General features: G+C 38.7%; 53 protein-coding genes (2 of these 53 cut by a window edge). 41 read left to right on the top strand and 12 right to left on the bottom strand.

Annotated features, from left to right (window positions below; translation table 11 throughout):
- The 6 genes from J2Y60_RS07720 to J2Y60_RS07745 all read left to right on the top strand — a co-directional run.
- Positions 1-423: the 3' end of a cation diffusion facilitator family transporter gene (locus tag J2Y60_RS07720; protein WP_309915737.1), read on the top strand. It extends 525 nt beyond the left edge of the window; 423 of the gene's 948 nt are visible here — the last part of the coding sequence; the start codon falls outside the window, past its left edge; its stop codon occupies positions 421-423.
- Positions 424-469: 46 nt separating this feature from the next.
- Complete coding sequence (locus J2Y60_RS07725) at positions 470-847, top strand: hypothetical protein (RefSeq protein ID WP_309915739.1); 378 nt, start codon at positions 470-472, stop codon at positions 845-847.
- Between the two features lie 658 nt (positions 848-1,505).
- On the top strand, positions 1,506-2,015 hold the full coding sequence (locus J2Y60_RS07730) for an azurin (protein WP_309915742.1): 510 nt from the start codon (positions 1,506-1,508) through the stop codon (positions 2,013-2,015).
- Positions 2,016-2,123: 108 nt separating this feature from the next.
- Positions 2,124-2,369 carry a heavy-metal-associated domain-containing protein gene (locus J2Y60_RS07735; protein ID WP_309915745.1) on the top strand — a complete coding sequence of 82 codons (246 nt, stop codon included), beginning with the start codon at positions 2,124-2,126 and terminating at the stop codon, positions 2,367-2,369.
- A gap of 106 nt (positions 2,370-2,475) precedes the next feature.
- Complete coding sequence (locus J2Y60_RS07740; protein WP_309915746.1) at positions 2,476-2,892, top strand: hypothetical protein; 417 nt, start codon at positions 2,476-2,478, stop codon at positions 2,890-2,892.
- Between the two features lie 101 nt (positions 2,893-2,993).
- Positions 2,994-4,064, top strand: a complete 1,071-nt coding sequence (locus J2Y60_RS07745; protein ID WP_309915748.1) for an iron-sulfur cluster-binding domain-containing protein — start codon at positions 2,994-2,996, stop codon at positions 4,062-4,064.
- An 83-nt stretch (positions 4,065-4,147) separates the two neighbouring features.
- On the opposite strand, the gene J2Y60_RS07750 is transcribed toward J2Y60_RS07745, so the two are convergent.
- Complete coding sequence (locus tag J2Y60_RS07750) at positions 4,148-4,459, bottom strand: hypothetical protein (RefSeq protein ID WP_309915751.1); 312 nt, start codon at positions 4,457-4,459, stop codon at positions 4,148-4,150.
- 44 nt (positions 4,460-4,503) lie between these two features.
- Positions 4,504-4,770, bottom strand: a complete 267-nt coding sequence (locus J2Y60_RS07755; RefSeq protein ID WP_309915754.1) for a hypothetical protein — start codon at positions 4,768-4,770, stop codon at positions 4,504-4,506.
- A 206-nt stretch (positions 4,771-4,976) separates the two neighbouring features.
- Here J2Y60_RS07755 and J2Y60_RS07760 point away from each other — a divergent pair, with 206 nt between their 5' ends.
- From J2Y60_RS07760 to J2Y60_RS07875, 25 genes are all read left to right on the top strand, one after another.
- Positions 4,977-5,540, top strand: coding sequence for an AraC family transcriptional regulator (locus tag J2Y60_RS07760; protein WP_309915757.1), 564 nt, complete (start codon positions 4,977-4,979; stop codon positions 5,538-5,540).
- Between the two features lie 254 nt (positions 5,541-5,794).
- On the top strand, positions 5,795-6,865 hold the full coding sequence (locus tag J2Y60_RS07765) for an efflux RND transporter periplasmic adaptor subunit (RefSeq protein WP_309915760.1): 1,071 nt from the start codon (positions 5,795-5,797) through the stop codon (positions 6,863-6,865).
- Between the two features lie 3 nt (positions 6,866-6,868).
- A complete protein-coding gene (locus tag J2Y60_RS07770; RefSeq protein WP_309915764.1) occupies positions 6,869-9,985 on the top strand; it encodes an efflux RND transporter permease subunit in 3,117 nt (1,038 codons plus the stop codon).
- A 19-nt stretch (positions 9,986-10,004) separates the two neighbouring features.
- Entirely contained in the window at positions 10,005-11,300 is a 1,296-nt protein-coding gene (locus tag J2Y60_RS07775) for a TolC family protein (protein ID WP_309994582.1), read from the top strand.
- A 94-nt stretch (positions 11,301-11,394) separates the two neighbouring features.
- Positions 11,395-11,964: a DUF2652 domain-containing protein gene (locus J2Y60_RS07780; protein ID WP_309915769.1), complete on the top strand. Its 570-nt coding sequence runs from the start codon at positions 11,395-11,397 to the stop codon at positions 11,962-11,964.
- Between the two features lie 114 nt (positions 11,965-12,078).
- A complete protein-coding gene (locus tag J2Y60_RS07785) occupies positions 12,079-12,504 on the top strand; it encodes a transcriptional repressor (RefSeq protein WP_309915771.1) in 426 nt (141 codons plus the stop codon).
- 116 nt (positions 12,505-12,620) lie between these two features.
- The gene (locus J2Y60_RS07790; protein ID WP_309915775.1) at positions 12,621-13,031 is read left to right on the top strand and encodes a hypothetical protein; all 411 of its coding nucleotides are present in this window, start codon (positions 12,621-12,623) and stop codon (positions 13,029-13,031) included.
- A gap of 157 nt (positions 13,032-13,188) precedes the next feature.
- Positions 13,189-13,527 (top strand): DUF6660 family protein, encoded by a 339-nt coding sequence (locus tag J2Y60_RS24765; protein WP_409014213.1) that lies wholly within the window; start codon positions 13,189-13,191, stop codon positions 13,525-13,527.
- Positions 13,528-13,656: 129 nt separating this feature from the next.
- Positions 13,657-17,976 carry a CusA/CzcA family heavy metal efflux RND transporter gene (locus J2Y60_RS07795; RefSeq protein ID WP_309915778.1) on the top strand — a complete coding sequence of 1,440 codons (4,320 nt, stop codon included), beginning with the start codon at positions 13,657-13,659 and terminating at the stop codon, positions 17,974-17,976.
- Position 17,977: 1 nt separating this feature from the next.
- A complete protein-coding gene (locus J2Y60_RS07800; protein WP_309915780.1) occupies positions 17,978-19,279 on the top strand; it encodes an efflux RND transporter periplasmic adaptor subunit in 1,302 nt (433 codons plus the stop codon).
- Between the two features lie 159 nt (positions 19,280-19,438).
- The gene (locus tag J2Y60_RS07805) at positions 19,439-21,637 is read left to right on the top strand and encodes a heavy metal translocating P-type ATPase (protein ID WP_309915784.1); all 2,199 of its coding nucleotides are present in this window, start codon (positions 19,439-19,441) and stop codon (positions 21,635-21,637) included.
- 67 nt (positions 21,638-21,704) lie between these two features.
- Positions 21,705-23,480, top strand: a complete 1,776-nt coding sequence (locus J2Y60_RS07810) for an Nramp family divalent metal transporter (protein WP_309915786.1) — start codon at positions 21,705-21,707, stop codon at positions 23,478-23,480.
- Positions 23,480-23,587 (top strand): universal stress protein, encoded by a 108-nt coding sequence (locus tag J2Y60_RS07815; protein WP_309915789.1) that lies wholly within the window; start codon positions 23,480-23,482, stop codon positions 23,585-23,587. Before J2Y60_RS07810 ends, J2Y60_RS07815 begins: the two co-directional genes overlap by 1 nt.
- Positions 23,588-24,014: 427 nt before the next feature.
- Positions 24,015-24,404: a hypothetical protein gene (locus tag J2Y60_RS07820; protein WP_309915792.1), complete on the top strand. Its 390-nt coding sequence runs from the start codon at positions 24,015-24,017 to the stop codon at positions 24,402-24,404.
- A 92-nt stretch (positions 24,405-24,496) separates the two neighbouring features.
- Positions 24,497-25,405 carry a DUF3347 domain-containing protein gene (locus tag J2Y60_RS07825; RefSeq protein WP_309915794.1) on the top strand — a complete coding sequence of 303 codons (909 nt, stop codon included), beginning with the start codon at positions 24,497-24,499 and terminating at the stop codon, positions 25,403-25,405.
- A gap of 11 nt (positions 25,406-25,416) precedes the next feature.
- Positions 25,417-25,908: a DUF305 domain-containing protein gene (locus J2Y60_RS07830; RefSeq protein WP_309915797.1), complete on the top strand. Its 492-nt coding sequence runs from the start codon at positions 25,417-25,419 to the stop codon at positions 25,906-25,908.
- A gap of 54 nt (positions 25,909-25,962) precedes the next feature.
- Positions 25,963-26,583 (top strand): DUF3347 domain-containing protein, encoded by a 621-nt coding sequence (locus J2Y60_RS07835; protein WP_309915799.1) that lies wholly within the window; start codon positions 25,963-25,965, stop codon positions 26,581-26,583.
- On the top strand, positions 26,580-27,026 hold the full coding sequence (locus J2Y60_RS07840) for a heme-binding domain-containing protein (RefSeq protein ID WP_309915802.1): 447 nt from the start codon (positions 26,580-26,582) through the stop codon (positions 27,024-27,026). The genes J2Y60_RS07835 and J2Y60_RS07840 overlap by 4 nt, the downstream gene beginning before the upstream one ends.
- A 120-nt stretch (positions 27,027-27,146) precedes the next feature.
- Complete coding sequence (locus J2Y60_RS07845) at positions 27,147-27,368, top strand: cation transporter (protein WP_309915806.1); 222 nt, start codon at positions 27,147-27,149, stop codon at positions 27,366-27,368.
- Between the two features lie 38 nt (positions 27,369-27,406).
- Positions 27,407-27,850: a DUF3347 domain-containing protein gene (locus tag J2Y60_RS07850; RefSeq protein WP_309915809.1), complete on the top strand. Its 444-nt coding sequence runs from the start codon at positions 27,407-27,409 to the stop codon at positions 27,848-27,850.
- A 66-nt stretch (positions 27,851-27,916) separates the two neighbouring features.
- Positions 27,917-30,175, top strand: a complete 2,259-nt coding sequence (locus J2Y60_RS07855) for a multicopper oxidase domain-containing protein (RefSeq protein WP_309915812.1) — start codon at positions 27,917-27,919, stop codon at positions 30,173-30,175.
- A 158-nt stretch (positions 30,176-30,333) separates the two neighbouring features.
- A complete protein-coding gene (locus J2Y60_RS07860) occupies positions 30,334-31,524 on the top strand; it encodes an MFS transporter (protein ID WP_309915814.1) in 1,191 nt (396 codons plus the stop codon).
- 185 nt (positions 31,525-31,709) lie between these two features.
- Positions 31,710-32,567 carry a heavy metal-binding domain-containing protein gene (locus J2Y60_RS07865; RefSeq protein WP_309915817.1) on the top strand — a complete coding sequence of 286 codons (858 nt, stop codon included), beginning with the start codon at positions 31,710-31,712 and terminating at the stop codon, positions 32,565-32,567.
- A gap of 105 nt (positions 32,568-32,672) precedes the next feature.
- The gene (locus J2Y60_RS07870) at positions 32,673-32,894 is read left to right on the top strand and encodes a heavy-metal-associated domain-containing protein (RefSeq protein ID WP_309915820.1); all 222 of its coding nucleotides are present in this window, start codon (positions 32,673-32,675) and stop codon (positions 32,892-32,894) included.
- Between the two features lie 149 nt (positions 32,895-33,043).
- A complete protein-coding gene (locus J2Y60_RS07875; RefSeq protein WP_309915823.1) occupies positions 33,044-33,871 on the top strand; it encodes an RteC domain-containing protein in 828 nt (275 codons plus the stop codon).
- Between the two features lie 155 nt (positions 33,872-34,026).
- On the opposite strand, the gene J2Y60_RS07880 is transcribed toward J2Y60_RS07875, so the two are convergent.
- Together J2Y60_RS07880 and J2Y60_RS07885 are read right to left on the bottom strand one after the other, a co-directional pair.
- The gene (locus J2Y60_RS07880) at positions 34,027-34,203 is read right to left on the bottom strand and encodes a hypothetical protein (protein WP_309915826.1); all 177 of its coding nucleotides are present in this window, start codon (positions 34,201-34,203) and stop codon (positions 34,027-34,029) included.
- A gap of 111 nt (positions 34,204-34,314) precedes the next feature.
- Positions 34,315-34,677 (bottom strand): DUF4180 domain-containing protein, encoded by a 363-nt coding sequence (locus J2Y60_RS07885; RefSeq protein ID WP_309915829.1) that lies wholly within the window; start codon positions 34,675-34,677, stop codon positions 34,315-34,317.
- Between the two features lie 339 nt (positions 34,678-35,016).
- Between J2Y60_RS07885 and J2Y60_RS07890 the strand changes: the two genes are divergently transcribed.
- Positions 35,017-35,544 carry a C40 family peptidase gene (locus tag J2Y60_RS07890; RefSeq protein ID WP_309915832.1) on the top strand — a complete coding sequence of 176 codons (528 nt, stop codon included), beginning with the start codon at positions 35,017-35,019 and terminating at the stop codon, positions 35,542-35,544.
- A gap of 57 nt (positions 35,545-35,601) precedes the next feature.
- On the opposite strand, the gene J2Y60_RS07895 is transcribed toward J2Y60_RS07890, so the two are convergent.
- The gene (locus J2Y60_RS07895; protein WP_309915836.1) at positions 35,602-35,907 is read right to left on the bottom strand and encodes a response regulator receiver protein; all 306 of its coding nucleotides are present in this window, start codon (positions 35,905-35,907) and stop codon (positions 35,602-35,604) included.
- Positions 35,904-36,779 (bottom strand): pirin family protein, encoded by an 876-nt coding sequence (locus tag J2Y60_RS07900; protein WP_309915839.1) that lies wholly within the window; start codon positions 36,777-36,779, stop codon positions 35,904-35,906. Before J2Y60_RS07900 ends, J2Y60_RS07895 begins: the two co-directional genes overlap by 4 nt.
- A 278-nt stretch (positions 36,780-37,057) precedes the next feature.
- Between J2Y60_RS07900 and J2Y60_RS07905 the strand changes: the two genes are divergently transcribed.
- Positions 37,058-38,332: a hypothetical protein gene (locus J2Y60_RS07905; protein WP_309915842.1), complete on the top strand. Its 1,275-nt coding sequence runs from the start codon at positions 37,058-37,060 to the stop codon at positions 38,330-38,332.
- A 98-nt stretch (positions 38,333-38,430) separates the two neighbouring features.
- Here the strand turns inward: J2Y60_RS07905 and J2Y60_RS07910 are convergent, their stop codons facing one another.
- From J2Y60_RS07910 to J2Y60_RS07920, 3 genes are all read right to left on the bottom strand, one after another.
- A complete protein-coding gene (locus J2Y60_RS07910; protein ID WP_309915843.1) occupies positions 38,431-39,594 on the bottom strand; it encodes a glycosyltransferase family protein in 1,164 nt (387 codons plus the stop codon).
- Positions 39,595-39,606: 12 nt separating this feature from the next.
- A complete protein-coding gene (locus J2Y60_RS07915) occupies positions 39,607-40,440 on the bottom strand; it encodes a UDP-2,3-diacylglucosamine diphosphatase (protein WP_309915845.1) in 834 nt (277 codons plus the stop codon).
- 64 nt (positions 40,441-40,504) lie between these two features.
- Positions 40,505-41,191, bottom strand: a complete 687-nt coding sequence (locus J2Y60_RS07920; protein ID WP_309915847.1) for a response regulator transcription factor — start codon at positions 41,189-41,191, stop codon at positions 40,505-40,507.
- Positions 41,192-41,552: 361 nt separating this feature from the next.
- Between J2Y60_RS07920 and J2Y60_RS07925 the strand changes: the two genes are divergently transcribed.
- Together J2Y60_RS07925 and J2Y60_RS07930 are read left to right on the top strand one after the other, a co-directional pair.
- Complete coding sequence (locus J2Y60_RS07925) at positions 41,553-42,488, top strand: ATP-grasp domain-containing protein (protein WP_309915850.1); 936 nt, start codon at positions 41,553-41,555, stop codon at positions 42,486-42,488.
- A gap of 107 nt (positions 42,489-42,595) precedes the next feature.
- A complete protein-coding gene (locus J2Y60_RS07930) occupies positions 42,596-43,531 on the top strand; it encodes a metallophosphoesterase (RefSeq protein ID WP_309915853.1) in 936 nt (311 codons plus the stop codon).
- A gap of 201 nt (positions 43,532-43,732) precedes the next feature.
- On the opposite strand, the gene J2Y60_RS07935 is transcribed toward J2Y60_RS07930, so the two are convergent.
- Positions 43,733-44,374, bottom strand: a complete 642-nt coding sequence (locus tag J2Y60_RS07935; protein ID WP_309915855.1) for a response regulator transcription factor — start codon at positions 44,372-44,374, stop codon at positions 43,733-43,735.
- A gap of 38 nt (positions 44,375-44,412) precedes the next feature.
- Here J2Y60_RS07935 and J2Y60_RS07940 point away from each other — a divergent pair, with 38 nt between their 5' ends.
- Entirely contained in the window at positions 44,413-46,152 is a 1,740-nt protein-coding gene (locus J2Y60_RS07940) for a sensor histidine kinase (RefSeq protein ID WP_309915858.1), read from the top strand.
- Positions 46,153-46,250: 98 nt separating this feature from the next.
- Here J2Y60_RS07940 and J2Y60_RS07945 read toward each other — a convergent pair whose 3' ends face one another.
- Positions 46,251-47,627 carry a hypothetical protein gene (locus J2Y60_RS07945; protein WP_309915861.1) on the bottom strand — a complete coding sequence of 459 codons (1,377 nt, stop codon included), beginning with the start codon at positions 47,625-47,627 and terminating at the stop codon, positions 46,251-46,253.
- A gap of 213 nt (positions 47,628-47,840) precedes the next feature.
- Positions 47,841-48,239 carry a DUF3244 domain-containing protein gene (locus tag J2Y60_RS07950; RefSeq protein ID WP_309915550.1) on the bottom strand — a complete coding sequence of 133 codons (399 nt, stop codon included), beginning with the start codon at positions 48,237-48,239 and terminating at the stop codon, positions 47,841-47,843.
- Positions 48,240-48,928: 689 nt separating this feature from the next.
- Between J2Y60_RS07950 and J2Y60_RS07955 the strand changes: the two genes are divergently transcribed.
- From J2Y60_RS07955 to J2Y60_RS07975, 5 genes are all read left to right on the top strand, one after another.
- Complete coding sequence (locus J2Y60_RS07955; protein WP_309915863.1) at positions 48,929-52,114, top strand: TonB-dependent receptor; 3,186 nt, start codon at positions 48,929-48,931, stop codon at positions 52,112-52,114.
- A gap of 36 nt (positions 52,115-52,150) precedes the next feature.
- Positions 52,151-53,788, top strand: coding sequence for a RagB/SusD family nutrient uptake outer membrane protein (locus tag J2Y60_RS07960; protein ID WP_309915865.1), 1,638 nt, complete (start codon positions 52,151-52,153; stop codon positions 53,786-53,788).
- A 67-nt stretch (positions 53,789-53,855) separates the two neighbouring features.
- On the top strand, positions 53,856-55,121 hold the full coding sequence (locus J2Y60_RS07965) for a glycan-binding surface protein (protein WP_309915868.1): 1,266 nt from the start codon (positions 53,856-53,858) through the stop codon (positions 55,119-55,121).
- Positions 55,122-55,466: 345 nt separating this feature from the next.
- Positions 55,467-57,215 (top strand): hypothetical protein, encoded by a 1,749-nt coding sequence (locus tag J2Y60_RS07970; protein WP_309994584.1) that lies wholly within the window; start codon positions 55,467-55,469, stop codon positions 57,213-57,215.
- Positions 57,216-57,341: 126 nt separating this feature from the next.
- Positions 57,342-57,671 carry the start of a glycoside hydrolase family 44 protein gene (locus J2Y60_RS07975; protein WP_309915872.1) on the top strand. The gene runs 1,542 nt beyond the window's last position, so the window shows 330 of its 1,872 coding nt (coding positions 1-330); it begins with the start codon at positions 57,342-57,344; its stop codon lies beyond the right edge, outside the window.

Consider the following 57,671-nt stretch of genomic DNA (forward strand, 5'->3'; position numbering starts at 1 on the left):
ATGTTCTTCGGTTGGGGATGGGCAGATCCCCTGGCAAGTATTATCGTTTCCTTACTGGTATTGAGAAGCGGATATTTAGTTACGAAATCTTCAGTGCACGTTTTAATGGAAGGCACACCCGAAAATGTTGAGGTTGATAAAGTAACAGAAAAGATCCTTAGTACGGAAGGTGTCAACGGTATTCATGACCTGCATATCTGGACGATTACAAGCGGACTAAATGCGCTTACCTGCCATGCCGTTGTAGATGAAAAGATGACGATTGGAGAAAGTGAAATGTTGGTGCGTAAAATTGAACACGAGTTGGAGCATATGAACATTCAACACGTAACCATTCAATTAGAATCAGCAGCACATAAACACGACGAATCGGTATTGTGTATGATAAAGGCAGAATCGTCTGGACACAACCACAATCATTAATCCTGCCATTTTATAATCAAGTATAATCTCTAAAAAATAAATAAAAATGAATAAATTATTGATTGGTGCATTCGCCTCTATAGCCATCTTCTTAGCCTCTTGCGGTAGTGACACCAAAACTGCTAAGGATGCACATACAGATGGCGATGGTCACAACCACGCCACTGAACAGGTAGCTGGTAAACCTGCCGGGAAAGCAGCGACCAAAGACAGAAATGAAAAAGGACAATTGATTGACTCAAAAGGTCAATTGATTACAGGCTGTCCCGGACACAAAGAAATGATAGGTTCACAGGGCGATAAATGCCCGAAATGTGAGTATATGACGATGATCCCTATCACCTGGGATATTACCGGAGTCGATACTGTTAGGGTTACAACCTTAGCAGATTATAATCCTCCTGCGAATAAGATGAAAAAATAACAATACGAGTAGCTTTATTTGCGTTTGCTTAACGGCAGTTTCTTGCAAAAGGACTGCCTTTTTTTTACGACAACCGTATGAGTTACATAAAAACCAGCAAATATTTTCGATATTTTTAATTTAGTATTCACATTTTTTCATAGATATGATTCAGACGAAGTTTCAATCGTGTATAGAAGCCTGCCTTGGCTGTATAGCCATCTGTAATCAGTGTGCAGTAGCTTGCTTCAATGAGAACGATGTAGCGAATCTTAAAAAGTGTATTCAGCTAAATCTCGAATGTGTTGCCATTTGCCAGGCGGCAGCCAATGTACTAAGCCTCGATGGAAAATTCAGTATAGATATTGGCAAACTCTGTATGGAAATTTGTAACACTTGTGCTGATGAATGTGAGAAACATGCCTCAATGGACATATATCACTGCGGCGAATGTGCCGAAACTTGCAGAAGATGTGCTGAAATTTTAGAGGAAATGATTGAGGCTGCATAATCTCCGCTTTTATGTTACAGAAAGATTGAGGAGGGTTTTATAACCCTCTTTTTTTGTGCCGGTAAATCTGTAAATATCACAAATCTAACAGTGAAAATCGCAATAAGAAGCGCTTACAATATGCGGAAATTTGCAGTAACAGATAACAAGATAAAATCTCAAGTATAAATGAAAAAGTTAGTGTTAGCCTTGTCAGTAATTGCTTTTACCGCTTGTAACAGCAATCAGCAGAAAGAACCAAAAGCAGATGAAAGTAATCAGCCATTAAAAGAAGAAACAATTCCTCCGGCCCCAACCGGAAGTGAACGTGTAATTACCATTAATGGTAGTGATGAGATGAAGTTTGATAGAACCGAACTCAAAGCTAAAGCAGGAGATACTGTAAAGCTCATTCTGAAGCATATCGGAAAAGCACCGATTGAAGCAATGGGACATAACGTTGTTATTCTTGCACAGGGCACAGACTTCGATGCCTTCGCCAATGCCGCAATAAATGCAAAGGACAATGGCTACATTCCAAAAGATATGGAAAAGGCTGTTATCGCCAAGACAGATATGATTGGCGGGGGGCAAACTACCGAAATAACCTTTGTTGCTCCGGCAAAAGGTTCATATGACTTTTTATGTTCGTTTCCCGGTCACTACATTAATATGAAAGGTAAATTGATCGTAGAATAAGGCGGCGATAGTAAAATCAGTAAAAATCACAAATCTTACAGGGAATAGCGTAATAGTAATACTCTGTTTAAAGCGGAAATTTGTACAACAACATTAAATAAATTCAAAATGAAAAATGTAGAATTAAGCATACCTGATATGCAGAGCGCACATTGCCAGGCAAGGGTAAACGGTGCTATCAAAGATATTGACGGCATCAAAATCGAAAAACTGGAAGCCGGAAAATTAGCCGTTTCAGTTGAAAACGATGAAGTAAAAGAAGAATTGGTAGAAGCCATCGAAAAAGCAGGCTACAAAGTTGGCGGCGACGACAGCGAAAAGGCTTCAAGTTGCTCAACCGGATGTTGCGGATAATTTTTGGATAGTCCCGGGGGATGTACGCAAGTGCTTTTCCGGGATTTTTTCCAAAACACGTTAAAATATGAAACAGTTAAAAACCTCGTTCCATAAATAACAAGCTATGTTACATAAACAAAATTCAGGCGAATGTTCGGACATAATGACGAAAGTTTGCGGTGTAGCAGACCGGAATATTCAGAGCCGATTGGACACAGGTACATCTGCGCCATTTGCAGTGCAGCTTACAAACGAACTAAAAGCAGACTATCAGCAGTTGAACGATCTGTTACTTGTTAAGTGCGATATGAGCCTTGACATCATTTTCATAAAGCGCATTATCGAAAAGGTAAAAGAACTATTGGTGTACACCGAGCAATCGCTATCGCAAATTGCTAAAGCACTGGGCTATCAAAAGCCCGCAGAACTATCCGAACAGCTCATAACCTATACAGGGCTAACATCTGCACATTTCAAGCAGATCAGAAAAAATAAGCTTGAAATCATCAGAAAACAGCAGGAAAAACAAAACGAACAATAGTTATCAGAACCGCAAACTTTTAAATATAAAGTCTTGATGAACCTCTCTTTTTGTACGAAAGCGGAGGTTTTCTTTTTGTCAAGACAGGAAACTACCGGAGGATGAAGAAATACACGTGGCAAACACATAAAATTATAAAGGAAACGGAAGACACCATTACGATACATTTTGACAAGGCGGAGCAGGAATTTACCTATCTGCCAGGCCAATATTTAAATATCAGGCTTACCGTAAACGGCGAACAGCTCATACGTTCGTATTCGTTCAGTTCCAGGCCGTCTGATGAATTTCCTTCAGTAACCATTAAGCGGGTTACGGGCGGAAAGATGAGTAACTACATTTTGGATAATGCACACATTATCGAAGCCTGGGAGATCGAAGCCCCATTCGGGAATTTTGTTTTGGACAGGCAGGTTGCGGAGCAATCCATGATAGTTTTATTGGCCGGTGGCAGCGGTATTTCACCTTTGTATTCAATGCTGAAAAATATTGATAGTGGCAACCGGATGCCTTTACTGGTGTATAGCAGCAAAACGCCTGAAGAAACTATTTTTTGGAATGAACTGGAGGCCATGCAGGCCGAGGAAAAGCTGAACATTTGCTACTCCTTTACCGCACCTAAATTTATCTCAACTAAAATGAACCACATTGCAGGCAGATTTAACCTGCTTGTCTTGAGGTCAGTCATTAAAAGAGTAGTTGGCGAGGTGGCAGAAGCCCATTACTATATCTGTGGTCCAAATGGGCTAATGGATTTGTACAAGGATGCTTTATCAGGTTTGAACATTCCACAAGACCATATCCATATCGAATACTTTGACCCGGTGCCGATAAATGTAAATGATCTGGAAACGGACGGTACAGTCAAAGACGTGATGGTAAACTATTATGAGGATAGCTATGTGAACGATGAAAAGCAGACATTTGAATGCACCTCGCTCATCGAGGTCCAGCCACAGCAATCGCTCTTGGATGCAATGAAAGCAAACCATATAAAGGTGTCGAGTTCCTGCAAGAACGGAACCTGTGGAGCTTGTTGGGCTGTAAAAACTGATGGCGAAATCAGGATGATCCATAATGGGGCGCTGAGCGAACAGGATATTGCGGCGGGAATAATTTTGCTGTGCCAAAGCTACCCTTTGAATGCGGATGTCTGTGTCACGGTGCATTAAGTAATGCCCTAAATAAAAGAGGGCAAAGCAATAGTTTTCAACTATCGTTTTACCCTTGCTTTTGTTCGTTAATAATGATGTTCTCAATCATTTTTAAGTGCCAGTTTACGCAGCATCGCCGAACTCATGCTATCCGTATATGCGCCGTACGCTGTAACCAAAATTCCTTTTAAGCCATCTTTCGATGCTATCCCATATACCGTAGCCTGATCGCTCGGATTACTATCGCCTTCATAGCGGTACACCTGCTCAATTTCAAAATCATCAACGGTATATTTGTTGATGCCACAGATTAAGCAGTTTTCTTCGAGGTTGAAATCTACATTGTACCCCTCGCTGCGCAGGTTCTCTATCGCTACCAGAACCGTAGCATATTTGTAAGTTACATTTGACATATTAAACGGATTATTAAATTATTTTTCCCTTTCCGGCTGTCCAGTCAGAAATCTTCTTTGAGCAGATCTTTAAGTTTCCTGTGCTGTACGCACAGTTCCGCATACATCGTTTTCAGCCTGCTGTTTTCTTCGTTCAAATTTACCAATTCTACAAGAATATCCAGTCCTATGTCCATGTATTTGTGCTTCAGTTCAAAGATGTTAGTGCCATAGACACCATATTTCTCAAAAAGCTCCAGTCCGCTTTTCCCTGCGTTATAATCTTTCAGCACTTTTAAAACCTGATGTTCATTGCTTTTTTTGTTCTTCATTTTTTACGGATGTTGTCTGTTACAAAATTCCGTATCGTTAGCGGGAATAGCTATGTACTTTTCCCTTTTTAGTTTATGATATTTAATGTTGCTTCGCCTATTTTCATAAAATTTCACAAAACAAAGCCGGAATATCATAACACTTTGCCCGTGGCAAATGCAGAATTTTGACTTTTGAATAAAGGGACTAATACATTTTGAAAGCTATGACACTATTGATAAAAGGAATGGTGTGCGATAGATGTACGTATGTTCTTGAACAGGAATTGACAGCTTTGGGTTTTGTGGTTCTGGAAATAAAACTGGGCCAAGTGGTAGTGAAAGATACCCCGGATTTTGCGCAGAAGTTGGGAGCGATTAAAATAATGCTGAAAAGCAACGGCTTTGAACTTATGTACGACAAAAACCAAAAAACCATAAACAGGATAAAGGAGTTGGTAGAGAAAGGTATCGCCTTGCAACTGGCAAGTGGAACACCTACCAAATTTACCACCTTTATCAGTAATAAGCTGCATAAGAACTACGACTCATTAAGCGCCTTGTTCTCTTCCGCAGAGGGGATAACACTCGAAAAGTACATCATTCATCGCAAGATTGAAAAGGTGAAAGAGCTTTTGGTTGATACCGAAATGTCTTTGACCGAAATTGCCCATGTGTTGGGGTATAGCAGCCAGGCATACCTTTCAAACCAGTTGAAAAAGCATACCGGTTTTACATCAAGTTATTTCAAGCAAATAAAGCAGGACAATGCACAAACCGTTACAATATAAGCGGGCGAATAACATGATTTAAGGCTTTATCCCCAACAAACTTTAAGGTATTTCAAATACGACATCAGAGCTACTGAAACATCAGTAGCTCTGTTTGTTTTCAGCAGAAACGAACCATCCACAGAAGTAAATTTCACAACTTTTAGCCGTCATTTCGTATAGCTTCTCCCAGGCTGCCAGCCGACCTTTGTCCCTGAAATTTTAAGATTTTAGAAGTTTAACTAAACAAAGAAGCATAACAAAATAAATGTAAGATGAGAACAAATAAAATGGGTTTGTTATCCCTCTTCTTAATTGGAGCGGGTATGATACAGAGTTGCAAACAAAAAGAGCAAAAACAACTAAAAGATGAGCCTCCGGTAGTAACCGTAGCGACGATCAACAGTTCGGAAACAGAGCAATCCGTTTCCTATTCGGGTTCAATTGTGCCCGACAATACGACCACCGTAAGTTTTGCAGTTCCCGGAACAATCAATAGCGTCGGCGTAAATGAAGGGCAACGTGTCAGCAAAGGACAATTCCTTGCAAGCATCGATGCTACCGAATATGAAGCTGCGTTGCAGATAGCCAATGCGAACCTTGACCAAAGTGAGGATGCGTTCAGAAGATTTGATGAGTTGTACAAAAAAGGAAGTTTCCCTGAAAAGGATTACATCGACATCAAAACGAAAGTGGCACAGGCTCAGGCAAACAAAAAGATCAATAGGAAACGTATTGCCGACAGCCGATTGCATTCCCCATCCAACGGAATTATTACGGTAAAAACGGCTGAAGTGGGCGGAATGGCTGCGCCTGGTGTGCCTGCCTTTACCATTGTAAAAACAGATATGGTGTATGCGCAGTTTTCAGTACCGGAAAGCGAAATCGGAAACTTCAGACAGGGTATGCTGGTAAATGTGAACATACCAACACTGCAACGCAATTTTACAGGAAAAATTACCATTATCAATCCCGTAGCTGATGATGTTTCCAAAGCCTTTACCCTGAAAGTACGCCTTGACAATCCCGGCGGTGTGCTGATGCCGGGCATGATTACAGAAGTGCTTGCGGGTGTTCCCGTTAAAATTAAGCAGGTGCGTGTACCACTTACGGCTATCGTGAACAACGTTGACAAGATCCCGAATGTGTATGTAGTGGATAAAAACGGCAGTGCCAGGCTTACAAGGGTTACGGTAGGTAAAATTGCCGGAGATGAGGTTATTATTACCAACGGTCTTGAAGAAAACCAGACCATTATCCTTGCAGGCCAAAGCAATGTAAAAGATGGGCAAAAAGTAAAGACAGAAACAGCATCGGTAACTCCATCCGCTCCAAAATCTGAATAATTTATGAAAAGAAAGATAAACCTCATTGAAGCGGCAATGAAATTTCCGCAGGTGCCCATAGCGATTACCGTTATCATGGTGCTTGCAGGGTTGATTTCATTAATGACGATGCCGAGAAGTGAAGACCCCCGTGTAACAGTTAGACAGGGGCTTGTCGTGGCCTTCTATCCCGGAAGTGACGAAGAGCAGATAGAAAAAGAAGTAACCGATAAACTGGAACAATACCTGTTCGGTTTTGAGGAAATAAAAAAGGAAAAAACGCATTCAGAAAGCAAGCCTGGGCAGGTAGTTGTAACAGTCGAGTTGCAGGATTATGTAAAAGACACGAAAAAATTCTGGAACACCTTACAGCATGGATTAGATGCCAATATGCCCTTGATCATGCCCCGAGGCGTACAGGGACCGTATGTGAACAGCGATTTCGGCGATGTAGTCGTTCAGATGATAGCTGTATCAGCGCCCGGTCGTTCTTATGCACAGTTGGAAAACTATCTGGATGAACTGGAAGATGGTATAAAAACCATACCGCAGGTTTCCAAAATAAAGCGTTATGGTGGTCAGAAGCAACAGATATTTATCACCCTTCGTGAAGATGTTTTAAAACAGTACGGTTTCGGTATCAACGAAATCACAAAGACATTAAGCCAGCAGAATGTAACCATTCCAAGCGGCGATATTGAAATTGACAAAAACCGTTTTCTCATTTTCACCGATGCTCAGTATCAGAATGAAAATGAAATCGGGAACCTGATCGTATATAGTTCCCCGCAGGGCAGCAATATCCGTTTGCGTGATATAGCCAAAATAGAGAGACGATACGAAGACCTGAAAAGTAAAATTACCGTTGCCGGAAACGATGTAATGATGCTGACCGTGGAAATGCAACCCGGACAGAACATTGTTGATCTGGGCAAGGCATTGACACAGAAAGTCGCCGAAGCAAAAGAGATCCTGCCATCGGATGTTCAGGTCAACACCATTGTTGATCAACCCCAGGTAGTTGATATGAACTTAGGCCATTTCTTCATTGAGTTTGGTATTGCCATTGCCTCCGTGATATTGGTCGTTATGCTGTTGCTACCATTCAGGATCGCAACAATTTCAGCGATTGCGGCACCGGTTACTATTGCGGTAACTTTTGCTATCCTTAACCTGCTTGGCATTGAAATGCACCAGGTGAGTTTGGCTGCTATGATTATCGTACTGGGGATGGTGGTAGATGATGCCATTATTGTGGTGGACAATTACATTGAGAAAGTGGATGAGAAAATACCATCATGGACTGCCGCATGGCAGAGTGCCACACAGCTAATGGTTCCCATCTTTACCGCAACCCTTACCATCGTCCTTTCTTTCCTGCCGCTTGCATTTACGCTTACCGGACTGACAAGGGAGTTTGTGCAATGGATACCCATTACGGTAAGTATTGCCTTAGCAGTTTCATTCCTTGTTGCCTTGTTCCTTACACCTTACATGTGTTACCACTTCCTGAAAAAAGGATTGAAAAAACACGATGCCGACAAGCCTAAAAAACGCAATTTCTTAGACAGGATGCAGGATGGTTTCGACAGGGCAATCGAGTTCTGTATGAAATGGCAGAAAACTACATTGGTAGCGGGATTGATAATATTCTTCCTGTCGTTTGTAGTCGGAAGCCAGGTAAAAACCGAGTTTTTCCCGATTGTAGAAAGAAACCAGTTCAACCTTGAATTATGGATGGACAACGGTACGAACATCCACGAAACAGAAGCAGCAGTTAAAAAGATAGAAAAGGAAATTGCCGGAGATAAACGCATTGTAACCACGGCAAGTTTTATCGGTACAAGCTCACCTCGTTTCTACTCGACTTATGCGCCGGAACACCCAAGAGAAAACTTTGCGCAGATATTTATCAATACTGTGAGCAAAGATGCAACCTCAGCAATGATAGATGAGTACGTTCAGAAATTCAACAACTACCTACCGAACGGATATGTACGTGTTAGGCAGTTAAGTAAAAAACAACAGCCTGCACCCATCGAGATACGTGTGATTGGTAAGGATATTACCGAGCAGAAAAAGGTAGCGAAACAAGTGGCGGCAATATTAGAAAGCACCAAAGGCGCAAACTGGGTACGTACCGATTACCAGAAAGATTATACAGCCCTGAAAGCAGTTGTAAAAGAAGATGTAGCCTTACGTTTGGGCATTACCAAAGCGCAGATCGCCCAGGCCTTGGGTGCTAAGATAAAAGGTTATCCAGTATCGCAGATGTGGGAGGGCAATAAAGCGATTGATATTGTAATGAGAACAGACGAGGCAGACCGTGAAAACTTAGATGCTTTGGGCAATATGTACATTACCTCATCATTCGGCGCTAAGGTTCCTTTAAAGCAGGTGGTAGATCTGCAACCATCCTGGCATACCGGAGCTATTGTACACCGTAACGGATTAAGAACCTTAACCGTTTCTTCCGAAGCCCAATTGGGTAGAAAACCCGCAGAGGTATTTGCAGAAGCACAGCCCAAAATTGACAGTCTGATACTGCCTAAAGGAATAAAGATCGCTTATGGAGGTGAGTACGAAGACGGATTGGAAAGCGGCCCCAAAATGGGTAAAGCCTTTATGATAAGTTTTGTGCTGATATTCCTGGTTCTGCTATTCCAATTTAAGCGTGTTGGCAAAGTATTCATTGTACTGGCATCATTCCCGTTGAGTTTGCTCGGGGCAATGTTGGGTTTGTTCCTTACAGGATATGAGTTCGGGTTTATGGCAATTATCGGTATTACGGCCTTGTTGGGAATTGTAGTCCGAAATGGGATTATCCTGGTGGATTATGCCGACGAACTGGTACGTGATCACGGCCACAGCATCAAAGATGCAGCACTTTTTGCGGCAAAAAGAAGAATGCGCCCAATCTTCCTTACTTCTATGGCTGCAGCCATAGGATTGATACCATTGATGTCAAGCGGTTCGCCTGAATGGGGGCCGATCTCAAGTACGATCTCCATCGGGATCCTGGTATCAATGGTTACAACCCTATTTATCGTTCCGGTATTATACGGCAGGTTTGTAAAACCGTCGAAAAAACCTTTGAATGAACAAATACACGAGAAGTATGATTTTCCGCACGAAAATTAACCGACAAAAAAGAGAAATTATGTTACAGAGAAAATATAAAACATTCGTAAAGGTTTTTGTTTGTGCCTTTGCTGTTTTACAGGGCACAGGAAACCTGTTTGCCCAACAGCAACTGACACTTGCAGAAAGCAGGGAATTGGCTTTAAAAAACAATAACAGGATCGGCAAAGCCAAAGAAGAGGTGACTGCCAGCAAATCTGAAAAACTAATTGCCGATGTGGCGGGCAGACCTAAACTGGATGCATCAGCCACTGCATTTTACTTTGGTGAACCGTTAAACAAGATGCTTCCTGAATATGGCCTGGCACCAATGGTGAGCGTTACCCAACCGATCTATACGGGAGGAAAGATCAAATTCGGTAAGCAATTGGCAGAAGCCAATATCGAAATGAACAATGCCGGGCAGCGCCTGGTAGAAGACGAAGTATTATTGGGTACCGAAACAGCTTACTGGCTGGTAGTACAGGCAAAGGAGGAAATCAAACTGGAGCAACAGGTAAAAAAACAATTGGCCTCACACTATACGTTCCTGAACAATCAGTTTCAGGCAGGTTTGATTTACAAAAATGATGTATTGCGGGCAAAGGTGCTCCAGAATGAAAATGAAGCCCGTTTGCAGGCGGCAGAAAATAAACTCGCCCTGGCAAAAAGAAGACTGAGCCAATTAATTGGGATGGAAGCGCAAACAGACTTTGATGTAGCGGACACTTTTAACACAGGCACGTTTTCAAAGCCGGGAATTTCGGAAAACACCAGTGCTGTGCGGCCTGAAATTGATATGGCCAACAATGCGGTTAAAATGAGTGAACTCACCAAGGGTATGCTCAAAGCCGACCTGAAACCTACTGTTGGTTTGGCCCTTAACGGATTGGCTGCCTTTGGAAAACAGGGCATCAATTTTGGCGACCCTGCAAAAAACAGTATGCTTACCTATTTTGGAATGTTAAGTGTGAAAATCCCTGTTTTCGATTGGGGAAGCAGACGTGAAAAAGTAAGACAACAGGAAGCCAGTATACGTTCATCTGAATATGGCCTGAAAGAATTGAAAAGCCAGATCAGTGTGGAGATTGAGCAGGCAACGCTTAACCTGCAATTGCAGGCTAACAACATTGATTTAATGCAGGCTTCATTGACTGAGGCTGATGAAAACCTGAAATTAAGCAATGACCGCTTTAAAGCAGGAACCATCACCGGTGAAGATGTACTGATCGCAGAAACACTTTGGCAAAAGGCATACAGTAGTATGCTCGATGCAAAGGTCCGGTATAAAATTGCAGACGCTATATATCGAAAAGCTACCGGGCAAATTAAATAAGGGGTTAACAGATCCTCTAATGCTGATATAGAAAGACAGAATAAATGCAGGGGCAAAAACTGCCCCTGCATTTTTAATAGGAATTAATGCTGAAATGATACAAGAACAAACTACCGATAATCAGACCGGAATGGTAGTGATACCAGATATTTCGGGCTTTACAGATTTCGTTATCAAATCTAACATGTTTGTTGGTAAATACATTACTGAAAGCCTGCTGAAGACCATAATGGACAGCAATATACTATCCCTGGAAATTTCAGAAATTGAGGGGGACGCCATACTTTTTTTCAAACGCAGTAACCTTCCTACGTTTGAAGAAACTTTGGTGCAGATAGAACAGATGTACAATAATTTCAAAAAAGAATTAGAGCGCCTGTCAAAGCAGTTAGCTATCGAAATCCCCTTATCGTTAAAAACAATTGTCCATTATGGCGAATTTACTACTTATAAAATTGGCAGGTTCGAGAAGCTCTACGGGGCACCAATAGTAGAGGCACACAAAATGCTTAAGAACCATATTGCCCAACATCCGCCTTACGCGCTGTTCTCTGATGCCTTTTTAAAAGCCAATTTCGACCATCCGGCAAAATCGACCGTAGAATACGACAATTGTGAGGATTGTAAGTATTTGCCTGAAATCGGTTATATACACTATCTCTAATACAGTAAACAGTAAAAGTCATAAATCTATCAAAGAAAATTACAAATTTTTAAAGGGCAGCTTCTATAATTTTACATTGGTATTAATAGCCGGATTTTAAACCGCCTCAAAAAGATGGACGCCTTAGAAGAAAAATTAATCAACAGGAGTATCAAGCCTACATCCGTTAGGCTGTTAATCTTCAGGACAATGTCTGAATTTGATAGGGCATTCAGCCTTACCGATTTGGAGACAGAACTGGAAACGGTCAATAAGTCTACTATTTTCAGGACATTGAGCTTGTTTCACGACAATCTCCTTATCCATACCATTGATGATGGTTCAGGTTCCGTGAAATATTCCATCTGCAGTGATACCTGTATGTGTACCATTGGTGATTTGCATGTTCATTTTAACTGCAATCGTTGTAAGAATACTTTTTGTCTCGAAAGTATAGCCATACCATCTATTCAGCTACCCAATAAATTTTTGCTGGAGAGTATCAATTTCGTAATGAAAGGAATGTGTGCTGAATGTTCAAGGTTCGTAAAAGCAAGGTGACTTTTTTTACGCTTATTCATGAATTTAAACCCGGTTCCTTGGTATAGCTGTTCGCATTTGCAACCAGGTTCCCAAAAACTACTGATAATTTTGCTGTGTAATTAAACAAAATCACTATGGCAATCAAAAAACATATATCGGCAATTGCGGATGACGCTTACAAAAGCGACACTCAGTTTGAAGTGATAAGTTTTGAATGTGCTTTGCCCGACAAAAAAACAGTAACCGATTTTACAGCGGCATTACATGCACATTCAATACACCCGATAGCAAGTAGTGTTCTCAAATTTCTACCGTCAATTACTTCATCTGATTACCAGGTCGAAAGGTTTGAAGAGTTACCGGGGCACGGCATTAAAGGATTTGTGAATGGACACGAGGTAATCATCGGGAATATATCGTTGATGAACCTCTATGACTTTTATTATGATGAAAGTCTGAACGAGTTGCAGGAGCCTGTAATCATCGTTATGATTGACGACAGGTATTCGGGTTGTTTCATACTGTTGAAAATATCGGATGACTAAAATTCATTAAGAAAGCATTGCAATTTTCATCGTCGTTAAGGGGTTAGTCGAATAGAAAATAGAATAATGATTCGTCACATTAGGATATACCTTTTTTATAAATTTGTATCTATATAAATAGGTAGAATCCCGACCAATTGAAATTTAAAATTTAGAAGTGAAAATATTTATATTCATATTTAGTGTTTATATGTTGGGGTTGGCAATACTCCCTTGCAGCGATGCTTTTTATGAATGTATGAGCAACAGCAACCGTATTAAGCAAACAACGCAAACCGCAGAACACAACCATAAAAAGGAACACAAAGATTTTTGTAGTCCGTTTTGTTTATGCCAATGTTGTGGCACAATTGCCGGGGCTACTTTGAATTTCAAAACTCCCGAAATTCAAATGGTGAAATTTCATTTAGATGACAAACGAAAAGTAAGTCCCCATTACAGATGCAAATCTTTATTCCCAATACTACGGGAACATCTGGCAACCGCCAAAGATTAATATTTAACAAATAACTGTGTAATTCTTTCATCACATCACTTGCACCAAGTGTATGTAATGTCCTTGTGCGCCATCATTTTCTTAAAAATGACAAGTACAGGTTTGTATAAACATTAATAAAAATCTCAAATGTTAGATAATATAATCAGGTTCAGTATTAAGAACAAAATCGTTATCGCAATAATGACTTTGGTTCTTATCATTTGGGGCGTATGGAGTGCCTCCAAACTGCCGATTGATGCAGTACCCGATATTACCAATAACCAGGTACAGATCATCACGGCTTGTCCTACTCTGGCAGGACAGGAAGTGGAACAGTTGGTTACTTTCCCTATTGAGCAAAGTATCGCCAATATTCCCGATTTAGAAGAAACAAGAAGTATTTCGCGTTTCGGGCTTTCTGTAATTACCGTAGTCTTCAAAGAAAATGTAAATATCTACTTCGCAAGGCAGTTGGTCAACGAGAAACTAAAGGAGGCGGAAGAAAAAATACCGAAAGGTATAGGTACGCCCGAACTTGCTCCTGTCAGTACAGGGCTTGGTGAGGTATATCAATACATCATCCACCCAAAAAAAGGAAGTGAGCATAAGTATAATGCAAAGGATTTGCGGACAATGCAGGATTGGATTGTCGCACGCCAATTATATGGTACTCCTGGCATTGCCGAAGTTAACAGCTTTGGAGGTCAATTGAAGCAATATGAGGTTGCAGTAAATCCTGACCGTTTAAGAGCAATGGGCATAAGCATTCCCGACATATTTAATGCACTCGAAAAAAACAATCAGAATACTGGCGGTGCTTATATAGACAAGAAGCCGAACGCTTATTTTATCAGGGGAGTTGGTTTGGCAACCTCTTTAGAAGATATTAAAAATATCCCTGTAAAAATTACGGGACATACCCCCATTTTTATTAAGGATATAGCTGACGTGCGCTATGGAAGTGCAGTACGTTACGGCGCATTGACCTACAACGGCGAAGTTGATGCCGTTGGTGGCGTGGTAATGATGCTGAAAGGCGAAAACAGTAACGAGGTGGTAAAACGCATAAAGGAAAAACTACCGACGATTCAAAAATCATTGCCCGATGATATTACCATTGAACCATACCTGGATCGTACCGAATTAGTGGCCAGAGCAATGAGTACAGTAGAAAAAAACCTGATTGAGGGAGCTTTGATTGTGATATTTGTATTAGTACTGTTCTTAGGAAATCTAAGAGCCGGACTAATCGTTGCATCGGCTATTCCATTGGCAATGCTATTCGCTTTGGGAATGATGAATGTATTTGGTGTTAGTGCCAACCTGATGAGCCTGGGAGCAATAGACTTTGGTTTGATTGTTGACGGAGCCGTAATCGTGGTTGAGGCAACATTGCATCACTTGGGATTACGAAAGTCTACCAATAAGCTTACGCAAGGCGAAATGGATGAGGAAGTTTTCTTATCCGCCTCGAAAATTAGAACCAGTGCCGCATTTGGTGAAATTATTATCCTTATCGTGTATATCCCGATTTTGACGTTGGTAGGTGTTGAGGGTAAAATGTTCACGCCGATGGCGCAAACCGTAGGTTTTGCCATATTCGGAGCATTGATATTATCGCTGACTTATATCCCAATGATGTGTGCTTTGTTCCTGCCCAAAAAAGGACACGATAAGCCTAACTTCAGCGACAGGTTTATGGAGAAACTGCAAGGCATTTACCAACCCTTGTTCCAGAAAGCCATTAAAGTGAAATATTGGTTGGTCGGCGCTACTACTGCGGTATTTGTTATAGCTGTTATCCTTTTCAGCCGAATGGGCGGCGAGTTTATTCCGCAATTGCAAGAGGGCGATTTTGCTTTTCACTGTATTCTCCCACAGGGAAGCTCACTCAATCAGAGTATAGAAACTTCGATGCAGGCATCACGTATTCTGAAACAATTTGACGAAGTAAAAATGGTAGTTGGGAAAACCGGAGCAGCCGAAGTTCCGACTGACCCGATGCCCCCGGAGGCTTCGGATATGATGATTATACTGAAACCGCAAAGCGAATGGAAATCCAAAAAGAGTTACAATGAACTGGGCGATGAAATGATGGAAAAGTTATCCGTTATTCCAGGTGTTTTCTTTGAGAAAAACCAACCGATACAAATGCGTTTCAATGAATTGATGACAGGTATCCGTCAAGACGTTGCCGTTAAGATTTTCGGGGAAAATATGGATACGTTAAGTGTTTACGCCAATAAGGTAAGCGAAGTAGTACAGCAGGTAAAGGGAACCACAGCTCCGCAGGTGGAGACAGTTGGCGGCTTGCCACAGATTAACATCGACTATGACCGTACCAGGATGGCAAATTACGGATTGACCATACAAGAAGTAAACGATATTGTAAGTACTGCCTTTGCTGGTAAAGCTGCCGGAGTAATTTACGAAAATGAAAGACAGTTTGACCTTGTAGTGCGGCTGGATAGTGTGCACAGAAGCAGTATTGAAGACGTAAAGAACCTGATGATACCAACCAATACAGGGTTTCAGATACCCTTATCACAGGTAGCTGATGTTAATTATAAACTGGATGCAGCACAAATCAGCCGGGAAGCCGGGAAACGCAGAATTGTAATTGGGTTTAATGTTACCGGGCGTGATGTGCAGAGTGTTGTTACAGATATTCAGGCACAGCTTGCCCAAAAAGTAAAGCTGCCGACAGGATATTACTTTACCTACGGTGGACAGTTTGAAAACCTGAAGGCAGCCAGTAACCGATTGATGATTGCCGTACCAGTATCACTGTTGATGATTTTTGCACTGCTTTATTTCACGTTTCGCTCCTTTAAGCAGGCAGGATTGATTTTCACTGCAATCCCAATGAGCGCCATCGGCGGGGTTTTCGCTTTAATGCTTCGGGGAATGCCTTTCAGTATCAGTGCGGGTATCGGCTTTATCGCCCTGTTTGGTGTAGCCGTATTGAATGGTATCGTATTGATCGGCACATTCAATCAACTGAAAAAAGAGGGTTGGGACGATGTTATCAAACGAACTATCGAAGGTACAAAGATCCGTTTACGTCCCGTACTGATGACAGCAACCGTAGCCTCGTTAGGTTTCCTGCCTATGGCTATCAGCACCAGTGCCGGTGCAGAAGTACAAAAGCCATTGGCAACGGTGGTAATCGGAGGATTGATAACCGCTACATTCCTTACCCTGTTTGTACTGCCACTACTCTATATCATTCTCAATTCAAAAAGGAATAATCTTAAAGGTCCCAATAAAATGAAAGTAACCGTAATTGCTCTTTTACTGAGCATCGGAAGTATGACCACTGCCAATGCCCAGGAAAGAATAAGCATAGATAATGCGATCAACACAGCATTGCAAAGTAACCAACAGGTCAATGTCAATAAATCGCAAATTGAAGCTGCAAAATTCAATGTAAAGACTGCTAACGATATACCAATGACACAGGTATTTGCGGAAAACGAAGATTTGCGGCCATCGGACAAAACAGGTATATTAAAAATCGGACTTACGCAAAGTATTGCGTGGCCCGGCTTATATGCTGCCCGTAAGGATTATTTAAAAGCTCAGCTTAAATATTCCGAAATGAATACTGAGGTAATGAATGCCAACATCAGGAAAGATGTAAGAACCGCTTATTATCGGTTGTGGTATTTTCAGGACAAAAATCTATTGCTGAAGAGCCTCGACAGTATCTATACCAATCTCTTCAATACGACACAGGTTCGGGTAAAGACGGGCGATGTAGCAAAGCTTGACCAGATTGCGGCAGATGCCCAGCTTAAACAGCTAAAAGCCTATGTGGAGCAGAACAGCAAGGAAATTGTGATACAGCAACAGCAGCTAATGGTTCTGCTCAACCGCAATGAATGGTTGCTTCCAACCGCTGCACCTTTAGGTAAACTACAAGCGGACCTGTATGACGAAAATAACCTACATCCCGTATTGCAGTTGCAGCAGCAAAATGTAAACGTAGCAGCAGCAAATATTAGAGTACAGAAGAACAGCAATCTTCCTGGATTTTCAGCAAGGGTTTTCAGCCAGAGATTATACGGCATGTCAGATCCTTTCACGGGATTCTCCGTTTCTGTAGGCTTTCCTTTGTTTGGTGCCAGTGCTTACAAAAACAAAGTAAATGTAGCTAACAAGGAAAAAGAAGTGCAGGAAAATTTATTATCCTATCAGACACAGGTAATGGTAACAGAAAAGAAATCGGCCGTTGCAGAAATGGAAAAGAATGTAGCTCTTTTGAACTTCTATGAGACATCAGGGCTGCAACAGGCAAGGGATATTACCGAAGCGGCATCGCAAAGCTATCGTTCTGGAGAAATCAGCTTTGCTGAACTAAGCCAGTTCCTGACGCAGGCGATCAATATCCGTCAAAACTACCTGGATGTTCTAAACAGTTATAATCAGTCGGCAATTCAATACAATTACCTTAATAACAAATAAGATGAATAATATATCGAAAATATTTTTGGCAGCAATCTTTGCAGTTTCCCTGACCGCGTGCGGAGATAGTAAGAAAGAGGAAAGCGCGGATGGTGACAACCACAAACATAAAACGGAAGAAAAAGCCGAAAAAGCGCATAGCGAGCCGGAAGCCGAAGAGGGTTCAGCTACAGTTGCGGCACTTACGCCCCAACAGATTGAAGCCGTAGGCATTAAATATGGCGTAGTGGAAATGAAGGAATTAACCGCCACCATAAAGGCAAATGGTATTTTGAGCTTGCCCAACAACAGTAAGGCAAATGCAACCTCATTATACGGTGGCGTAATCCGAACACTGAATGTACAGATTGGGGACTATGTTCGAAAAGGACAGGTTATCGCTACTATTGCCAATCCGCAGTTTATACAATTGCAGGAAGAATACCTGACCATTAATAGCAAAATAACCTTTGCCGAACAGGAAATGCAAAGGCAAAAGGATCTGAATGCAGGTAATGCAGGAGCAATGAAAAACCTGCAAAACGCAACCGCCGAACTCAATGCATTGAGAACCAGAAAAGCATCTTTGCATCAGCAGATACAGTTAATGGGTATCAATCCAAATACGGTCAGTAACAGTTCCCTTAAATCCTCTCTGGTGGTAACAAGCCCCATTAGCGGAGCTATCAGCAATGTGTACGGAAAAATCGGAAGCTATGTAGACGTTTCTTCGCCGGTGGCTGAAATTGTAGATAATAATTCGCTACACCTGCACCTTAACATATTTGAGAAAGATCTGCCTATGCTCAAGGTCGGGCAAACCATTCATTTTACCCTCACCAACAATCCGGTAAACGAGTATGATGCTGTGGTATATGGTATTGGTTCCGCATTTGAAAATGAAAGCAAGACTGTTCCCATACATGCCCGTGTAAAGGGCAATATAAAAGGGCTGATTGACGGAATGAACATCACTGCAATCGTTAGTCTCAATAATGTTCTATCTCCGGCAGTTCCAAACGATGCCATAGTAGACGCAGATGGCAAAAAATACATCTTTGTTATTACCAACAAAAAACCGCAGGAAGCTGAAGAAGAAGGTCACGGACACAGCCACGACGATGAAAAGACACCTCATAAAGAGGAAGTCGCAAATACTGTAAACTTTGAAAAAATTGAGGTCATTGCTGGTGTTACCGAAATGGGATTTACAGCCATTACTCCGGTAAATGAGATCCCCAAGGATGCCAGGATTGTTACGAAAGGCGCATTTTTCATCAATGCGAAATTATCAGGTGGTGGCGGAGACGCTCATGCACATTAGAGTCATATAACAGATACTGGTTGGTTGTTTATAAGCAATCAACCAGTCTTCAAGTAAAAGAATTTCGCTAAGACAGTTGCTGCTTTGCATTTGCAACCAAGTTCCCAAAACGACTGGGTAATTTTGTCTTAGAAATAGAAATAAAAACAATTTTTAGATATGTCAAAAATATGTTGCAGTACAGACAATAGTCTGAACCTCGTAAATAAAAAAGAGCATAAGCATAAATATGATACACAGGGAAATCAACTGTGCTGTTTGAGAACAGAAAAGATTTATAAAAATGCAGGAGCATCAGATTTGCTGAAAGATGCTAATCATAACGATGATGGACACGGACACGCTGACGGCGATAGTTGCAGTAAATCCAATGTTCAACATTGTGACGATGACCATAGCAATCATAATCACGACCACGGGCACGATCATCACGGACACGATCATCACGGACACAGCCACGGCGATGACCACGACCACAGCCACGACATTGAGGGCAAAACCGCGTTCCAGCTATTTACGCCTGCGGGTATATCTTTGGCTCTGTTGCTGGTAGCCATTGGTTTTGATAATTACCTAACCCAAAACTGGTTCACAGGTTGGGTTAGAATAGCCTGGTATGTTATAGCTTATATCCCTGTCGGATTGCCGGTCATCAAAGAAGCTATTGAAAGTATCCGCTACAAAGATTTCTTTTCAGAATTTTTCTTGATGGTAATTGCTACAGTCGGTGCGTTTGCACTCGGCGAATATCCAGAAGCAGTAGCTGTAATGCTGTTTTATTCCGTAGGAGAAGTATTTCAGACCATTGCCGTATCAAGAGCCAAAGGAAACATTAAGGCCCTGTTAGACCAACGTCCTGATGAGGTAACGGTGATCAGAGACGGAAAACCTATGGTAATAAAAGCTGAAGATGCCAATATCGGTGACGTTATCCAATTAAAGCCGGGCGAAAAATTAGGATTGGACGGTGAGTTGATTTCAGAAAATGCTTCGTTCAACACAGCAGCCCTTACCGGAGAGAGTAAACCTGACACAAAAAACAAAGGCGAAGTTGTATTGGCAGGTATGATCAACCTCAATACCGTAAGCCAGATAAAAGTAACAACCGATTATTCAGATAGTAAATTGAGCAGGATTTTGGAACTGGTGCAGGATGCCACATCGCAAAAAGCACCAACGGAGTTGTTTATCCGTAAGTTTTCAAAAATATATACTCCGATAGTGGTCTTTCTATCTGTCGCCATTACCTTATTTCCTGCACTTTTTGTAGATAATTATGTATTCAGCGAGTGGTTGTACAGGGCACTGGTATTTTTGGTAATCTCTTGTCCTTGTGCTTTGGTAATCTCCATCCCGCTGGGTTATTTCGGTGGTATCGGTGCAGCGAGCCGAAACGGCATCTTACTAAAAGGTTCTAATTTCCTGGATATTCTCGCCAAAGTAGAAAACGTAGTGATGGATAAAACAGGTACGCTTACCGAGGGCGTTTTCAAAGTGCAGGAAGTCTTTATTAGACCTGAGTTTAATAAAGACGAAATCCTAAACCTTGTCAATGTATTGGAAAGCCAAAGTACGCACCCGGTGGCAACGGCAATCCATAATTATTGGGGAGAGGTTGATAGCAGCGTGCGGTTAGAAAATATTGAAGAAATAGCCGGACACGGACTAAAAGCCATCGTCAATGGTAAGGAGCTTTTGGCAGGTAATTTCAAATTGCTCGATAAATTCAACGTTAGTCACGATGCAGATACGGCAAACCTCGTTTACACGGTAATTGCAATAGCTTATGGTGGAAAATTTGCCGGGTATTTAACCATTTCGGACAGCATTAAAGTGGATGCAAAAGCGGCGATAGAAAAGCTGCGTAAAATGGGCGTAAAAACTACCATGTTAAGTGGTGATAAAAATACCGTTGTACAATACGTTTCGGGTCAATTGGGAATTGATAATGCTTATGGAGATCTATTACCCGAAGACAAGGTTGATAAGGTAAAAGAAATTAAATCCCGCAATGGCAGCGTTGCGTTTGTAGGCGATGGTGTGAATGATGCCCCGGTAATTGCGTTGAGCGATGCAGGTATCGCGATGGGCGGTTTAGGAAGCGATGCAGCCATTGAAACAGCCGATGTAGTGATACAGGACGATATGCCATCCAAAATACCAATGGCCATTAACATCGGTAAGCAAACCAAAAAAATCGTATTCCAAAATATTGCTCTGGCATTCGGTGTAAAAGCGATTGTACTTATACTTGGTGCAGGCGGATTGGCTACAATGTGGGAAGCCGTATTTGCCGATGTAGGTGTAGCCTTACTGGCAATTCTTAATGCCGTGCGAATACAAAAAATGAAGTTTTAATTGTCAAGTTGGACTGCCGCCGGATTATTCTTGCGGCAGTTTTGTTTAATCGTAAATGATTTGATAGATGGGTAAACAACAATCACCGGCTTCGCTAAGCGAAATACATAATTCAGTAGATACTACCGCCCCTGGTAAATCCCGTTGGCGGAGGGTACTCGCTTTTTTTGGCCCCGCCTATCTTGTCAGTGTCGGTTATATGGACCCAGGCAATTGGGCAACGGGATTGGCGGGCGGTAGTCAATTCGGATATTCATTACTATGGGTTTTGGTAATGAGTAGCATTATGGGTTTATTGCTCCAGAGCTTATCGGCAAGGTTGGGCATCGTCCGCAACAGGGATTTGGCACAGGCAAACCGTGAAACCTACCCTAAGAAAGTAAACTTTGTACTATACATACTTGCAGAAGTTGCTATTGTTGCCACAGATCTGGCTGAAATATTGGGTATGGCGATTGGCTTGCAGTTGCTTACGGGAATGCCTTTGATTTGGGGTGTTGCCATTACTGCATTAGATACATTCCTGCTGATGGCACTGCAAAAATGGGGAATGCGTAAGCTCGAAGCCTTTGTCATCGGTTTAATATTCGTTATCGGAATGTCGTTCCTTGTACAGATATGGGTAGCTGATCCCAATGTTGGGGAAATTGCGACAGGACTGATACCGCACATTCAGAATGATGCTGCATTGTATATTGCTATCGGTATTATCGGGGCTACGGTAATGCCACATAACTTATATCTGCACTCCGCACTGGTGCAGACACGTAAATTTAACCGCGATGATGCCAGCATCAAAAAAGCAATCAGGCTCAATTTTTGGGATAGTGCCATTGCTTTGAATATGGCATTGCTTGTCAATGCAGCGATATTAATCCTTGCTGCTACGGTTTTTTACAAAACGGGACGTTCTGACGTGGCAGAGTTGAAAAAAGCTTATGAACTACTACCACAACACCTCGGAAGCGGTTTTACGGCAAAACTTTTTGCCGTGGCATTGATAGCCGCAGGACAGAGTAGCACCATCACGGGTACACTTGCCGGACAAATCGTAATGGAGGGTTATCTACGCTTCCGAATGAATCCCTTGTTGCGAAGACTTATTACGAGATTTTTAGCCATTGTTCCGGCAGCCTTGGTGATCCTTGTCAACGGCGAGAATAACGTGGACAGCTTGCTTGTCTTTAGCCAGGTGGTGTTGAGTATGCAGTTGGGTTTTGCGGTAATTCCCCTTATCCATTTTGTAAGCGATAAAAAGACAATGGGCAAGTTTGCCATTAAGCCCCTGATCAAAATATCCGCTTGGGTTATAACCATTGTATTGGTTTACCTCAATTCCAAACTATTGTTAGAAGAAGCCGTCAGCTTTTTTGCAACTTCGGGCAATATCGTTTGGAAAGGATTGATCATTTTAGGGGGGATTGGTTTTGTAATCTTGATGGCTTACACCACTTTGTATCCATTATTCAGCCGAAAAGCGTTCTGTGAAATAACGCCACACGACAAACCCGAACCGTTGCGATTGCAATCTCATGTTCCATTGACAAGAATTGCTATTACAGTCGATTTCAAACAGCTTGACCATAAGGTTATCAACCACTCCATCACACAAGGAGGGAAAAATTGTATTTATACGCTTATACACGTTGTAGAAAGTGTTGCCTCAGCCTCACATTTTCACGATAGTACGGATGAGGAAACGATAAAAGACCGTGAATTTCTGGACGAATATGCCAGGCAGTTGCAGGAAGATGGCTATCATGCAGAAGCGAAACTAGGCTTTGGAAAAACAGCCGAGAGCATTGCCCAAATTGCACATCAGTCCAGTGTAGAGCTATTGTAATGGGAGCTCATGGTCACAAGGGATTAAAAGATCTATTGTACGGCGCAACCATAAATCAAGTCAGACACTTAGTAAAAGTCCCGGTGTTGATTATTCCGGCAGTATAAGTTCAGTAAAAGGTGCTATAGAAGTAGCTTTTGGAGAGGCTATGCACCTATAACCATTAGCCGCTTTATTTGTTAACTGTTAAATGTATATTATGAAAAATAGACTAAATTGTTGGAAGTGTGTACTGTTGTTGTCCTCGCTTCTCGGATTGCTAATTCAAATCTAACATAAAGATTACTGAATATAAAAATGACAGATGTTTCCATCTGTCATTTTTGTTTTATTAATATTTTCTGCAACCTACACATTAAAAAAGTCAAGGAAAGTATAAGCGTAGCTTTAAAATAAGTAAAATGTTTTGGTGGAATAAAACGCTGTACTACAACTTATTAAATCGACGATGATTTTTGTGTAAATACGAGTGCTACCAGATAAAAATGTGTCTAGCCCCATAGCCAAAAGAAATAATTTCCTAACTTTGTTCAGTTGGAAAATCTGAGTAAACATATCGGTTTTGTCATTTTATTGTGTTTGGCTTTTTTCTTGTTGCCAGACACAAGCTATGCTTGTACTAAAAAAGTAGCGAAGACAGAGCAAAAAACCTGCTCAAAAGACCAATCTTCTACAGCGGAAAAAAAAGACTGCTGCAAAACAATGTCCTGCAAAAAGGGCAAACATCACAATGATTGCGGCGGAAAATGTAAGAACTGTTCTTGCGGTTGCATCAATTCCGTATCTTCCTTAAACCTGCATATACCTCTTGGTATCGTAACCGAGAATTATTTTGCAGAAGTCAAAAAGAAGAAATTTGACTTTAGTCCAGCCTATTATTCTTCAGGCTATTTTTCCATCTGGCAACCGCCCAAAATAGGCTAAAAATAGTGGCTTGACAGCCATAGTTACGCCCAGTTGAAAACTAATTTCGTTTTCGCTGATTATCTATTCCATAATAATTTAAACATTTAAAAATGAAATCAATATCAAAGGTATTGATGGTAATTGCTGTATTACTATCAGCCATAAGCAGCTTTGCACAAATCAAAAATGTAAAAACAGAAACCGTTAAAATATACGGTAACTGCGAAATGTGTAAAAAGACAATTGAAAATGCAGGGACTGTAAAAAATGTAGCTACGGTAGAATGGAATAAGGATACCAAAATGGCTACGCTAACATACGATGATAAGAAGACAAGTCAGAATGAAATTCTTGAACGCATTGCCCGTGCAGGATATGACAGCAAAGAATTTCTAGCTCCAGATGATGTATATGCAAAACTTCCTGAATGCTGTAAATACAAAAGAGAACTGCATCCAGGTATTACCATAAAGCAGGCTTCTAAAGGGATGGATATGAACATGGATCATAGTCAGAAAACACCCGCCGGAGAGGAACATAGTAACCATTCAGGCATGAATATGGAAAATGCCCCGTCAACTAAAAATGCCGACCAGTTGCAGCCATTGTTCAACAGTTATTTCGATCTGAAAGATGCCCTTGTCAAAACAGATGCAGGTACTGCGGCCGCAAAGGCAAAAGAACTTCTTTCCGCCATAAAAGCGGTAGAAATGGGTAAGCTGGAAAAGGAACAACACAACACTTGGATGAAGGTAATGAAAGATTTGGAAACTGGTACGCAGGCTGTTTCGCAAACAAAGGATATAGAAAAGCAGCGAAAATCATTTGCCATGCTTTCAGAAAAAATGTACCTGTTGGCTAAGGTATTCAAACTTAGCGGAACGGTGTATTACCAGCATTGCCCCATGTACAACAATGGATCGAACTGGCTGAGTAAAAGCAAAGAAATCAGCAATCCTTTTTATGGAAATAAAATGTTGACTTGCGGAAGTACAACTGAAACATTATCTGTCAAGTAAAATCACGAATTATGGAAAATATGAAAAGCAAACACGGAATGGAGCATTCGTCAAAGGCAATGTATAAACGTTTTGCGATCATGGCAGTTGCCATGTTTGTAGCCATGTACTTTATCATGTATGCTATGATAGATGGGTGGCATAATCTGTATTTGAACATCAACAACCTGTATATGACTTTACTCATGACAGCCGCCATGCTACTGATCGAACTCATAGCGATGAAAGGCATGTACACCAGTAAAAAGCTGCATACAGTTATAATTCTGCTATCTGTCGGAGTTGGCCTCTTCTCCTGGGTTGGTATCCGGGAGCAGATTGGTGTTGGTGACAAGCAATTTGTAAAAGGGATGATACCCCACCATGCGGCGGCTATACTTATGTCGGAGAAAACAAAGCTCACCGACCCCGAACTGATTAAACTCCAGCATGACATCTTAGAAGCGCAGGCTAAAGAGATTGAGCTCATGAAGCGTAAACTGCTGGAATTTGAAAAGAAATAGACCTTACCTGCAAAAGAAACAATCTAATACCAAATGAATTTAAAAATGAACAAAATGAACAGGATAAACAAAATACTTTTTTTAGCACTGATTACCTTGATGGTGTCATTTGCTACAATCTCTTGTAATAACAATTCGGCAACTCGCAATGAAAGCGGACAGGTTACAGATTCGGCTAAGCAATCATTAGCAGATGAAAAGGATAAAGGCAACACAAAGCCCTTAATCGGTAAGACTGACACCTTTTCTATCGCACAGATCATTAAGGATTATCTTTCACTCAAAAATGCCCTGGCATCTGACGATGACAAGGCCGCAGCCACCGCTGGGAAAACGTTACTGGCTACTTTTAACAATGTAGATATGAAAACCATTCCCTCCGATAAACACAAAGAGTACATGGATATTGCGGATGATGCAAAAGAAAATGCCGAACATATTGGAGACAACGCCGGAAAGATAGACCATCAGCGGGAGCACCTGGCATCGTTAAGCAAAGACGTTAACGACCTTATTTCTTTGTTTGGTACTCCACAAAAATTGTATCAGGATTATTGCCCGATGTTTAACGACAAAAAAGGCGCTATATGGCTAAGTGAAACAAAGGAGATAAAGAACCCGTACTACGGTGCCAAGATGTCCACTTGTGGCTCTGTTCAAAAAGAGCTTAAATGAAAGGAAGGGTAAAAAATGTTCTGCTTGTTTTGATTGCCCTCGTTATACTTATGCAATTTTATCAACCAGCCGTAAATAAAACAGTAACAACTGCTGATAATGTCGATTTTATCACCATGTATTCACCACCCGCTGATGTGGCTGAAACTTTGAGGATGTCCTGTTTTGACTGTCACAGCAATAATACTAATTATCGCTGGTATGATTACATACAACCTGCAAGAACCTTAGTTGAAAGTCACATACAATCAGCTAAGAAAGAATTGAATTTTGATGAGTGGGGAACGTATTCACAACGCAAGCAGGAGCGGTTGCTGATGTCTATCAAGAGCCAGATAGCAGATAAAAAAATGCCTTTACCCTCATATACCTGGATACATAAGGATGCTAAACTGAGTAATGACGAAGCAAACAGACTGTTAATCTGGCTGAAAAAGCTGTAAAGAAAGATGATAGGTAGGCGAAACAGTAAATATCATAAATCAAACAAGGAATATCACAAACAGATTAGCGCATTACCTGCCGAACTTTGTGTCAACAAAAACAATTAAAAGTTCGAGACAATGGAAAGCAAAAATCTTCAATTTAAGACAAACCTTAACTGCGGTAACTGTGTAGCAAAAGTACAGGCAGATTTGAACAGCGCTAAAGGTATCTGCGAATGGAACGTTGATACCACAAACATTGATAAAATCCTGACTATAAAAGCAGAGGGCATTACTGAGGACGAGGTAGTCGCAATCATAAAGAAAAAAGGTTTTAAAGCTGAGCCTATTTCAGAATAATACAATCAGCTATTCACTAATATTAAACGGATTAAATAATGAAAAAATTAATAGTAGCAATAACCGTAACGTTGTTTGGATTTTCTGCCTATGCGCAAAATACCAGCAACCTGCTGAACAACTATATCAGCGTAAAAAATGCTTTGGTTAGCAGTGATAGTAAAGAGGCAGGCACCGCTATTTCAGCATTGAACGAAGCCGTAAAAAGCGAGGATAATTTTTCACAGAAAGCTGACCTTTTGAAAGCAACCGAGAAATTAAGCAAAGCTGGCGACAACCTTGAAAAGCAAAGATCTGCTTTCAATGAAGTGTCTACGTTGATGTGGAAACTGGTAAAATCATCCGACAAAGTAAATCAACCGGTTTACTACCAGTATTGCCCAATGAAAAAAGCATACTGGTTGAGCAAGGAAAAGGAAATTAAAAATCCTTATTATGGTTCATCAATGCTTACCTGTGGTAAAGTCGCAGAAACTAAATAATCAACCTGCAAGGCATTGCTCACTGGGCAATGCCTTTTAATATTTATAATCAATGCGGTTTTTAAAATGGATAATCAAAAATATTTTCACAAAAAGCTGTTGTCGCTAAGCTTCTTCGCATTTTTTACAGTACAGGTAAGTTTTGCTCAAAAGGTAGTTCATTACGACCTGTATGTAAAAGACACACTTGTAAACTATGCTGGCAAAGAAAAAAGGGCAATTGCTGTAAATGGGCAAATCCCAATGCCAACCCTGGAATTTACAGAGGGTGACACGGCTGAAATAGTACTGCATAACCAGTTAAAGGAAAGTACATCCTTGCACTGGCATGGCTTATTCTTGCCTAATAAAGAAGACGGTGTACCGTATCTCACTCAAATGCCCATTGAACCGGGCACAACCTATACCTACCGTTTCCCGATCATTCAGACAGGTACACACTGGTATCATTCACATTCCGGTTTACAGGAACAGATCGGCATGTATGGCAGCTTTATCATGCACAAAAAAGCGGGTGACAAGTCTTTTAGGAAAGGTATTGATGACCTTCCGGAATTACCTATTGTCCTAAGTGAATGGACGAATCTTAATCCCAATAATGTGCATCGCATGCTCCATGCTGCCAATGACTGGTTTGCCATTCAGAAAGGTGCTACACAAAGCTATACGGAAGCCATCAGGAGCGGTAATTTTAAGACGAAGGTCAAAAACGAATGGAAACGTATGACGGCAATGGATGTCAGTGACGTTTACTACGACAAGGTATTGATGAACGGTCAACATATATCTGAACTGAAAAGTGCAGGTGGCAAACAACTAAAAGCTGGTGATAAAGTGCGACTGCGTATCTCCAACGGAGGTGCGTCTTCCTATTTTTGGTTGCGTTACGCCGGAGGCCCGATGACAGTAGTGGCCAGTGACGGTAATGATGTCGTGCCAGTTGAAGTTGACCGTCTGATCATTGCTGTATCTGAAACCTATGACGTAGTGGTCACTATCCCGGCAGATGGTGTAGCCTATGAATTTATGGCTACTACGGAGGATCGTACACAATCGACGAGCTATTTTATCGGAAATGGTATCAAGCAGTTGATCTCCCCGCTACCAAGGTTAAAATACTTCGATGGTATGAAGATGATGAATGACATGATGAAAATGAACGGCGATCTGGATGATATGGGCATGAACATGAGCTGGAACCAGATGGATATGAACGTGGTGATGTATCCTGAAATAACGGGTGATGCAGCCAATGACCGTAATAAAGAATTAGAAGGCGATCCTAACAGGTATAATGCCAATGCACTGGGAACGATCAAAACGCTTAACTACGCCATGCTGGAGTCGCCAAGTAATACGAAACTTCCTGCTGATGCTCCTGTTCAAGATATCAAATTCACTCTTACAGGCAATATGAGCCGCTATGTGTGGAGCATGGATAACCGTGTACTTACAGAATCGGACAAAATACCCGTTAAAAAAGGCGAGATATTAAGGATTACGCTTTACAACAACTCCATGATGCGCCACCCAATTCACCTGCATGGTTTTGATTTCAGGTTGCTGAACGGTAAAGGTGATAAAGCGCCGATGAAGAATATCATCGACATTATGCCGATGGAAACAGACACCATCGAATTTGAAGCGAATACGGAAGGTGATTGGTTTTTCCATTGTCATATTCTTTATCACATGATGGCAGGTATGAACCGGGTTTTTGCTGTGGGGGATTATAAAAATCCTGAATTGCCTGATAAAGCGATGGCATATAAAATGCTTCAGCGCGAAAGTAATATGCCGCATTTTATGGCGCAGAATGATTTTGCCAGCAACGGTAATGATGGTGAAGCCATGTTAATGAATGCAAGGTGGAACCTGGGCACGGAATGGCGCTTAGGTTATAATGACATGCATGGTTACGAAGTGGAAACACACCTGGGAAGGTTCATTGGTAAGATGCAATGGCTGATGCCATTTGTGGGCTTTGACTGGCGTTATCGCAAGATGGGAATGGACGAACATGAGAAAAATATTTTTGGACAAAAGAACGAGAAAGATACCCGGCGAGCCGTCAGCCTCGGTGTGATGGCTACGCTCCCGATGCTGGTGAACTTCCAGGCAGAGGTTTATCATGATGGTATTGTCCGGCTTTCGTTAATGAGAGAGGACATTCCCATCTCGAAACGTTTGAGAGGCGATTTTATGGTCAATACAGATTTTGAATATATGGCTGGTTTACGCTATGTTATTACGAGAAATATAGGTATCAGAACACACTATGATAGTGATATGGGCTTTGGTGTCGGGCTTTCCCTTAATTACTAAAATAATGTATCATTATTATTGAAAGGTCGTAGCTGAGGCTATGACCTTTTTGCTTTTACAATGCAGACCAAATCAGTAAACCTCACAAATCAAACAAGAAATATCACAATAGGAAAACCAGAGCTACTTAGCATTTTTGTATCGTAAATTTTAAGACTATGACAGCAAAAATAAAGTGGAGCAACGTGTATCTCCTGTTTACCTCGCAGGCGTTGTTCCAGACCGCATCCATATTGGTTATTACGCTATCAGGTGTGGTAGGCTTGCAAATGGCTCCCGACAAAAATTTGGCGACATTACCATTAGCAATGATTACCGTAGGCACAGCAGGTATGATGATACCTGCATCACTTATCATAAGAAAATTAGGTCAACGAAAAGCCTTTATGATGGGCACGCTGATAGGTGTTTTATCAGGTTTGGTTTCCTGGTACGGTATTATTCAAAATTCTTTTTGGCTATTTTCCATTGGCAATATGCTGATAGGCGCCTATCAGGGATTTTCGCAGTACTACCGTTTTGCGGCGGCTGATGCAGTTCCAGACAATGCAAAAAGTAAGGCAATCTCTTTCGTTATTGCGGGAGGCGTTGTTGCCGCTTTCGCTGGTCCCAACTTAGCACGCTTTACACAGCATTTAGGGGTGTTTCCTTATGCCTATTCCTACTTTTCCATTATACTGCTAAGCATAATCGCATTAGGTGTCGTTTCCTTTTTAAAATTGCAAAGAATATCACAAGTACAAATCAATGAGGCAGTACAAAAAGGTCGCCCTTTAAAGGAAATCGTTAAGAACAGAGATACCGTTCTTGCGATACTGGCATCAGCTACCGCATTTGCAGTAATGGGGATGTCTATGACCGTTACACCGATAGCAATGCACAGTTTCGGGCATTCTTCTGACGATGCGGCTACCGTTATTCAATGGCACGTTTTGGGCATGTTCCTGCCGTCATTCTTTACGGGTATGCTCATTCAAAAATTTGGTGTATATCGTATCATTATTTCTGGCTTAATCATTTTGTCACTATACATCATTGTTGCACTACTGGGAACAGGGCTCGCTCATTTTGTTTCCGCTTTGTTCATTGTGGGCTTAGGTTGGAACTTCCTGTTTATCGGTGGTTCGGCATTGCTTACCAAAGTGTATCGACCGGAAGAAAAAGAAAAGACACAGGCTTTTCACGATTTTACGGTTTTTGCAGTCATCAGTATGGCAAGCTTCTTTGCAGGCAGTTTGTTTAATCATTGGGGTTGGAACGGCGTAAACATAGTAATGATACCTATGCTCATCATTACATTGATAGCGGCGATCCGAATTATAATGAAGAAAGAGAAGAGCGTACACTAAACAGTAAAAGTCACAAATCAAACAAGAAAAATCACAATGCCTGCGCGACCTTTAATGTGGAACTTTGTATTGTATTAAAAGGTAAATGAAAATTTTAAAAACCTTATTGCTAAGTACCGCAGTTTCACTTACAAACCTTATCGGCTTGTAACAATGCGGAAAGCAGTAATAAAAAATCATAAGATATGAACACACATCATCAAGCAAATCACGACAATGCTTACACTTGTCCGATGCACCCGGAAGTAACAGGAAACAAAGGCGATAAATGTCCTAAATGTGGTATGGGATTGATACCTGTTAATAAAGATAAGAATAGCCAGTATGAAGTGCAGCTTGCAACCAACCCACAAGATGTTGAAGCTGGCAAATCTACAAACCTGTCAATTGCCATTACCGAACACGGCAAGAAGGTTCCGTTGGAAGTAGTGCACGAAATGAAAATGCACTTATTGGTTGTAAATGAAGAACTGACCTGGTTTGACCATATACACCCCCAAGAACAAGCAGATGGTTCGTACAACGTATCAGAATCGTTTCCGGCGGCAGGGAAATACCTTTTGTTTATCGACTATAAGCCAAGCAGCGGCCAAGCCGATGTGAACATGCAAAAGATCGATGTAAAGGGCACCTCGGTAGCTCAAACAACCGAGTTAAAAACTAATCTGGTTTCAACGGTTGACGGTTATACGTTAACCCTGCTTAATGGCGAATACTTTGAAACAAACAGAAGCCAAGGCTTGCAATTTTCAGTAGAAAAGGACGGTAAACAATTACAGGAAAAAGATATGCAGAAGTATCTCGGAGCAAACGCCCATATCGTAATGATTAGCAAAGCCGATAAAGATTTTCTACATATTCACCCGATTTCTGATAACCGTTTTCCAATATACGCAGAAACACTTATTAAAAAGGCCGGGCTTTATAGAATGTGGGTACAGTTTAAAATAAACGATGTGTTACATACAGCAGACCTTACGATTACGGTTTCTGAGGGCGAAAACACAGGTGAAAAACATAGTCACGGCAACCATCAGCATTAATAAAATCAGTAAATCTCACAAATCAAACAAAGAATATCACAATACCTGGCCTCAAAAATATGGTGAATTTTGTGGTGTACTAATTATCATAAATAAATTACAAAAATGGAAAATAAAGAATTTCAGTTCAAGACCAATCTTAATTGTGGCGGATGTGTATCAAAAGTAAAAGCTGATTTGGACGGTGCCGATGGCATCTGCGAATGGGCCGTAGATACGGCTAACAGCGATAAAATTCTGACCGTAAAAGCAGAGGGGATTACAGAGGACGAGGTAGTCGCAATCATTAAGAAAAAGGGCTTTAAAGCCGAACCTTTAGCGGTTTAATACATAAGCCCTATTAGTTACCAAAGAGAACGGATAGGGCTTTTTTATGAACACCCAATATGTCTTGGAATGAGATTTTTGATTGTAGGCGACCCTCAATTACGAACTCATTTTATCCTTGTTAACGGCCTCAACAAATTCCAAGTTCAATGATAAACTATTGCCAAACAGTAATAAGCGAATTAGATGATAGAATAAAAGAAATAACCTACGAACAGAGCAATTCATTAATAGCTTATGAAAATGCTATCGAACTGGTGTTACAAAAGATTGAAGCGGTAAAAATGCATTTCCTGAAAATCGGCTTTAAAGACGAGATAGAGGAAATTATGTTTTTCAAGCAGGTAAAGCCGCAATTGATTTCTAAGTTAATCTTCTTCAACGCGATTTACAAGATTGAAACAAAAAGACCACGAGGTGGAGAAAAAATCATTAAAAAATATCTCAACGTTGAACTTTCCAAAATCAAACGTTATTTCGATGCAAATTTAGAATTTTACAAATACTACAGAACTAATAGTAACCATCTTGACAACAAATACTTTGTACGGGGTAAGCACGATATCAAACTAAGTTTAGATACTTATTACTTTGAAGCAGACCACAACTTTTCAACCTCACACGATTTCAAAGTAGCCAAAATTATTGCCCACGATTTAATACAGGTCTACCTCGAAGACCAATTAAATAATAACAGCCAGAAAAGAGCATTAGATAATCCACCTTTAAACTGGACCGGTAGTAAAACCTCATTAATTGAGTTAATATACTCACTACATTCACAAGGCTCTATTGACAATGGCAACATGGATATTAAAATCATCGCCAAGACCTTTGAGACTATGTTTAATATTGATCTGGGTGATTTCTATCATTCCTATTTGGAATTAAAGGCGAGGAAAATAAACCGAACTAAATTCCTGGATAGTCTTCGGGATGCACTAATCAAAAGAATGGACGAGCAAGACGAAAAATAAAGGTAAAGTTTCACGGCTTTACCTTTATTTTTTTAAATTTGCCGTAATGATTTACAAGGTAATCAAATGAAAGCAAGTGTAGTAAGCACCATTACTAAATCGTTACCGATAACACTTCCAGTTCTTGTAACCTGCTCTTTATTAGTCACTTTAGACTAAATTAATCTTTTTTGTAAAAAAACTGCTAATTCTCCGTTTCCTCCAGGATAATCAGGCATTTCATCTACAAAAGAATAAACATCCATCTTTAACAATGTGTCATAGGTTTTACTACACTCACTGTATTGCTTGTTCAAATTACTTATTTTATAGCTACACGTAATTATAGACATGATGATTAAAATATAAGTTACTTTCATATGGGTTATTTTTTAAACAGCAATACTAAGTGTATTAAACTTCGTTTGAAGGTAGTAAAACACTACGCCCAGCTTTGATTAATATCATTCCTTACCAAGACAACCTAAAGCCTCCGAAACACTATTAACAAAGTTAATATGCCCAGCTTTGTTACTTTCAAAAATAAAGTCTTTGATACTTTTACTGGTATAGTGACTGAAATCTCCAACGATAGCTAAAGCAACACGATAAGTTGAAAACTTTTGAAGTATTTCACCCGCAATGCCTGTTTTTAAATCAAAAAAATCTGGAGTGATGTTTTTTTGATGAATAATGATGTTGTCAAAGCCCTGATAATATAGATTTCCTAATAAATCTAATCCATCTTGGGCATTATTAATAAAAATATAATCTGCTGTTGCCTCCGCTATCTTGATGGTATTTACTTCATGTGTTTTTATTTCCATTTTTATCGATGCTAAATAGATTAATAAGGTTTTTTATTTGTTTTTTGCACGAAACTTAAATCAAAAAATGTATCGAAAATTAAGCCATAACGAAGAGTTTTCCAATAAAACATTCATAAATGGTTTACTAAAAGCAGACTATCTACTTCTGATGATTTTTATCATTAATATGTTGATAAGGGCACTTTAAAAGTAATAAAACAGCATATTTCAAAGACATTTATACGTAAAACCACCTAATGATGTTATGACAAATAGGATTTAATTAAGACAAGAATTTTGGTTTTTAAAGTTTTATTGCTAATTTGGTTACAGTATTTAGATATTAAACAGACAATTATGCTGAAAAAGGTCTTATTTACCATACTTTGTGTCGGATTTCAATCCACTATCTTTGGGCAATTTTTACCAAAAGATTCCACTCAAAATAATGCTTCACATACCACGCTAGGTACTGTAAATAATCTCCTCGATTTCGCTAACGACCATCTTCATTTAAGATACCGCTCGGGTGGAACTTCTAAAAAAGGTTTTGATTGCTCAGGATTTGTACGCTATTGTTTCCAGAATTTTGGGATGATTTTACCGCATGGTAGCGCTGCTCAAAGTTTATTAGGATATTCAGTATCAAGATTGGAAGCTCAGCCCAGTGATTTGATTTTCTTCAAAGGACATAATGCGAAGGGAAAAAGAGTCGGTCACGTCGGGATTGTTACCGAAGTAACCGACAAATATATTAAGTTTATTCACTCAGCTTGGAACGGTGGTGTTCGCTATGATTATTTAGATGCCGCTTATTATCAAAAAAGATTTATGGGCATCAAGCGTGTTTTGCACACGCCAGAGATAAAAAATGCTAAGAATTAATAAATGAGTAATTGGTGATTAGATTTTATGCTAACTAATACTGTGCTCATTTCTTAACTAAATCTTTTCAAAAACCTGTTGAATTTCGCAATATAACAGCCCACTTCCACCACCATAATGTTGTACAATTGGTAAATGAGGATTAAGCTTGTTAAAATATTCTCTGAGGATTTCCTCCGACTCCTCTGCTATACCGCTTCCTAGTAAGACCATATCAAAGCTTTTTGCCTTGCATATCGCAAACACTTCTTCATCAGTTAATGCTCCTGTAGCCCACCAAGCTTCATTTTTGTTGATTAATCGCAGTACTACTTCATGGATTTCAACATTTCTTCCGATTACTAAAATTTCAAATTTTTTCATATCGACATCGGTACTTCCATTAATAATATTTCAGCATCTTGACTAATCGCTTTTATTTTCAGACTATCCACATTCCAAACACCAAAGCCATCTCTGTTTGCTACCTCGAAGCCTTCAATATCAAAGCTTCCTTTCAATACAAAGGCATATACGCCGTTCCCTTTTTTCTTGATTTGATACGTTTTTTCAAAATCTTTATCAAATGTCCCTAAATGAAACCATGCATCTTGGTGAATCCATACGCCTTCATCTTCTGGATTGGGTGATAATATTTGTTGTAAATTATTGTGCCTGTCTTTTGTATCTAACGTAATTTGGTCATAACGTGGCGTAACGTTCTTTTTATTGGGGAAAACCCATATCTGCAAAAATTTCACTAAGCTATCTTGGCTTTGGTTGTATTCAGAGTGGTAAATGCCTGTTCCTGCACTCATTACTTGAATATCTCCTTGCTTAATTACCGCCACATTCCCCATGCTATCTTTATGCTCTAAGTTCCCTTCAAGCGGAATAGAGATAATTTCCATATTATCATGCGGATGTCTGCCAAAGCCTTTACCAGCATCCACACGGTCGTCGTTCAAAACCCTCAACACGCCAAAGTGCATGCGTTCTGGATTATAATAATTGGCAAAACTAAAGGTATGGTTACTATCTAACCAACCATGATTAGCGTGCCCACGAGAGTCAGCTTTATGCAAAACCGAGTTTTCTAGTATTTTAGAAGGGGTATTAGGAATATGATTAAACCCGATAATATCCAATTCTTGTAATTCATCTATATCGTTTTTGATTACATTGCCCAAAGCAGCAGTTGCTGCAAAAATACCAGTACCTGTAATGCCTTTTTGTATGAATGTCTTTCTGTCCATCGTCGTGTTTGTTTTTTCTTGAGTCAAAATTACTGTGCCAATATTTCCGAAACATTGAACTAGGACAAGATATTTAATGATTGTTTATTTATAAGCGTTTCTTTTACTACAAAATTAACGCTATCATAATTTCATCATTTAGAGAAATAAAAGAAAAAGATATAATTTACTATTATGTTAAAGGCTTTCTCAAATTGAAGCGTAAATTAGCTACTCTCTTCTTTATAATTAGATTGCTTTATACACATCATTCAACCCAACAACCTAATACAATATTGATGAAAACTTACATATTCTTCTTGTTGATATTTTGTGCTTCCATTACTAGGCTTCAAGCACAAATAAATCCAGATACCACCAATATTCAATGGCATCAAGGCTATTTAGATATTCATCATATTGTTACGGGAAGTGGCGTTTCGACATTCTTTGCTTTGCCTGACGGAACTACGATGATGGTTGATGCTGGAGATATTGGGGATGTTGCTTTTCGTAGAAATAGTTGGCCCTTTACGTATACACTTCCTTACCCTAATAATACTAAAACTGCTGGACAATGGATAGCAGATTATATTCAACAAATATTACCTAATAAACCTGTTATTGATTATGCCCTGATTACTCATTATCACGACGACCACATGGGTATTATCAACGCTGGTACTAAAATAGCCACTAATGGTGCTTATAAACTATCAGGCATAACTGAAGTGGGTGATTTAGTACCCATCAAAAAGTTGATTGATAGGAATTATCCTTACAATAATTTCCCGACTGATTTAAAAGTTGCATACAAGAATGAACCAAGTATTTTCTTGAATCTACAAAAATTCATTGAGTTCCAAAAACAACACAATGGACTAATCGGCGAACAATTGAAAGTAGGTGCAATTGACCAAATAGTTTTAAAAAACAATCCATCAAAGTATCCCAATTTTAAGGTTCGGGGAGTAAAAGCCAATGGTACTATTTGGACAGGTAATGGAAACGAAACTTTTGAGTTCTTTACGGCAGATAGTGTTTTAGATGCTAAAAAAAGATTCAATGAAAATCCGTTGAGCCTTGCCATCAAGCTGTCTTATGGTAAGTTTGATTATTTTACGGGAGGTGATAATACAGGCTTGCAAGGGTATGGTTTACCAACATGGTTTGATGTAGAAACGCCTATCTCAAAAGCGGTTGGCAAAGTAGAAGTAACTACTTTAGATCATCATGGGTGCAGAGATGCTACTAACGAAAATTTTCTCAGAAATCTGCAACCCCAAGTAGTCGTAGAACAAACTTGGAGTAGCAATCACCCCGGAGAAGAAGTTGTTCACAGGCTTATCTCAGACCATATTTATAAAGGGAAAAAGAACCTATTTGCAACCAATATCCAAGAAGCAACTAAAGCAGCGATAGGTTTTTGGTTTACTGATGGTTTTAAAAGTATGTTTGGACATACCATCATAAGGGTTTTGCCTGGAGGAGAAACATTCTATGTTTTAATTGCAGAAACAATAGACAATAAACTCAATATCAAAAAAGCTTTTGGTCCATTTCTATGTCAATAGTATGTCCTAAAAGGATAGCCTCATAAAAATATTATCTGTAACAGAACGAGAACGCTAGTTTTGGGGTATCAACCGTTATTAATAAAATTTTTTGTGTCCTACAAAGTAGAACCCAAAGACCTACGGAACAGTCTTCCTAGTTGAGAGGTTCTTCTGAACGTATAAATTTCCACTTTTTTCTGAGCTACTTCTTCTAAGTTTTTCAAGAATACTTGTGCTGTTTGCCCTAGCCAAGCCTGAAAGACGTCGCTAATACTTTGGTGGGTTGGCACATATTCAATAAAACGTGAGAAATTGAAGGTAGTGTCTGCAATTCCTGCCCCTGCACGTTCGCCATCTAAGGCATTTATTTGCTGTTCGATATGATTTGGCACTGGTACCATCATGATTGGTTTGCCTAGATACATGGCTTCGCAAACAGATTCAAATCCTGCTGTACAAACTAACCCTGAGCAGTTTTGCATCATGGTTAAGAATTTTTCAGCATTTACCTGATGGAAGGTAAGGTTTTCTTGGCAATGCCATTCATTCCCAAAATCAGGATTGTTCCAGAAACAATGTACTTCCACATCTCTGTGTTCAGAATGCCAATTGATAATATCTTCACCCAATTTATGGTGAGTGATGTAAGCTAAGAAATAGGGTTTTACTGTAGGCGTCAATGCCTTCACTTCTTTTCGTAAAAGTGGTGGCGTTACTACAATGTGCTTAGCTTTGTCTTCAGGCATTTCTACAAAAGACAAAGCTAATTTTTTAGTTGAATTTAAAGAGGTAAGACGTGTATTGAGGTTTAATAAAAAACGATCTATCTTTTTGTCTGGCAATGAAATAAACTGATTGTGTAATAACAAATATTGATGTCCTACACAAACAACAGGAATATTCGGACGGTGGAATTGTGCATACAAGCCACAGATAATATCATAAAAATTCACGATAACATCAGGTCGATGCATTTCAACCTCATCTGCCAAAAACTGAACACTTTTACGGTATTTTCTAAGCTGTAAAACGTGCGTTTTAATCGTATCCCATACCTTTACAGCTTTGGTTTGTCCATAAACTAAGCTAGGGGCAGGAAAAGTATTGATTGGAGCAGTAATTTTTTCTTTAAAAAAAGCAGGGATATGATGTTTATCCTCCATACCCACCATTACAGAAACCACTTCGTGCCCAGCAGCCGTTAGGATTTCAAAGAGGGAAATAGCCTGCGTTAAATGTCCACGGCCTTCACCTTGTACTACGAATAGATACTTACTCATATTGGGTATATTTTAAGAGATACTCATAAAAATTCCTTTGGCAGTTTTCATAGCCTCAGAATCTATTAATTCATCTGATAATTCTTCTTCTAAATCCAGACTATTTTGGAGTAAATAGAGCAAGTCCCAATTCCCTTGATAGTCTTCTACTAATGCTGTTAACGATTCCACCCAGTCGCCCGAATTCATGTAGGTAATATCCTGAATAAGGCGAATGTCTGGTTTATGAATATGTCCGCAAATAATACCTTCGCAATGGTTTGCTCGGGCTAACTCCGTCAATTTCTCTTCAAAATCCGACACATAATTTACAGCCTCTTTCACCCGTTGCTTAATCCTCTGTGAAAAAGAATAATATTCAAACCCTCTCCACTTACGGTATTGATTATACAGTTTATTGATGGATAATAAAAAGGTATAACCAATGTCACCTAAATAGGCAAGCCATTTCATTTGTGAGGTAACCGAATCAAAAATATCTCCGTGTGTAATAAGGTAACTCTTTGTGCCCGACTGTAGAATATAGTCGCGCTGAACAGTGAAGTATTTACCTAACTGAAAAGGAATAATTTGGTCTAGAAAATCATCATGGTTACCTCTCAGGTATATTACCTTAGTATTATGGTTCTCAATCATTTTCAACACAGCTCTAAAAAAAGCAGTATGTTTTTTCTTCCATGAACCACCCTTTTTGAGTTGCCAGCCATCAATAATATCGCCATTCATAATTAAGGTTTCGCACGAGATACTCTTCAAGAAAGCAGTTACTTCTTTAGCTTTTGAACCTTCTGAGCCTAGGTGAACATCAGATATGATGACGGTTTTATATTGTTTTGGCGTTTTCATAAACCAAAATTGTAATTTTACTTTAACCCTATGATTGCCAGAATATTAAAGGATTGTTAAGGATTTAGTTTCTTGAGAACAAATAACCAACTCCTTTAATCGTGCGGATATAATCTTCACCAATCTTTTCACGAATTTTCCGAATGTGAACATCTACTGTACGTTCGGTTACGTGAATGCCCTTTCCCCAAACACTTGAAAGAATTTCGTCACGGGTGTACACCTTATTAGGGTTACTGACAAAGAACATCAGCAAGTCGAATTCCTTCTTAGGTAAAGTCCATGAAGATTCTTTTACTGCAATAGAATAATTCTGGCGATTGATAATCAAATCCTCTAAAACCACCTTTTCTTCATCTACTGTATCAGCAATATTTCTTTGGAAAACAGCTTTTATTCTGCTAATCAAAGCCCTTGGTTTGACAGGTTTGATGATATAATCATTGGCACCAATATCAAAGGCTGCTACTTCCGAATACTCTTCAGTTCTGGCGGTCAAGAAAATAAGGTAAGAATTCTTTAATTCTTTAGATTGCTTAATAATACGCCCAGCCTCTATGCCGTCCATGATGGGCATCATAATGTCCATCAAAATCATATCTGGTAAAAACTCTTGTGCCACTTGAATACCTTGAAGACCGTTTTCGGCAGTACGTGTTTGAAAACCTTCTTTCTGGAGGTTGTATTCAAGTAATTCTAGAATATCTGGGTCGTCGTCAACCAACAAGATTTTCAGAGATAGGTCAATCATATTTATAATCTTAAAAACTGTTTGATTCAAAAATTTAGTCAAACTTACTCTTCTAAGATTATCTCAGTGTTAAGGTTGAATTATGCTTTCTTTATGTTTATTATGAAACAAACATAGATGTCATAAACCAAGTAAAATTGCGTTGAAAAACGGTCAGATAACGTCTTGCTTTTTGCATGAGATGATTTGTTTTAAGTTCTAGGCAAAAATACATTTTCAATGTAACCGTATCATTAACAGCACTTTATGATTTCGTAAAGGATTGAAGAATGACAGAGAATTAACATATCCATAATTATCTGATAATCATAGAATATTCCTGAGCATATTATTTTCGATTTCTAATATTAATCACGAAATCATGTCAGCCCAAAAACTCATTTTTCTTTATTCTGACTCCACCTTTACGCCGTGGAAAGAAAATATTTTCGGAAGTACCATCGCTACTTTCCTAAAAGCTACGCCCGAAAACTATTATCCTTATGTAACACATTTTGTGGGCTTTACGACAGAATTTGCAGATTTTCTGAAACAATTCGACATGGTTTTTAATGTATGTTATGGTTTCGGTGAAGCTGGTCAAGCAGATATTGCCCGTTGGTTAGATAGCCACGCCATTAAACATACAGCCAGTACTTATGATATACAGATACTTGCCAAGGATAAAATGAATCTTCCACAAATCTGTGAAGAAATCGATGTAAAAACGCCTCCTATCATCCAGTTGGGTGACGTAGCTACTTTAGAATACGAACGTTATATCGTAAAACACAGAATGGGAAGTTTACACCTGAATATGTTAGTATTCGATGCCTCTGAAATACCTTATCAGGAATTACTCGAAAAAGAAAACTATATCATACAGCCTTATATTACAGGCCGTGAATTTACGGTAGGAGTAATTCCAAACGAAAATGGGACAGACTATATGGCATTGACGCCTTTAGAAATTCGCCCTGATGACGACCGTGAGGTATATATAGCGGGACAATCGTATGGAGTAACCGAAAAAATACTGAATCCTGACATTGAAGAAAGCATCAAAAGGGAAATCATGCATAAAGTATTGACATTACACAAAACCATGAAAATAAAAGGAATGTCTAGAACAGATATCCGAATCCATAATGGTGAGATTTATGTATTAGATATCAATACAATGCCTAATCTGGATGCTCGTAGTTTCTTGCCAAGTATTGCTCAAAACGAAGGTGTTGACTTGAAAGAACTCTTTCGTAGAATTTTATTAGTCACTCAAATAGCCTATAACCAACCTATTGAATTTGAAATGGCTTAGTTTACAATTCCTTTACAAACAATAGATAAAGTTTACAAAGGCTTAATTGTCAGAAAACTAAGAGGTTATCTTAAAAACCCATCTTTGCGCAACCAAACTGTAATTAGATGCAAAGACGTGATTTACTTCGCCAGATGGGGCTTATTGCTGGCGGTTTATCCATTCCGAATTTAGTAAAAGCACAAGAAGACAAACCAACTGTTCCTAAAAGAGTATTGAGGGTGGCTCATATCACTGATGTACACATCGAAGAAGCTATTCCTTTAGTGAATTCTTCTAAAGGTTTTGCAAGATGTTTACATCATATACAAAATGAAGTAAAGCCCGATTTAATTATCAATTCTGGCGACTGTGTGATGGATGCCCATAAACACAGAAAAGGAAATGTAAAAAAGCAGTGGGATTTATTTAATGATGTATTGAAAGCTGAAAACTCATTGCCTGTTTTTCATAGCGTTGGCAACCATGATATTTGTTGTGAGGGTGATAGTCAAAGTAGTTTTGAAGATGGAAAAAAATGGGCAATGGACGAAATGGGGCTAGCCAAGCCTTATTATAGCTTTGATAATAACGATTGGCATTTTGTGATGCTAGATAGCGTTCAGAAAAAGAAGGATGGCTCGTGGTATACGGCTAATTTGGATGAAGAACAATTCGATTGGTTAAAAAGAGACCTGAAAGCTTTGCCTGACAATAAACCAACAATGGTAATATCGCATATTCCTATTTTGGCAGCCTGTGTTTTTTTTGATGGTAATAACATGAAAGAAAAAGATGGACGATGGGAAGTGCCAGGGAGTTGGATGCACACAGATTCTAAACAAATTGCAGAACTTTTTCATCACCACAAAAATGTAAAGCTCGCAGTGTCGGGTCATATACATTTAAGCGACCGTGTTGATTATAATGGTGTTTCTTACTGTTGTAATGGTGCTGTATCGGGCCGCTGGTGGTTTGGAAAATATCAGCATACAGAAGCAGGCTATGCTGTAATTGATTTATACGACGATGGTTCTTTTACTAATCAATATGTGAGCTATTAATAGTTGTGATTATATTATTTAGCGATTGAGTGAGTTGTGATTTAGTGATTATATTAGTTGTGAATTGTGAGTTAGTGATTGAGTGAGTTAGTGATTTGTCAATAGGGGAGTATTATTAATTTTATTTAATTACAAATTCACTAACTCACAACTCACTCAATCACAATTCACTCAATCGCTAAATAATAAACTCACAACTCCTCACTTCAAATACCCATATTCAATAGCGAGCTTAATCAAGCCTGCTACATTTTTTACTTCGAATTTTGCTAATAAATTACTTCGGTGAGTCTCTACAGTTTTATCACTAATAAAGAGTGCAGTAGCAATTTCTTTCGTGGTTAAGCCTTTCCCGATAAGGTCTAGTATTTCTCTTTCTCTACGCGTAAAACGAATTTGATAAAGACTTTTCTCTTGTTGTTTCTGACGAGTTAACCCCCTCATGATAATATTCATTACCTCCTCGCTTTGGTAGGTATTGCCTTCATACACCGTTCTGATAGCTTTTTGAAGTTCTTCACCACCAGTGTTTTTCAAAATATATCCCGACGAACCGTTTTTAATCATTTTAGTGATAAAACTCTCATCATTATACATAGACATCGCCAATACTTTTACCTTCGGATGATTGTCTGAAATAAATTTACAAACATCCAGCCCACTATCTTCCCCAAGGTTGATGTCTAGCAAAACTACATCAATGCTATTTGATTGTAAAAAAGTCTTAACTTGTTTCGCTGTTTTACATTCTCCTACCACCTGAAAGTCTGCCTCTGTCGATAACAGAGAAGCAACACCTTCAGTGAAAATTTTATGATCATCAACTAATAAAATGCGTACCATTACGTGATTAATATTTGGCAAATGTATATTTAACTGATATGAAGAAATATTTTTTATACCCTAAAATAACAATATTTTTTTTGCTTTTCAAGGTTTCTTTAGCAATCTCCCAAGATGAGTACCCTAGTTTAAGTAAAAATTATACGAAAGCACAGCTAGATGAAATGCTAGTGAAATATCAAAATAGGAAAGATACACTTGGGCTAGCTTATACTTATTGGAGTTATGCCAAAAGTGAGGAAAAACAGTATGGACTTAATTATTCTCCACTCACGAACCTCCGTAAAAGTATGGAGTGTTTTCTGATAATGAAAGATTCTGCTAGTTTTTATAATATCAGAGGAGCATTGGGGTCTTATTTTATGGATAGGCCTTTTATTAAAGAATATGCAAAGGAATACATTAAAGGTGCTGTTGATTATTTCAGAAGAAAGAAACAGCCCAACAGCGAAATCGGGCATTTAGTTAATTTAGCCAATATTGATATTCATGGGAATAATTTTAAAAATGTAAAAGCAATACTCGATAGGGTTGAAATGCTTAATAGAGAGGTAAAAGATGAGGCCTACGAAGGAAGGCTACATTCTTCCTACTCTGATTATTATTACCGTATTAAAAAATATGACGAATCGCTAAAACATGCTGAAATAAGTTATGAAGTAGGAAAAAAACTACAAATCGACTGGCTGGAGGCACTTTCATTGTATGTGAAATCTAAGTGTTTGGATGCGCTAGGCAGACAGGAAGAAAGACTAGACGCACTATTGGAGAGTCAGAAAATTGTGGAGAGTAATACTATTTTGATACAGCTACAAAAGGAGATTTACTATGAAATACAAAACTATTATTTGAAAAAAAAGAACTACCTGAAAGCCTATGAGTTTATGAATAAAGCTCGACAGACTACGGAGGAGCTATATTTTTCAAAAATGGAAAGTGATGTTCGGGATTTTAGTGAAAATAATTTATTAGAAAAACAGCGGATGGTTGTTGCTAAAATTGCCTTAGAAAAAAAGCTTGCAGACATAGAATTGGATAAACTCTTGATAAGGCAACAAATGTATATCGTGTTAATTATTCTAGCTATATTTTTTATTGGGGTATTGGCGTATGCTTATCTTAGTCGGCAACGGTTTAACAGACTGGATGCAGAGAAGGTAAAGAAAAACATACAGATAGAAACCCTAAGGGCATTAATTAGCGGTCAAGAAATAGAACGAGTAAGAATATCACAGGAACTTCATGATGGGCTTGGTACTTTGCTTTCTAGAATTAAATTTCAAACTGAAAATATTGGTACTTCTAAAGAGCAGATTGCTGAAATGGTGGATGTTGCCTGTGATGAAGTACGTACAATATCGAGTAATTTACAACCCAATGCCCTGACAAAATTTGGGCTAATTCGTTCGATAGATGATTTGATATTGAAGCAAAATAGTATTTCACCTAATATTATCTTTCAACATTTTGGAAAAGAATTTGAAATTTCCCCTGAAAGTAGCTTAATGATTTTCAGGATTATTCAAGAATTGATGACTAATGCACTAAAACATGCAGAGGCAACAGAAATATTGATTCAGATTGTATATCAGGAAGAAAGGACATTGACTATTACTGTAGAGGACGACGGTAAAGGGTTTGATGATGCCAAAATTCAGCCCGAAAATAATGGTTGGAACAATATTCGTTCAAGGGTAAATTATTTACATGGTATCATTAATCTCCATTCAGAACCATCAGATGGCACATCGGTAACCATTGCTATTCCTTTTGTTTGAGGGTAGTTTATAATGAACATTTTATTAAAATACACTTTCTTTTCTATTAGCGAGTGACTTAAGTCACTCGCTAATAGAAAAGAAAGTGTAAGCGCCTTTTACAAAACTCCTGTCTTAATTTTATTCAAGGTACTTTCTAAATTACTGGTATTAAACCCTAGCTTTTTGAAATTATCTATTGCTTTTGTCTCCCATTCTATCGCCTCATCCTTTTTCCCTAATCTATATAATAAACAAGCATAGGTATCCATCATGCTTGAGTTTTGTTTTATGCTTTCATCTGGACTAAGTGCTTCATAAATATCAATTGCTCTTTTCGACCATTTTAAAGCTTTTACTAACTTTTCCAAATCATTGGTGTATTTAAAAAAATCGAATGAAATATTATTTAACTCTTCCGCATACTTTAAGTAATGTGAAGTATAAGAAAAAGATGTTATCCCATTAACACCTTGTGATTGTCTCCTTTGTGTAAACATAGTATTACGTTCTTTTTCTTCTCTTTTTTTCAACGTATCTACAGATAAAGACATTAAAGTATAGTCACAAAAACTTTGTGCATTTTGTAAAAAATTGGTTGTGTCTTTAATATCCTTATAAAAGTTATTTAAATACGACTGTCCATAAAACCTACCCTTTTCATACTCTTTTGCATAGGTTGATGTAATAAAGCTACTTAGCTGCATCGCTAAATTTCTATCCTTATCTTTCTTCGCAATATTTCTAGTAGAACTTATTACTCTACTATTAATTTTAATCCTTTGTTCCAAAGAATAGGTAAAGAAAAGGCTATCAATTGTCTTAGTTGTAAAAAGTGCATACAATATTTTCCTTGCTTTTCCATTGAGTGGCAAACCCTGTTCAATCATTAGTCGGGCATTATCAATTGTAGAAAGTTCATTGATATTATTCAAATTGATGTACTCATCTACCAAATGATAGGTTTCAAAATTGACAGCACTTTTTTCTTGAATAAGTTTTTTTAGTAAATCTTTATTTCTTTCGCCTTTGGCGTATTGCATATCTAGTTCTTTAAGCGTATTATTCTTTGATAGTGCAATAGCTTTATCAGCAATTTCTAAATACATAATTGGGCTAGATGATGTCGAACCTAGTCTTTGTAAAACATAGCCGTCATTATCTAAAAACAATGAGCCCATCGAAAAGCTACCCAAATTAGTTTTAGTGATGATTTGCTTGTATATCTCATCGTCAAACTTGATAGAAAGAGAAATGAAATTAATGTCAAATTTTTCTTTTAAAGCAGGACTTGAAAGCCCTTTTTGACCTACATCATTACATTGGACACAACTTGGAGAAGCAATTTGCACAAAGATGAGTTTCTTGTCTTTTTTAGCCTTTACTAGCGCTTTGTCAAAAGACGAAAAGGTTTCAAATTGTACTTGAGCAGTCACTGTAGAGAATTTTAACAAAGAAAGCAACAATAGGAGAATACCAAAGTTGATATTTTTCATAGAGATAGAAAGTTTGAAATGTGTTTTGATAATAAGGTATTGTACAAAACTAATCATAAAACCCAAACATGACATCCTTTCTGATAATATTAACGTGAATTTAAAATAACGCAATCTCTTCAATGAACGATGATTCTCTTTAAAAGAGCCTAAAAATAAAGGGCGACTATCAATTTTTTGATAGTCGCCCTTTGTATAAGATTTATCGTTAGCCTATTCCACTACAATAGTTCTTGTTACCTCTTGTGGTTTAGCAGAGTTAATATTGATTGTACGAGTGATTTTTTCAGTACCATCCGTAATTTCTACAGAATAAGTACCGTCGTTTAATGCTTGTAAATCGAATTTACCATGATACGAACGAGCACTTTTTGCGATTCTTTCATTGTGTATTACTTTACCGTCTTTGTCTTTGATGGTAACAGTAACTGCTTTTCCCACCACTTTGTCCAATGTGAGGTGCATATCTAAAGTTCCCACGCTTTGGTACATACCGATAGCGAAGTTGTTAGTTTTGTTAGCATTTACGTTGGTTTCACCAGCGATAGGGTTAGCAAAGATAGAAGAAGTAGTTAAAGTGGCAATAGCGATAATTTGAGCAAAAGTTTTCATTTTTTGATTTGTTTAGATACGGTTAAAATTATGATTGTCTAGAGGTTAAACCACTGTCTGTTAATTGATTATGATGTTTTGTTGTTAGATTGTTGATTCAAAATTAGCAGATAGAGTGATAGTTTCAATAGAAAAAGGAATGGTCGGTTGGCGGAATTGATAAACGGTGATTTTGGTAGGCTGGCTATAAAAAAGCATTCATATTTTCCATTTTATTACTAGCGATAGCATATAACTACAATATTCATAGGTTGACAGTTCTTGTGTCTAAAGGCTTAAATCTTAAAGTCTAAAAAATATAACTACACTACCCATTCGTTAACATTACCTTATTATTTATCCTCAATAATCATTTTTGCCTCCTTCAAAGTAATATTTATCCTTGTGAAATCACTGCTTCTTCTTTATATGATGGAATGTAGTATTCTATAATACTATTATGCTTTCCTTGATATAATATCCATATAGTTCAAATACTTCTTCTATTAGTCAAATTCCATCATTTTGCCTGAAAACCAAGGGTAAACCCTTGATTTTTAAATCAGGGGAAAGCCCTGATTTATATAGTACAAATTAAACCCAATTTTGTACTATTATTTATTATACTATACTGGTATAAAGTTTAACTTTTTTAATTATGTAGTTTCCTCTCATATTTTAAATACATTTTACCCAAAAATTCATTTACAATGAAAACAACTTTCCAAAGCAGTGATCCTCCAAAAGTGGACAAAAAATTATTTTTAAAATTGTCATTAATTGTTTTGATGTTCGTATTTCACCTTGGTGAAGTATCAGCACAAAAAGCAGCGGGTCCAACACAAAAAATTACTGGTAAAATTGTTTCTAGTCAGGACAACCAACCTGTACCTGGTGCAAGTATATTAGTAAAAGGCACTACATCGGGCAGTACTGCAAATTCGCTAGGAGAGTTCGCCATCGAAGCAGGTAGTAATGCTACTTTAGTGGTTAGTTCTGTAGGATACTCTTCTCAAGAGATAAAAGTAAATGGTAGGCTAAAGATAAATATTACCTTAGTAGAAAATATTTCTTCATTAGACGAAGTAGTTGTAGTAGGGTATGGTTCGCAAAAAACACGTTATCTATCAGGTTCGCAAACCAACATTGGCGAGTCCGAAATAAAGAGAACTGTAAATACTTCGCTTGACCAAGCACTTCAAGGACGTGCTGCCAACGTATATGTGGCAAGTAACTCTGGTAAACCGGGTGGTGCCTCATCAGTATATATTCGTGGGGTTTCTTCAATCAATGGTAATACGCAACCAATGTATGTAATTGATGGGGTACAAATTGTGCCTCCAAACAATACTGAATCAGACGGACAGTCAAATATTCTTGCAAGTTTGAACCCCGATGATATTGAATCGATGAACGTTCTTACAGGCCCTTCGGCACAATCTATCTATGGTTCTAAAGCATCTAATGGGGTAATTGTAGTAACTACTAAAAAAGGAAAGGCTGGTGATACAAGGATTAATTTTACAAGTATGTATAATTTCCAGACTTTGCCAAATCAGTTACCTGTAATGAACTTGAAAGAGTATGCAATCTATAGCAATGCTTGGGCTGATGTATCTGGATATGGTCGTCAGGCTGAATTTTCAGACCCTTCAATCCTAGGCGAAGGTACAAACTGGCAAACTGCTTTGTTTAAGACTGCTGCCATGAAGAAACAACAGCTTTCTTTAAGTGGGGGGAATGATAGAACAACTTATTATCTATCTTTCGAATTGTTGAATCAAGATGGACTAGCACCTAACTCAGGTTTTGATAGAAAATCTTTGAGATTAAACCTTGAAAATAAATTACGTAGCTATTTAAAGATTGGGACTAATTTGTCACTTTCAGGGACTAATGAAAATCTTTCCATCGGAGACGACCAAATCATTAGTACAGCTATTCAACAATCGCCAGCTACTCCGCTTAAAAACGGTGATGGCTCGTGGGGTGGTCCACAAAACGTTACTCCAACTACGCCATCGTACGTTTTTGTAACGAACCCTGTGGCATTAGCTTATACAAATAGTAATGTTTACAAACGTATAAGTACCTTCGGTGCGGTATATGCTGACTTGACGTTCCTAAAAGATTTTGTTTTCCATGCTGAATTTAATGGTACTTATGGTAATGACACCAGAGCGATTTTTAATCCATCTTACCAATTTGGGGTAAATAATATTACACAAGGTGCAACCAACTCGGTTACTTCATCAAGAAGATATGCTGGTAATAGCTATTATTGGAGCACAAACCAACGCTTAAATTACTCGAAGAGATTTCAGAAACACGACATCAATGTTACGATGGGACATGAGTCTCAATATAGCTTTTCTGAAAATTTATCAGGAAGTGTTACAGGCTATACGAGTAACAACATTCCAGAATTATCTGCTGGAGATTTAAAGACATCAATCAGTGGTAGTAGTAGAGATGCAAGTTCACAAGAATCTTATTTCACTCGCGTTGGCTATATTTTTGATGATAAATATATTGTTCAAGCAACTTATAGAGCTGATGCCTCTTCAAACTTTGGTCCAAACAATAGATGGGGCTTTTTCCCTTCTGTATCAGCCGCTTGGAGAATTTCTAAAGAGAATTTCATGAAAGATGTGAGCTCTATTGATGACTTGAAATTAAGATTAGAAATGGGAACAACGGGTAACCAATATTATGGCAAACCTATTTATGCTTCTTTGAACGCAATTCCTACACAAACAGGTCAAGGCTTTTTAGCAGCCAATTTCGCTAACCCAGATTTGAAATGGGAAAGTACACAGTCTTATAACATCGGTTTTGATTTACATGCCCTTAAAAATAGAATTCAAGTAGTTTTTGATGCCTACATCAGAAAAACTAGTAACCTAATCACTGAGCTCCCATTACCAGCTTATGCAGGTACAACAGGTACAGGTGCTATTGGTTCTCCAGTTGTTAACCTTGGTAACTTAGAAAACAAAGGGATTGGTCTTTCAATCAATACAGTACCTATTGAAGGAAAAACGGCAGGTTCTTTAACTTGGAAAAGTGGATTTAATATCTCATTTGATAGAAATAAATTATTGAAACTAAATACTGAAAGAGCTTTTGCTAGTCGTAAACCATGGTTTACCGATGTGATTTCTCGCTCAGATATTGGTCAACCACTTTGGCAGTTTTATTCATATAAATATGATGGTATCTTCCAAACTTACCAACAATTAATCAATAGTGCTATTCCTGCCAACGTACCTATCAGTCAAAATGGCGTATGGGTAGGTGACGTAAAATTTGTGGATGTTAATGGTGATAAAGTAATTGATGATCAAGATAGAACAATCGTAGGAAACCCTTGGCCTAAATTTACTTTTGGTATCAATAACAGTTTCTCTTACAAAAATTTCGATTTGTCTATCTTCATGCAAGGTACTTATGGAAACCAAGTGTTTAATCAATTGAAATTAAATAACTCTGGTTTTACAAACCTTATCCGTGGTGCTTACAAAGAAGTTATCAACTTTGCTAGACCGAGTAGTTATGACGAAACCGCCGTGTTGCTAAACCCAGGTACTCAAGTACCAAGAGTAGGTAATACACCAAATGGTAATAACCGTGCTACAGATAAGTTTATCGAAGATGGCTCATATTTACGTGCTAAAAACATCACGTTGACCTATACATTGCCAAAAGCAATCCTTAAAAAATACTTGCCTATTAACGGACTAAGATTTACTGCGGGGGTTCAAAATGCTTTTACAATCACAAAATACACTGGTTATGACCCTGAAGTAGGAAACTCTTCTAACGTTCCTGGTTTTGATAACGGTCGTTATCCATCTTCAAGAATGTACACTTTTAGTTTGTCGGCAGACTTGTAATCATCGTACATTTTACCATGTTTAAACATCAAGAAAATGAAAAGAAATAGTTTTTTAAAATATATGTTCTTATTCTTAACTATTTGTGGTTTGGCAAGTAGTTGTAAAGAAGATTTCCTAGAAAGACCCCCTTTAAGTAACCTTACTGCGGGTACTTTCTTCAATACAGATGCTGAATTATTAACGTCAACAGGGGCATTATACAACCAAGTATGGGCAGGAGCGAACGGACAGTCGTTACTAGCTTTTGGTGATGGCCGAGGAGGTAACTTCTTTACGCCTTATGTAGCCGACTGGCTTCAATTCTGTTCTTTTGCAGTATCTAATACAAATGGAGCTTTAAAAGACTCTTGGTCATCATTTTATAATATCATTGCTCAATCTAATGTATTAATGAGCAATATAAATACTTATGCTAAACCATCGGTTTCGGCAGCAGCAAAGAATAGAGCACTAGGTGAAGCACGTTATATGCGTGGTTTGGCATACTCTCTTTTAGTACAAAACTGGGGGCCTGTACCTATTATTACGGATAACATCAAGCAAGGAGGGGATACTACGCTATCAAGAAATACGGTAGAAAGTGTTTGGGAATTTGCCATTCGTGATATGCAATTCGCTATTGCTAATCTTCCTGTAACTTCTACTTCAGGACGTTTAACAAAGTTTTCAGCCGAAGGGATGTTAGCAAGATTTTACCTGACTCGCTCGGGCTTGAATTCAACGAATGGACAACGTAGCCAGATGTATTTAGATAGTGCAAAATACTATGCAAAAGATGTTATCTTGAACAGTCCATACAAATTGATGGACAACTATGCAGACTTATTTTATACTAAAAACAACAATAATCCAGAGCAATTATTTGGTTTACAATGGGTTCCATTGCGTGATCCTTGGGGTGTTGGTAATGGTTTCCAATCTCAATTTGCAGAAAATAGTACAATCACTGGAGGTTCTGATGGCTGGGGTGGTGGTCATGGTGCATCGGCTGACTATATACTAAACCTTGACCCAATAGATTCTATCCGTAGAAAAGCAACGTATATGTTCCCGGGTGACCATTATCCTGAATTAAACAAAAAAGGCGGAGGTTGGTCTGAGGGTATTCCTAACGCAAGTACATACACTAACATTGCCCACTTCAAAAAGTATATTGTTGGTACACCAGACGACAATGATGGAAAAGGGCAGGTTCAAGCTACTGGAAACAATACATATATGCAGCGTTTGGCAGATGTGTACCTTATTTATGCCGAAGCTATTTTGGGTAATAATGCCTCAACTACTGACCCTGAAGCACTCAAGTATTTTAATGCCGTACGCAATCGTGCAGGTTTACCGTCGGTAACATCAATCAATATTGATAAAATTTTACATGAAAGACGCTACGAGTTTGCTGTAGAAGGTGATGCTTGGTATGATATTGTTCGTTTGTATTACTACAATCCTACAAAAGCAAAGGCAATTATTAATGCTCAACAAAAAGGAGATTATAAAATTGAAATCAAACCTGGTACTTATGCTAATGGTAGAATACGTGAATTTGTTACTACAATTGTAGTACCACGTACTTTTACGGTAAATGATGCAACAATGTTTTTGCCATATCCAGATACTGAATTGGCAATGGCTCCAAACTTGAGAAAACCACCAGTGCCTTACAAGTTTTAGTTTCAAGTATAAATTGTAAAATTTGAAAGGAGAGTATTTCTCTCCTTTCAATAAATTCTCATAGAAGATGAAAAAATCAATAAATCATATATTTGGTAAGCTGGGGTTTTTAATAATCGTCTCGCTTGCTATATTATCCTCTTGCAAGGATTCCGAGCTAGAAACAATATCTACGGGAACGCCAGTAATCAAGAAAGTTTATCTTTTAGATACTATTGCCAGACATAAAGACAGCACATTTGTATCATCAATCCCTGATGATAAACTTTTAGTGATTAATGGTGAAAATTTAGGAGGCATCATCAAAGTGTATTTCAACGATTACGAAGCTTCTTTCAATACCAATTATAACACTAATACAAACTTAATTATTAGACTTCCCAAAGAAGCACCAACCGAAGCAACAATGGCAACAGTTCCTAATAAAATTAGAATTGTAACAAGTCATGGAGAGGTAACGTATGATTTTACATTATTGCCACCTCCACCCAATATTTATTGGATAGATAATGAAAATGCTCTACCCGGAACAACGATTACATTAAATGGGGCTAATTTTCTTTTAGTACAGAAAGTGGTTTTTCCAGGAAATATTGAAGTGACTGATTTTAAGGCAACTAAAGAAGGAGATAAAATTGAGGTGAAAGTGCCAGCTAACTTGACACTAGCAGGCCCAATTCAGGTAGTTACTAAATTTGGTGAAGCTAAAACGGTAGCTCCTTTCAATCTAAATTCTGGTACAGCAGTTTTTGCCAATTTTGACGACAAACAATGGGCAGACTGGATGTGGAATATTTTTGTGAAAAACAGTACAACAGACTATCCTGGTGCTAGAGGCTCTTATGCTTATTTTGAAAAAAATACGGTGACAAAAGCTGGCGATAATGCTTGGTGGAACGCAGATGGTAGAGCATTGTGGCTTACTACAGATTTAAGAAACCCACTATTTAATAAAGATAGTTTGTCTAATAGAGTAGAGCAATATTCTTTAAAGTTTGAAATGTATGTTAAGCAGCCTTGGGCTTCTGGTTCTTTCCTGATAAAAGCAAATGGCAAAAATTATGCAGCAAGATTTGAACCATGGAGAGCCGCTGGAAAGGCTTATTCAACTACTGGATGGGTTACTCAAACAATCGCATTAACTGAATTCAGAACAGCAGATGGTACAGGTACTTCGGCGAGCTCAATTAGCGATATTGTTGGCGCAGACGGAAATAATGGTGGAGCTGAATTTGTTTTCTTCTTTGATAATACGACTCCTAAAAATAGTGACATTGATAAGATTGCAATTGCTGTAGATAACCTTCGTATTGTAAGAACGACAAGAAAATAGCAATTGAAAACTATGGTAGGTATTATTGAAGCTGTTTAAACTTTCCCTTTCGGGTTAAACTAAGTCTTTTTTGAATAGCTTGTTCCAAAATTTTCTCAGCGTAGCGATGCTATGCCTCGCAAATTTTGAAAAAATCAATTCAAAAATACAATACTTTCACCTATGAAACAGAAAGTTTAAACAGCTTCATTTGTATCATTACAGACATAGTTTATTAAACTTTAAAAATCCTTCTACGAAAATTTAGAAGGATTTTTTTTCAAACGTCCTTATTTTATATTATCCAATTTAAAATATTTGCTACTCGTAATTATGAAATGTTTCAACCCACTACTATGTTTTGGAGTGTCACTCTTCTTGGGTTTTTCTTGCTCAAAAAGTGAAGAAAATATCATTACAACACCAAAGGATACCACCACCATTACAGTTACTCCGCCAGTTGAACCCAACATTGCTAGTACCGTTGGTTTTTTCTTGGACGATTGGCAACCTAAAAATTATGTAGTTCCTGCTTACACAGACTTTACAGCACCCACAGAAGCCTTAACTACTGTTACCGTAGATGCTTCGGATATTATAGCCAAGATACCCCAACAAATATTCGGACATAATGCCAATACTTGGATGGGAACTTTTGTAGATCAGCCTAGTTTTATGACAGATGTAACAAACCTCAAACCAAACATCATTCGTTGGCCTGCTGGTAGTGGTAGTGATGGCTATTTTTGGAATGCCAGCCCTACACAAGACCCTAATAATAAAAACCGACAAACACCCTCTGCTCAATACATGAAAGAATGGGGGTTACCAGATAAATATATAAACAAAGACGGTGTGGCAGAAGATGCATGGTTTGGCTATGGACAAACCACCGATAATTGGAGGGCCTCATTGAATAACTATTATGATATGTTGAAGCAAAGTAATAATAAAGGCATTATTACGATTAATTATGGCTTTGCTCGCTATGGTACTAGTGCTAATCCCGTTGCTACTGCCGCCCATTTAGCGGCTGAATGGGTACGGTATGATAAAGGAAGAACTCAATATTGGGAAATAGGAAATGAAAATTATGCCGATTGGGAAGCGGGTTATAGGATAGACGTTACTAAAAACAAAGATGGTCAGCCTGAGTTTTTGACAGGAAAACTATATGCCCAACATTTTAAAGTTTACGCCGATTCTATGCGAAAAGCTGCGACTGAGGTAGGCTCAAAAATCAAGATTGGAGCTGTAATGCAGGAATCTGTCACAGAATCTTGGCAGAATAATACTACCAAAACTTGGAATTCAACCCTGATTCCTGAACTCAACAATAAGGCTGATTTTTATATAGTACATAATTATATTACACCTTATCAACAAAAGTCAAATGCAGCCACAGTCCTTAGTTCAGCCCTTTCTGTGCCTGCAAAGATGATGAGTTTTGTAAGTAATGAGATTACAAGTAATGGAGGAGAAATAAAACCTATTGCTTTTACAGAATGGAATATGTGGGCTGCTGATTTGAAGCAACAAGTATCTAATATAAGTGGACTTTTTGCAATTATCGTTCAAGGTGAAGCCATTAAAAATAAATATGGATTGTCGGCTCGTTGGGATTTATTAAATGGCTGGGAAAATGGAAACGACCACGGGCTTTTTAGTGACGGTGGCAGTAGCGACGACCCACGATGGAATCCTCGTCCTTCATTTTATTATATGTATTACTTCCAGAAACTCATTGGCGACAGGCTAGTCTCATCCACCGTTACTGGCAATGTGGCAACATCCATCAAATCTTATGCTTCTACGTATAGTGCTGGTCAAGTAAACGTAACCTTACTTAATACAACGAGCGTCCCACTCACAGTAGAGGTGAAAACGAAAAACTTTCTAGTCGGTAATCGCTATTACTGGTACAGCTTAGAAGGCAGTAACGATAATGGCGAATTTTCAAGAAAAGTATCTGTGAATGGCACTGGACCAAAAGGAGCAGCAGGTGGCCCTTCAGATTACATGACCGTCAAGGCTCGTTCTGCACTCGTTGGCAGTGGCATAAAGGTAATCGTTCCTGCTTTCGGTTCTATTTGTATGGTAGTTGATAAAAAGTAAATTTTTGATAAAGAATTGTAACTACTCATGCTAAAGTAATGAGTCAACATTAAGCGATATAATGGAAAAAGGTAATTTGCTAATCACTAAATGACTCATTCATTAACTTACTCAATTACTTAAAATATGATGAAATATATTTTAGCCATATTCATTTGCATAGGCATGTCTGCTAATCCACAAGTATCAATTAAGATTGATGCTGCTGCTGAAAAAAAAGCTATCTCTCCATACATATATGGAAGAAACAATTCGCTTACCACAGACCCAGGAAAGGTATTGGACATTAACTGGACGATGCTAAAAGATGCAGGCGTAACTTTTTTTAGAGAAAGCGGTGGAAATAACTGCACAAAATATAATTGGCGAAAAAAGCTTTCCTCTCATCCCGACTGGTATAATAATGTTTATGCCAACGATTGGGATGTAGCGGCAAAGTCACTGAAAAGCAATATG

Origin of the sequence: Arcicella sp. BE140 (assembly GCF_031456255.1) — a bacterium.
Lineage (GTDB): Bacteria > Bacteroidota > Bacteroidia > Cytophagales > Spirosomataceae > Arcicella > Arcicella aquatica.

Excerpts from the sequence above, each read along its gene's own strand:
- J2Y60_RS07725 (WP_309915739.1), top strand. The coding sequence starts at position 470 with ATGAATAAATTATTGATTGGTGCATTCGCCTCTATAGCCATCTTCTTA.
- J2Y60_RS07730 (WP_309915742.1), top strand. The coding sequence starts at position 1,506 with ATGAAAAAGTTAGTGTTAGCCTTGTCAGTAATTGCTTTTACCGCTTGT.
- J2Y60_RS07735 (WP_309915745.1), top strand. The coding sequence starts at position 2,124 with ATGAAAAATGTAGAATTAAGCATACCTGATATGCAGAGCGCACATTGC.
- J2Y60_RS07740 (WP_309915746.1), top strand. The coding sequence starts at position 2,476 with ATGTTACATAAACAAAATTCAGGCGAATGTTCGGACATAATGACGAAA.
- J2Y60_RS07745 (WP_309915748.1), top strand. The coding sequence starts at position 2,994 with ATGAAGAAATACACGTGGCAAACACATAAAATTATAAAGGAAACGGAA.
- J2Y60_RS07750 (WP_309915751.1), bottom strand. The coding sequence starts at position 4,459 with ATGTCAAATGTAACTTACAAATATGCTACGGTTCTGGTAGCGATAGAG.
- J2Y60_RS07755 (WP_309915754.1), bottom strand. The coding sequence starts at position 4,770 with ATGAAGAACAAAAAAAGCAATGAACATCAGGTTTTAAAAGTGCTGAAA.
- J2Y60_RS07760 (WP_309915757.1), top strand. The coding sequence starts at position 4,977 with ATGACACTATTGATAAAAGGAATGGTGTGCGATAGATGTACGTATGTT.
- J2Y60_RS07765 (WP_309915760.1), top strand. The coding sequence starts at position 5,795 with ATGAGAACAAATAAAATGGGTTTGTTATCCCTCTTCTTAATTGGAGCG.
- J2Y60_RS07770 (WP_309915764.1), top strand. The coding sequence starts at position 6,869 with ATGAAAAGAAAGATAAACCTCATTGAAGCGGCAATGAAATTTCCGCAG.
- J2Y60_RS07775 (WP_309994582.1), top strand. The coding sequence starts at position 10,005 with ATGTTACAGAGAAAATATAAAACATTCGTAAAGGTTTTTGTTTGTGCC.
- J2Y60_RS07780 (WP_309915769.1), top strand. The coding sequence starts at position 11,395 with ATGATACAAGAACAAACTACCGATAATCAGACCGGAATGGTAGTGATA.
- J2Y60_RS07785 (WP_309915771.1), top strand. The coding sequence starts at position 12,079 with ATGGACGCCTTAGAAGAAAAATTAATCAACAGGAGTATCAAGCCTACA.
- J2Y60_RS07790 (WP_309915775.1), top strand. The coding sequence starts at position 12,621 with ATGGCAATCAAAAAACATATATCGGCAATTGCGGATGACGCTTACAAA.
- J2Y60_RS07795 (WP_309915778.1), top strand. The coding sequence starts at position 13,657 with ATGTTAGATAATATAATCAGGTTCAGTATTAAGAACAAAATCGTTATC.
- J2Y60_RS07800 (WP_309915780.1), top strand. The coding sequence starts at position 17,978 with ATGAATAATATATCGAAAATATTTTTGGCAGCAATCTTTGCAGTTTCC.
- J2Y60_RS07805 (WP_309915784.1), top strand. The coding sequence starts at position 19,439 with ATGTCAAAAATATGTTGCAGTACAGACAATAGTCTGAACCTCGTAAAT.
- J2Y60_RS07810 (WP_309915786.1), top strand. The coding sequence starts at position 21,705 with ATGGGTAAACAACAATCACCGGCTTCGCTAAGCGAAATACATAATTCA.
- J2Y60_RS07815 (WP_309915789.1), top strand. The coding sequence starts at position 23,480 with ATGGGAGCTCATGGTCACAAGGGATTAAAAGATCTATTGTACGGCGCA.
- J2Y60_RS07825 (WP_309915794.1), top strand. The coding sequence starts at position 24,497 with ATGAAATCAATATCAAAGGTATTGATGGTAATTGCTGTATTACTATCA.
- J2Y60_RS07830 (WP_309915797.1), top strand. The coding sequence starts at position 25,417 with ATGGAAAATATGAAAAGCAAACACGGAATGGAGCATTCGTCAAAGGCA.
- J2Y60_RS07835 (WP_309915799.1), top strand. The coding sequence starts at position 25,963 with ATGAACAGGATAAACAAAATACTTTTTTTAGCACTGATTACCTTGATG.
- J2Y60_RS07840 (WP_309915802.1), top strand. The coding sequence starts at position 26,580 with ATGAAAGGAAGGGTAAAAAATGTTCTGCTTGTTTTGATTGCCCTCGTT.
- J2Y60_RS07845 (WP_309915806.1), top strand. The coding sequence starts at position 27,147 with ATGGAAAGCAAAAATCTTCAATTTAAGACAAACCTTAACTGCGGTAAC.
- J2Y60_RS07850 (WP_309915809.1), top strand. The coding sequence starts at position 27,407 with ATGAAAAAATTAATAGTAGCAATAACCGTAACGTTGTTTGGATTTTCT.
- J2Y60_RS07855 (WP_309915812.1), top strand. The coding sequence starts at position 27,917 with ATGGATAATCAAAAATATTTTCACAAAAAGCTGTTGTCGCTAAGCTTC.
- J2Y60_RS07860 (WP_309915814.1), top strand. The coding sequence starts at position 30,334 with ATGACAGCAAAAATAAAGTGGAGCAACGTGTATCTCCTGTTTACCTCG.
- J2Y60_RS07865 (WP_309915817.1), top strand. The coding sequence starts at position 31,710 with ATGAACACACATCATCAAGCAAATCACGACAATGCTTACACTTGTCCG.
- J2Y60_RS07870 (WP_309915820.1), top strand. The coding sequence starts at position 32,673 with ATGGAAAATAAAGAATTTCAGTTCAAGACCAATCTTAATTGTGGCGGA.
- J2Y60_RS07875 (WP_309915823.1), top strand. The coding sequence starts at position 33,044 with ATGATAAACTATTGCCAAACAGTAATAAGCGAATTAGATGATAGAATA.
- J2Y60_RS07880 (WP_309915826.1), bottom strand. The coding sequence starts at position 34,203 with ATGTCTATAATTACGTGTAGCTATAAAATAAGTAATTTGAACAAGCAA.
- J2Y60_RS07885 (WP_309915829.1), bottom strand. The coding sequence starts at position 34,677 with ATGGAAATAAAAACACATGAAGTAAATACCATCAAGATAGCGGAGGCA.
- J2Y60_RS07890 (WP_309915832.1), top strand. The coding sequence starts at position 35,017 with ATGCTGAAAAAGGTCTTATTTACCATACTTTGTGTCGGATTTCAATCC.
- J2Y60_RS07895 (WP_309915836.1), bottom strand. The coding sequence starts at position 35,907 with ATGAAAAAATTTGAAATTTTAGTAATCGGAAGAAATGTTGAAATCCAT.
- J2Y60_RS07900 (WP_309915839.1), bottom strand. The coding sequence starts at position 36,779 with ATGGACAGAAAGACATTCATACAAAAAGGCATTACAGGTACTGGTATT.
- J2Y60_RS07905 (WP_309915842.1), top strand. The coding sequence starts at position 37,058 with ATGAAAACTTACATATTCTTCTTGTTGATATTTTGTGCTTCCATTACT.
- J2Y60_RS07910 (WP_309915843.1), bottom strand. The coding sequence starts at position 39,594 with ATGAGTAAGTATCTATTCGTAGTACAAGGTGAAGGCCGTGGACATTTA.
- J2Y60_RS07915 (WP_309915845.1), bottom strand. The coding sequence starts at position 40,440 with ATGAAAACGCCAAAACAATATAAAACCGTCATCATATCTGATGTTCAC.
- J2Y60_RS07920 (WP_309915847.1), bottom strand. The coding sequence starts at position 41,191 with ATGATTGACCTATCTCTGAAAATCTTGTTGGTTGACGACGACCCAGAT.
- J2Y60_RS07925 (WP_309915850.1), top strand. The coding sequence starts at position 41,553 with ATGTCAGCCCAAAAACTCATTTTTCTTTATTCTGACTCCACCTTTACG.
- J2Y60_RS07930 (WP_309915853.1), top strand. The coding sequence starts at position 42,596 with ATGCAAAGACGTGATTTACTTCGCCAGATGGGGCTTATTGCTGGCGGT.
- J2Y60_RS07935 (WP_309915855.1), bottom strand. The coding sequence starts at position 44,374 with ATGGTACGCATTTTATTAGTTGATGATCATAAAATTTTCACTGAAGGT.
- J2Y60_RS07940 (WP_309915858.1), top strand. The coding sequence starts at position 44,413 with ATGAAGAAATATTTTTTATACCCTAAAATAACAATATTTTTTTTGCTT.
- J2Y60_RS07945 (WP_309915861.1), bottom strand. The coding sequence starts at position 47,627 with ATGAAAAATATCAACTTTGGTATTCTCCTATTGTTGCTTTCTTTGTTA.
- J2Y60_RS07950 (WP_309915550.1), bottom strand. The coding sequence starts at position 48,239 with ATGAAAACTTTTGCTCAAATTATCGCTATTGCCACTTTAACTACTTCT.
- J2Y60_RS07955 (WP_309915863.1), top strand. The coding sequence starts at position 48,929 with ATGAAAACAACTTTCCAAAGCAGTGATCCTCCAAAAGTGGACAAAAAA.
- J2Y60_RS07960 (WP_309915865.1), top strand. The coding sequence starts at position 52,151 with ATGAAAAGAAATAGTTTTTTAAAATATATGTTCTTATTCTTAACTATT.
- J2Y60_RS07965 (WP_309915868.1), top strand. The coding sequence starts at position 53,856 with ATGAAAAAATCAATAAATCATATATTTGGTAAGCTGGGGTTTTTAATA.